This is a genomic window from Streptomyces sp. NPDC001513 (assembly GCF_042894695.1).
GTDB lineage: Bacteria > Actinomycetota > Actinomycetes > Streptomycetales > Streptomycetaceae > Streptomyces.
This window is the reverse complement of record NZ_JBIAVU010000001.1, coordinates 786,937-829,977: the sequence shown is the minus strand read 5'-3', so window position 1 is coordinate 829,977 and position 43,041 is coordinate 786,937. Positions and strand designations below refer to the sequence as shown.

The 43,041-nt window shown below is 72.5% G+C and carries 31 protein-coding genes (1 of these 31 only partly in view); 18 read left to right on the top strand and 13 right to left on the bottom strand.

Translation table 11 applies throughout. The features are described 5' to 3' along the window. The 7 genes from ACFYZ4_RS03680 to ACFYZ4_RS03650 all read left to right on the top strand — a co-directional run. Positions 1-1,005 (top strand): MFS transporter (locus ACFYZ4_RS03680; protein WP_390782889.1); only part of this gene is annotated, 1,005 nt, incomplete at its 5' end. A 72-nt stretch (positions 1,006-1,077) separates the two neighbouring features. Beyond that, the gene (locus ACFYZ4_RS03675) at positions 1,078-1,932 is read left to right on the top strand and encodes an alpha/beta hydrolase (protein ID WP_390782888.1); all 855 of its coding nucleotides are present in this window, start codon (positions 1,078-1,080) and stop codon (positions 1,930-1,932) included. Positions 1,933-2,012: 80 nt separating this feature from the next. Next, a complete protein-coding gene (locus tag ACFYZ4_RS03670; protein ID WP_319728006.1) occupies positions 2,013-2,531 on the top strand; it encodes a hypothetical protein in 519 nt (172 codons plus the stop codon). A gap of 13 nt (positions 2,532-2,544) precedes the next feature. Next, positions 2,545-3,525, top strand: a complete 981-nt coding sequence (locus ACFYZ4_RS03665; protein ID WP_384344624.1) for an MsnO8 family LLM class oxidoreductase — start codon at positions 2,545-2,547, stop codon at positions 3,523-3,525. Positions 3,526-3,902: 377 nt separating this feature from the next. Continuing rightward, a complete protein-coding gene (locus ACFYZ4_RS03660) occupies positions 3,903-7,886 on the top strand; it encodes an SGNH/GDSL hydrolase family protein (protein WP_390782887.1) in 3,984 nt (1,327 codons plus the stop codon). A 91-nt stretch (positions 7,887-7,977) separates the two neighbouring features. Beyond that, positions 7,978-8,430, top strand: coding sequence for a hypothetical protein (locus ACFYZ4_RS03655; protein ID WP_390782886.1), 453 nt, complete (start codon positions 7,978-7,980; stop codon positions 8,428-8,430). Between the two features lie 50 nt (positions 8,431-8,480). Next, a complete protein-coding gene (locus tag ACFYZ4_RS03650) occupies positions 8,481-9,698 on the top strand; it encodes a glycosyltransferase (protein ID WP_390782885.1) in 1,218 nt (405 codons plus the stop codon). Positions 9,699-9,721: 23 nt separating this feature from the next. Here ACFYZ4_RS03650 and ACFYZ4_RS03645 read toward each other — a convergent pair whose 3' ends face one another. Both ACFYZ4_RS03645 and ACFYZ4_RS03640 read right to left on the bottom strand, forming a co-directional pair. After that, positions 9,722-10,060, bottom strand: coding sequence for a hypothetical protein (locus ACFYZ4_RS03645; protein ID WP_390782884.1), 339 nt, complete (start codon positions 10,058-10,060; stop codon positions 9,722-9,724). 44 nt (positions 10,061-10,104) lie between these two features. Then, complete coding sequence (locus ACFYZ4_RS03640; RefSeq protein ID WP_390782883.1) at positions 10,105-10,449, bottom strand: hypothetical protein; 345 nt, start codon at positions 10,447-10,449, stop codon at positions 10,105-10,107. 151 nt (positions 10,450-10,600) lie between these two features. On the opposite strand from ACFYZ4_RS03640, the gene ACFYZ4_RS03635 reads away from it, so the two are divergent. The 3 genes from ACFYZ4_RS03635 to ACFYZ4_RS03625 are packed head-to-tail and all read left to right on the top strand — an operon-like array spanning position 10,601 to position 13,001. Next, complete coding sequence (locus ACFYZ4_RS03635) at positions 10,601-11,545, top strand: hypothetical protein (RefSeq protein WP_351294800.1); 945 nt, start codon at positions 10,601-10,603, stop codon at positions 11,543-11,545. Positions 11,546-11,563: 18 nt separating this feature from the next. Further along, positions 11,564-12,187, top strand: a complete 624-nt coding sequence (locus ACFYZ4_RS03630; RefSeq protein WP_351294797.1) for a hypothetical protein — start codon at positions 11,564-11,566, stop codon at positions 12,185-12,187. Further along, positions 12,168-13,001 carry an inositol monophosphatase family protein gene (locus ACFYZ4_RS03625; protein ID WP_390782882.1) on the top strand — a complete coding sequence of 278 codons (834 nt, stop codon included), beginning with the start codon at positions 12,168-12,170 and terminating at the stop codon, positions 12,999-13,001. Before ACFYZ4_RS03630 ends, ACFYZ4_RS03625 begins: the two co-directional genes overlap by 20 nt. 52 nt (positions 13,002-13,053) lie before the next feature. Here the strand turns inward: ACFYZ4_RS03625 and ACFYZ4_RS03620 are convergent, their stop codons facing one another. Then, positions 13,054-14,214, bottom strand: coding sequence for an SLC13 family permease (locus ACFYZ4_RS03620; protein WP_390782919.1), 1,161 nt, complete (start codon positions 14,212-14,214; stop codon positions 13,054-13,056). A gap of 124 nt (positions 14,215-14,338) precedes the next feature. Here ACFYZ4_RS03620 and ACFYZ4_RS03615 point away from each other — a divergent pair, with 124 nt between their 5' ends. Continuing rightward, positions 14,339-20,179: a TIR domain-containing protein gene (locus tag ACFYZ4_RS03615; RefSeq protein WP_390782881.1), complete on the top strand. Its 5,841-nt coding sequence runs from the start codon at positions 14,339-14,341 to the stop codon at positions 20,177-20,179. Between the two features lie 19 nt (positions 20,180-20,198). Here the strand turns inward: ACFYZ4_RS03615 and ACFYZ4_RS03610 are convergent, their stop codons facing one another. The 4 genes from ACFYZ4_RS03610 to ACFYZ4_RS03595 are packed head-to-tail and all read right to left on the bottom strand — an operon-like array spanning position 20,199 to position 26,563. Then, complete coding sequence (locus tag ACFYZ4_RS03610) at positions 20,199-23,108, bottom strand: tetratricopeptide repeat protein (protein WP_390782880.1); 2,910 nt, start codon at positions 23,106-23,108, stop codon at positions 20,199-20,201. 56 nt (positions 23,109-23,164) lie between these two features. Next, positions 23,165-23,641: a hypothetical protein gene (locus ACFYZ4_RS03605; protein ID WP_390782879.1), complete on the bottom strand. Its 477-nt coding sequence runs from the start codon at positions 23,639-23,641 to the stop codon at positions 23,165-23,167. A gap of 45 nt (positions 23,642-23,686) precedes the next feature. Then, entirely contained in the window at positions 23,687-24,013 is a 327-nt protein-coding gene (locus tag ACFYZ4_RS03600; protein ID WP_351294779.1) for a hypothetical protein, read from the bottom strand. A 21-nt stretch (positions 24,014-24,034) separates the two neighbouring features. Beyond that, the gene (locus tag ACFYZ4_RS03595; RefSeq protein WP_390782878.1) at positions 24,035-26,563 is read right to left on the bottom strand and encodes a CHAT domain-containing protein; all 2,529 of its coding nucleotides are present in this window, start codon (positions 26,561-26,563) and stop codon (positions 24,035-24,037) included. A 253-nt stretch (positions 26,564-26,816) separates the two neighbouring features. On the opposite strand from ACFYZ4_RS03595, the gene ACFYZ4_RS03590 reads away from it, so the two are divergent. Both ACFYZ4_RS03590 and ACFYZ4_RS03585 read left to right on the top strand, forming a co-directional pair. Beyond that, positions 26,817-27,758, top strand: coding sequence for an NAD-dependent epimerase/dehydratase family protein (locus tag ACFYZ4_RS03590; RefSeq protein ID WP_390782877.1), 942 nt, complete (start codon positions 26,817-26,819; stop codon positions 27,756-27,758). A gap of 71 nt (positions 27,759-27,829) precedes the next feature. After that, on the top strand, positions 27,830-31,105 hold the full coding sequence (locus ACFYZ4_RS03585; RefSeq protein ID WP_390782918.1) for an aminotransferase class I/II-fold pyridoxal phosphate-dependent enzyme: 3,276 nt from the start codon (positions 27,830-27,832) through the stop codon (positions 31,103-31,105). Positions 31,106-31,147: 42 nt separating this feature from the next. Here the strand turns inward: ACFYZ4_RS03585 and ACFYZ4_RS03580 are convergent, their stop codons facing one another. From ACFYZ4_RS03580 to ACFYZ4_RS03565, 4 genes are all read right to left on the bottom strand, one after another. Then, positions 31,148-31,726 (bottom strand): toxin, encoded by a 579-nt coding sequence (locus ACFYZ4_RS03580; RefSeq protein WP_351294767.1) that lies wholly within the window; start codon positions 31,724-31,726, stop codon positions 31,148-31,150. Next, a complete protein-coding gene (locus ACFYZ4_RS03575; protein ID WP_351294765.1) occupies positions 31,723-32,175 on the bottom strand; it encodes a helix-turn-helix domain-containing protein in 453 nt (150 codons plus the stop codon). The genes ACFYZ4_RS03580 and ACFYZ4_RS03575 overlap by 4 nt, the downstream gene beginning before the upstream one ends. Before the next feature lie 303 nt (positions 32,176-32,478). Further along, on the bottom strand, positions 32,479-33,639 hold the full coding sequence (locus ACFYZ4_RS03570) for an MAB_1171c family putative transporter (RefSeq protein ID WP_351294762.1): 1,161 nt from the start codon (positions 33,637-33,639) through the stop codon (positions 32,479-32,481). A 43-nt stretch (positions 33,640-33,682) separates the two neighbouring features. Next, positions 33,683-34,417: a TetR-like C-terminal domain-containing protein gene (locus ACFYZ4_RS03565; RefSeq protein ID WP_390782876.1), complete on the bottom strand. Its 735-nt coding sequence runs from the start codon at positions 34,415-34,417 to the stop codon at positions 33,683-33,685. Between the two features lie 190 nt (positions 34,418-34,607). On the opposite strand from ACFYZ4_RS03565, the gene dacB reads away from it, so the two are divergent. Continuing rightward, a complete protein-coding gene (dacB, locus tag ACFYZ4_RS03560) occupies positions 34,608-36,260 on the top strand; it encodes a D-alanyl-D-alanine carboxypeptidase/D-alanyl-D-alanine-endopeptidase (protein WP_390782875.1) in 1,653 nt (550 codons plus the stop codon). Between the two features lie 51 nt (positions 36,261-36,311). Here the strand turns inward: dacB and ACFYZ4_RS03555 are convergent, their stop codons facing one another. Continuing rightward, on the bottom strand, positions 36,312-37,286 hold the full coding sequence (locus ACFYZ4_RS03555; RefSeq protein ID WP_390782874.1) for a zinc-binding dehydrogenase: 975 nt from the start codon (positions 37,284-37,286) through the stop codon (positions 36,312-36,314). A 335-nt stretch (positions 37,287-37,621) separates the two neighbouring features. Between ACFYZ4_RS03555 and ACFYZ4_RS03550 the strand changes: the two genes are divergently transcribed. The 4 genes from ACFYZ4_RS03550 to ACFYZ4_RS03535 all read left to right on the top strand — a co-directional run bounded on the left by ACFYZ4_RS03550 (position 37,622) and on the right by ACFYZ4_RS03535 (position 40,837). Then, on the top strand, positions 37,622-38,227 hold the full coding sequence (locus ACFYZ4_RS03550) for a hypothetical protein (protein WP_351294750.1): 606 nt from the start codon (positions 37,622-37,624) through the stop codon (positions 38,225-38,227). Between the two features lie 92 nt (positions 38,228-38,319). Beyond that, positions 38,320-38,796, top strand: a complete 477-nt coding sequence (locus tag ACFYZ4_RS03545) for a hypothetical protein (RefSeq protein ID WP_351294747.1) — start codon at positions 38,320-38,322, stop codon at positions 38,794-38,796. A 142-nt stretch (positions 38,797-38,938) separates the two neighbouring features. Beyond that, entirely contained in the window at positions 38,939-39,547 is a 609-nt protein-coding gene (locus tag ACFYZ4_RS03540; RefSeq protein WP_351302160.1) for a hypothetical protein, read from the top strand. A 294-nt stretch (positions 39,548-39,841) separates the two neighbouring features. Continuing rightward, positions 39,842-40,837 carry a serine/threonine-protein kinase gene (locus tag ACFYZ4_RS03535; protein ID WP_351302157.1) on the top strand — a complete coding sequence of 332 codons (996 nt, stop codon included), beginning with the start codon at positions 39,842-39,844 and terminating at the stop codon, positions 40,835-40,837. 12 nt (positions 40,838-40,849) lie between these two features. Here ACFYZ4_RS03535 and ACFYZ4_RS03530 read toward each other — a convergent pair whose 3' ends face one another. Next, positions 40,850-43,041, bottom strand: the 3' portion of a protein-coding gene (locus ACFYZ4_RS03530; protein WP_390782873.1) for a SpoIIE family protein phosphatase. It continues 268 nt past the right edge of the window; only the last 2,192 of its 2,460 coding nucleotides appear in the window; its start codon lies beyond the right edge, outside the window; it ends in the stop codon at positions 40,850-40,852.

The window sequence follows — 43,041 nt, the reverse complement described above, 5'->3', positions numbered from 1 at the left end:
ACGACGTCGTTTCCTGAGGGGCCGTTGCGGCAGAAGGCGCTGGGTTTGAACGGTGCGCTGATGTCGGCCGGTTTCACGACGGGCGCCATCCTGGGTGGTGTTCTGACGGATCTGTTGTCGTGGCGGTGGGCGTTCTTCATCAACGTGCCGGTGGCGCTTGCGGTGTTGTTCATTGCTCCTGCGGTGATCAAGGAGTCGCGTCCGTCGGTGCGTCCGAAGCTGGATCTGCCGGGTGCGACGGCGGTGACGTTGGGTCTGCTGGCGTTGATCTACGGGTTGACGCAGGCGGGTGAGCATGGTTGGGGTTCGGGTTCGGCTCTGGGCTGGCTGGCTGCTGGTGTGGTGCTGCTGGTCGTGTTCTATGCGATCGAGTCGAAGAGTGCCGCTCCTCTGGTGCCGGTGTCGGTGTTGAAGAAGAAGACGGTGGCGTGGGGCAATATCGCGGGTCTGATCGCGTTCCTGACCGAGACCAGCCTCGTCTTCCTGATGACGCTCTACCTTCAGGAAGTCCTGGACTTTTCGCCGCTGACGGCGGGGCTGTCGTTCGGTGTCCTGGGTATCGGCACGGTGATCGGTGGTTCGATCGCTCCGCGGGTGATCGGTGCGACGAGCACCCGCACCACGCTGATCGTGGGTGGTCTGCTCCAGGCGGTCGCGACGCTCAGCCTGATCGCGTTGGGTGAGACGTCGTCGTCGATGTGGCTGCTGCTGATCGCGACGTTCGCGGGTGGTGTCGGCAACATGCTGGTGATCGTCGGGTTCATGGTGACCGCGACGACGGGTCTGCCGGATCACGAGCAGGGCATGGCCACCGGTCTGGCGACGATGACGCAGCAGGTCGGTATCACGATGGGTACGCCGATCATGTCGGCGATCGCCGCGGCGAACACGGACATCCATGCCGGCATCACGACGGCGGTGATCGTGAACACCGCGATCGTGGTCCTCGGGACCCTCACCACCGCCCTCTTCCTCCGCAACAAGCAGCCCCGCAACGGCAACTAAGGCAACTCCGCCTTGTGACAGCCCTGCCGCGGCGGCGAACGTTGGCCCCAGGCACGGAGGGAAGGAAACCCGATGGCAACACCCACCCACTCGGCCGCCGGAAACAGCCGTGTCGCGGTCCGCTGGGAGCAGGCCCGCATCCCCTCCCCGTCCGGTCCGGTCCCCGCCAGGGTGTACCGGCCGGGGACATCGGCGCCGCAGGGCTGGCTGGTGTGGGCCCACGGCGGCAGCTGGCGCGCCGGATCCGCCCAGGACTGGCACGGCCCGACCGCCGAACTCGCCCAATCCTCCGGATTCGCCGTCGTCAGCGTCGACTACCGGCTCGCCCCCGAGGTACGCCACCCGGCCATGGTCGAGGACGTGCTGTCCGCCCTCGCCTGGGTCCGGGAGCGGGCCGGGGCAACCGCTCCCGTCGCCGTCGGCGGCGACAGCGCGGGAGCCACCCTGGCCGCCTGCGCCGCACTCGCCTGCCGCGACCGCGCCCTTCCCCTCGCCGCCCAGGTCCTCGCGTACCCGCCGCTGGACCCCGGCTGCACCGCGGCCTCCTACCACCGCTTCCCCGACATGTTCCCCACGGCCTCCTACCTGATGGCGGCCTGGCAGGACTACCGCGAGCCGGGCCGGCCCGTGGCCGCGGACGGCACGCGCCTCTACAGCACCCCCTTCGAGGCGTCCGAGCTGCGCGGAGTCGCCAGGGCCGTCATGGCCACCGGCGACCTCGACCCCGTCGGTGACGACGTGCACCACTACGGGCGCCTGCTGCGGGCGGCCGGAGTGGAGGTGACCCTGCGGGAGTTCCGGGAGACGGGCCACGGGGCCTTCCTCCACCCCGGCCGCCGCATGGGCGGGCACCCGACGGCATCCCTGCGCGGCTGGCTGGGCCTGGCCCTGCATCTGCTCGCCTCACCGGACGCCGCCGGCGCCTGAGGCCACCCGGCCCGCTTCCCCCTCCACGTTCCCCCTCCACCTTCCCCCTCCTCCAGTCCTCCACCTCGCAAGGAGCCGACATGACCCCCGACGTTCCCAACCTCGACGCCCTGCTCCGGCACTTCGCCGACCTGCGCGACGGCATCCACGGCGGAGCCGTGACCCGCCCCGACAAGGAGGAGCACTTCCGCACCGCCGCGCGCCTCCTGGACCCGTACGCCCGCCAGGCACTCGGCGAGCTCAACGACGAACTGCTGCTCGGGCAGGGCGTGGTGGACGCCGGCGGGGTCCAACGCGCCGACGACGGAAGCCTCTTCCACGCCTGGACCCTCTGGTGGGACGAGCAGTCGGCCGCCGACATCCCGCCGGTGACCCTGTACGCGCACTACGGCGCCTCCTTCCACCACCCCCACCTGCGCGGGGCGACGGTCTCCGAGTGGCCGCTGAACGTCTTCGACGACGCCCAGGCCGCCGCCGAACTGCCCACGCTGCGCGCCATCGCCGCCGCCGACCTCCACAACCTGGTCTTCGAACGGGACTTCAGGATCGTGCCCGCGACCATGGCGGGTGCCACCGGTGTCCCCGCCCACCAGCACTGAAAGGCCATCCGTCATGACGAACCTGCGACTGTCCGTGCTCGACCAGACCCCGGTCGGCGAGGACCACACTCCGGACCAGGCGCTGCGCGCCTCCGTGGACCTCGCCCGCGTCGCGGAGGACCTCGGCTACACCCGGTACTGGGCCGCCGAACACCACGGCTCCCCGGGCTTCGCGAGCAGCGCGCCGGAGATCCTCGCGGGGGCACTGCTCGCCCGCACCTCGCGGATGCGGATCGGGACGGGCGGGGTGCTGCTGCCCCGCTACGAACCGGCGAAGGTGGCCGAGGTCTTCGGCGTCCTGGCCTCCCTGTACCCGGGGCGGGTCGACCTCGGGATCGGCCGGGCGGGCGGCCCCGCGCGGGACTTCCCGCAGCGGCTGGCGGAGCTCCGGGTGCTGCTGGGCGAGGGGGGAGTCGTACCGCACGCTCCGGTCCCGCCGCAGATGTGGCTGCTGGGCGCCGGACGCGAGTCGGCGCGGCTGGCCGGCCTGTTGGGGACCGAGTTCGCGTTCGGGCACTTCTTCTCCCCGACCGGGGGCCGGGAGGCGTTCGAGGACTACCGCGCCGAGTTCCGGGCGGCCACCGGCGGCCGGGCGGGCGGTGCGCTCGCGGTGCGCGTGGTGACCGCGGACAGCGCCGGCCGCGCCGAGGAACTGGCCCAGAGCCTGCTGCTGTGGCGCGCCCGCAAGGACCTCGGCCACGACGCCCCGCTGCCGTCGTACGAGACCACGCGCCGCCACCGGTGGACGGGCGCCGAGCTGGACCGGGCCAAGGTGCACCGCACCGCCCTCGTCTCCGGGGCGCCCGAGCAGGTGCACTCCGTACTGACGGCCCTCGCCGGCACCCACGGGGTGGACGAGCTCGTCATCAACACCCTGACGCCCGACCCGGCCGATCGCCAGCGCTCGTACGAACTGCTGGCCGAGGCCTTCACCCTCCCGACGGCCCTCCCGTCGGCCCTCCCGGAAGCCGCCGCGGGAGCGTCCCGCTTCTAGGGTCCGTCAGAGGTAGAGGTCGATCGTGAAGCGCCTCTGGCCCACACCGATCGTGTCGGCGGCGGAGCCGCCGGGGAGACGCCAGGCCGTTCCTTTTCTGCCGGTTTGAATCTCCTCCGATTTCGAGGATGAATTCCCTTTCCTGGTTCCATTTCGTCCGGATGAACGGAAGCGCCTTCCCCGCAAGTGCAAGCGTCTTCACAACCGGAATTCTCCGGACAAATATCTGCGTCGAATATTCCTTGACGTGACGACATACCACACACGTAAAGTCCGTGCGGTCGGCGCCGGTTGGCGCCGTCCGAGGTTTTGTCGCAATGGGTTCAGGAGATGCAGTGAAACGAAGTAGACGCATATCTGCCTTACTCATCGGTCTGGTGGCCACCTCGTTGGGAGCGGGGCTGCTGCAGCTGCCCGCGGCCGCGGCCGAGCCGGCGCCGGCGCCCGCCGCGGGCTCGCCCGCTGCCGAGACCGACAAGTCGTCCGTTCCCTCGGCCGACCGCGAGAAGGTGCTGGGCAAGGGCTGGCAGAACTCCGGCGACCTGGCGTGGACGACCACGTCGGACGCCCAGGGGTTCCACATCCTCACGGCCAATGAGAACGCCGGATACGCATGGAAGACCGTCGCCTCGCTCGCCGAGCCCGGTCTGGACGCCGACGCCTGGATCGGCAACGCCTGCGTCACCGGCTCCGGCAGGCGGGCCGTCGTCGTGTACGCCCCGCGTACGTTCACCAACAAGCCGCAGCTGATGGCGCGCGGCGCGTTCACGGCCGTGGTCGAGCTGGACACCGGCAAGGTGACCAAGCTGGACCTGCGCGCCTCGCTCTCGTACTACAACCCGGGCTGCGGCACCGGGGAGAGCGCCGTGTTCACCCAGTCCGGCGGTGACGACAAGAGCGGCACCCGGCTGGTGACCGTGGACGCGGTCACCGCCAAGCTCGCCGCACCCGTCGAGGTGACCGGTCAGGTCACCTCGGGCGTGCCCGCGGAGGGGGCGGACGGGGCGGTCGTCGCGGCGAACGGGGCGCAGATCGTCAGGATCGACGCCCAGGGCCGCAGCCGGACGCTGGCCCGCACCGCGTCCGTGCCCTACCGGCTGAGCCCCGACGCCGACGGCGGCATCACCTTCCTCGACCAGCAGCCGCGGAAGTCGGCCACCGACCGCGGCACCACCCAGGTGCGGCGCGTCGCCGGCGGCAAGACCAGCACCCTGGGGGAGGGGCCGCTGACCAACACCGGCCTCGTCCGGGCCGGTGGCGACGTCTACATCACCGGCGACGCCAAGGCTGCCAAGTCGCTTCCCGCCCGGGTGAAGTCCCTGCCGGGCTCCCCCAAGGACGCCCTGGTCTCGACGGGCGGCAAGTCCGTGGTCCAGCGCACCGAATGGGCCGACGTCAAGGATTCCACCCTCCAGCCCGAGTCGGCCCTCGACGCACGGCCCGTGAAGATCGAGCTGTCCGTCCTCGACACCAAGAAGAAGGTCGGCTTCACGGCCGACCCGCTCGCGGTGATCCCCGACAGCTGGAAGCAGGGACGGGACCCCGCTCCCGCCGCCGGCCGCAAAACGGCCAAGGGAGCCGAATCCGCGGCGCCGTCGGGAGCCAAGTCGACGGCCGAGGCCACCGCCTCGGCGGCGGCTGCGGCCGCGGCGAGCTCGCCCACCGAGATCGTGGAGTCGGACCGGACCTGTTCCGTTCCCCGCAACGACCCCCGCAACCAGGCCATGCAGCCCAAGCCGCGCCAGGTGGAGTGGGCCGCGGACCAGGCCGTCACCGGGTTCCTCAACACGCACATCGAACGCCCGGCGAACTGGAAGAACCTCGGCATGCCGGCGTACATGCCGCAGTCGCTCTTCCTCAACCCGCCGCTCGCGGGGGGCGGCAGGGTGCCGGCCCAGGTGCTCCTGGGCATCACCACCCAGGAGTCGAACATGTGGCAGGCGGCGCGCAGCACCGTCCCCGGTGTCACCGGCAACCCGCTGATCGGCAACTACTACGGCATCGACTACTACGACGGCACCTCCGACAACGACTGGGACGTCAACTTCGCGGAGGCCGACTGCGGTTACGGCATCACGCAGGTCACCGACCACATGCGGATGGCCGGCCGTGAGGACGGCCACGGCGGCGCCGCCTGGCCGTACCAGACGCAGCGCGCGGTGGCGCTCGACTACACCGCGAACATCTCCGCCGGTCTGCAGATCCTGATCGAGAAGTGGAACCAGACGTACAACGCCGGGATGAAGCTCAACAACGCCAACCCGGCGAAGCTGGAGAACTGGTACTTCGCCCTGTGGGCGTACAACTCCGGCTTCCACCCCCAGGGCGCGGCAGGTGAACCCTGGGGTCTGGGCTGGTTCAACAACCCGGCCAACCCCGAGTGGGACGCGGCCCGCCCGCCGTTCCTGGAGAACTGGAACGGTGACGAGGACGCCAGCGCCGCGGCCCGCCCGCAGCACTGGCCCTACCCGGAGAAGGTACTGGGCTTCGCCGCGCACCCGCCGTCCTTCCTGGAGTCCCCGGGCAAGATGGTGCCCGCCTTCATCGCCTCCTACTGGAACGGCACCGCCGCCCCGGTGGACGCCCCGGGAAGCGCGAAGTACAACCGCGCGCACGTGAAGCCGCCGGAGAACCTCTTCTGCACCGCGGCCAACAACTGCAACCCGGCGAAGATCGGAGACACGGCGACGAACGACACCCCCACCTCCGGCCCCTGTGGCCGGACGGACTTCAAGTGCTGGTGGTCCGGACCGGCCACCTGGAAGGAAGACTGCTCCGCCTCCTGCGGGTTCGAGTTCATCCGCTTCAACTCCACCTACCCGGAGGAGGCCGACGGGACGCCGTACGCCCCGAACTGCTCGACCTCCGGGCTGCCCTCGAACGCGCTGATCATCGATGACGTGCCGGACGGCACCCCGTCCGTACGCCCCAACTGCGGGAGGCCCTGGACCAACCAGGGCAGCTTCGGCATGACCTTCTCCAAGTCCTCCGGCGAGACCGTGTACCCCTCGAAGGTGGACCTGCACCAGCTGGGCGCCGGGTTCGGCGGACACTTCTACTTCGGCCACACCCGTGCGTCCGACGTGAAGGGCGAACGCCTCAAGATCACCGGCACCTGGACCCTGAACAAGAGCCTGAACCAATGGGCCCGCGTGATGGTCCACATTCCCGACCACGGAGCCCACACCCGGCAGGCCAGATACCAGGTGTACACCGGGAGCGGGGCCTCGTTCCGGGCCGTCCCGCAGCGCATCAGATCCAACAAGTGGGTCTCGATCGGTGTCTTCCAGTTCAACGGCGTTCCGCAGATCAAACTCGACTCCATCGCCAAGGACGGAACCGGGGACGAGGACATCGCCTGGGACGCCGTGGCCATCCAGCCGCTGGCGGCCAAGCCCGAGCACATGATCGTGGCGATGGGCGACTCGTACTCCTCCGGTGAAGGAGCCTCGGTCACCGGCGGCGGCGACTACTACCCGGAGACCGACTACGGCGGCGACCAGGGTTCGGCGCGCAACGCCTGCCACCGCTCGAAGAACGCCTGGATCCGTCAGGCCGGCACTCCCTACGACTCCGGCATCGGGCGGACCTTCGGGGCGCGGGCCGACAACTGGGGGGACTCGGGGAGCATCGACCTCCAGTTCATCGCCTGTTCCGGTGCGAGAACCCACCAGATCCTGTCCGCGAACGGTGAAGGCCCCATGAACGCCTGGGGGAAGAAGGGCGAGTCCTCGTACGGGGAGCTGCCCCAACTGGACAAGGGATACCTCGACAGCAACACCACGCTCGTCACGATGTCCATCGGCGGCAACGACGCGGGCTACTCCGCGGTGATCCAGAAGTGCATGATCTGGACCTTCCCGACCAGCAACTGCTTCGACGATCCGCTCGACGGGGAGAGCGAGGCGATGAGGACGTCCGTTCCGAAGACCCTCGCGACGAAGGTCCGCCCGTCCATCGTGACCACTCTGAAGGAGATCGCGCTGCGGGCGCCCAACGCGAAGATCGTTCTCATGGGTTATCCCATGTTGTTCTCCAATGGTGTGAACTGTGCCGGCGCCCCGTTCGTCAACGCTGCCGAGTACGCGGATTTCGGGACGGTGACCAACACCATGGCGACCGAGATGGGCAACGCCGCGGCCGATGCCCGCGCGGCCGGAGTCCGGGTGGTGTTCGCGGATCCCAGAATTGCCTTCAACGGAAAGGGAATCTGCGGGACCCCGGAAACCATCCACGGTATCGTCAACGACAAGACGCCGAGCGACAAGCCGGGCGATCCGGTTTCAGCGCAGGGATTCCATCCCAAGACCACAGGCGCCGGAATCTACGCCGGAGTCCTCAATGATGCTCTGAAGCCCTGACGTTCTGACGTTCTGACGGACGGTCCCACCGCTCCACCGGTGCCCGAGGCCGCACACGGTCTCGGGCACCTTCCCATCGAAAGGCGGACCCATGCGTGAACTCGCGGGCACAGCCGGTGCGGCGGCCACCGGGGCGCTGACCGGAATTGCCGTCTCCGGCATATGGAACTGGGGCATTCGCGAGGACGCGAAGGTGTGCAAGGACGCGCCGAGCGTCTGTGTCACGTACTACCCGCTGTACGCGCTCGGCCTGACCATCGCGATCGTCCTCGTGCTCGTCCCGGTGGGCCTGTGGATCTCCCGGATCCGCCCCCTGCAGGTCAGCGTCCCCGTCTGCCTCGTGCTGATGGCGTACGTCCTGCTGCGCTCGGGCGACTGGCTGTACGCCCCCGGGAGCCCCAGCCTCCAAGTCACGTGGCCCTTCGTGCTGATCTGTGCGATCGGCCCGGCCCTCGTCGCCACGGCCCGCATCCGGCGTCTGCAGGTGCCCGCCCTGTCCGCCCTGGGCATCCTGATCGTGGTTTCGCTCTTTGCCGGAGCCTGAGGGCAGAATCTCCCACCGTAGTCACCGTCCTGGGAATTGGGGAGTACGGAATGCGCGTGTTGCTGTCGGCCTACGATTCGCGCGGGGGCGTCGAACCGCTGGTGGGTCTCGCGGTGCGGTTGCAGGAACTCGGCGCGGAGGTGCGGGTGTGCGCGCCACCGGACGAGGAGTTCGCCCAACGGCTGTCCGGGATCGGCGTGGAGATGGTGCCCACGGGCCAGTCGGTGCGCGCACTGGTGACCGGGAAGACGCCGCCGTCGCCCGGGGGTGTACCGCGGCGGGCGGCCGAGCTGGTCGCGGCGTTCTACGACAACGTCAGCGTGGCGGCCGAGGGGTGCGACGTGCTGGTCGCGACCGGGCTGGTGCCGGCGGTGGCAGGTGTGAAGGCCGTCGCCGAGAAGCTGGACATCCCCTACGTGTACGTGAGTTACCAGCCGGTGAGCCTGCCGTCGCCGCACCACCCGCCGATGCCGCGGCCGGGCCGGCCGCTCCCGGAGGGCGTGACCGACAACCGGGAGCTGTGGGACCGCGACATCGAGGACGCCCAGGCGGTGTTCGGCGAGGCGGTCAACACCCACCGGGCGTCGATCGGCCTGCCGCCGGTGGACAACGTCCGCGACCACGTCTTCACCGACCGCCCGTGGCTGGCCGCGGACCCGGTCCTGGCCCCCTGGCAGCAGCCCGCGGACCTCGAAGTGGTGCAGACCGGCGCGTGGGTCCTGCCGGACGAACGCCCGCTCCCCGCCGACCTGATGGCGTTCCTCGACGCCGGCACACCCCCGGTGTACGTGGGCTTCGGCAGCATTCCCCTGCGCGACCCGGAGGGCGTCGCCCGGGCGACCGTCGAGGCGATCCGCGCGCAGGGCTGCCGCGCGGTCCTCTCCCGCGGCTGGGCCGACCTGGCCCTGATCGACGACCAGGACGACTGCTTCGTCGTCGGCGAGGTCAACCACCAGGCACTGTTCCGCCGTACGGCCGCCGTCGTGCACCACGGCGGTGCGGGAACCACGACGACGGCCACCTGGGCCGGCGCGCCCCAAGTGGTGGTCCCCCAGGGGGCGGACCAGCCGTATTTCGCCGGCCGGGTGGCCGAGCTGGGCATCGGCGCGGCGCACGACGGTCCGACCCCGGCCCTCGCGTCCCTCTCGGCGGCGCTCAGGACGGCCCTGACGCCCGAGACCCGAACGCGGGCGACCGCCGTGGCCGCCGCGTTCCACGCCGACGGGGCGATGGTCGCCGCGAAGCTGCTGCTCGACGCGGCCGGCTGAGCGACGGGCCGGCCGGCCGCGGGTCACCCGATGTCAAGGAAGAAGGTGACCCAGGCCAGCGCGACGGCCACCACCACGAGGGCCACCGCACCGAGCGGGACCCCGATGCGGGCCCCGGCCGGCGCCGGCACCCCGTCCCGCCGCGAACGCCACAGGTCGGGAAGGCCCCAGACGATCGCGCAGATGGCGAGGGGCAGAACGAGGTAGAGGGGCACGAAGCGGATCGGGGGCGGGACGGCGTCCGGCAGGAGCGGGCAGCCGAGCGCCCCGACCGCGGCGATCCCCAGGAACAGGGACCCCCTGCCGGTGGACCGCGGCCCTGCCTCGTGTGCCGGTGCGCCGGCCTGCTGCGTGGAGCTCATGGGAAGCAGGCTAGGCGGAGCGCGGCCGGCACACCTGGGGGCGGCTACTCATCCGTCCGTGAGTAGCCGGCCCCACTGCTTGCTGCTCGACGGCGACGATCTTGACCATGGCCAGGTTCCCCTCCCTTGCTCTTCCCGAAGGGGGTGCTGCTCTTGACGTCGCTGAGGCCCATCGCCAGCTCCTGGTCCTTCCAGCCGATCGGGCGCGGCGTGGGCGGGGCTCGTGGGTGCGCGTCGGCGTGTACGGAGTGCAGCGCCTGCGCGGTGCAGCCGATCAGCTGGAACACGGCGGGCACGATGTGGTAGCCCTGCACCCGGCGGGCCGACCGCACCTCGTGCTCGAACCGGGCCCGGAAGTCCGGTTCCTGGGCGAACTCGCGCCGGATCACCTTCAGCGCGACCGGCGTCCGTCCACGGCCCGGCCCGTCCGGTGGCCGTCCGGTGCCCGGTTCCGTGCTCCCTCCCTGCCGTGTGCGCTCTGGTGGGGCCGCCGGGGCATCTCCTACCATCGGGACAGGGGCGGGGGAGGGGGGTGCGCCGATGGCGACGCATGTCGGTCGGCTGGAGCGCTTCGTGGCCTGGGTGCTGCGCAATGCGGATGTCGTCGTCGCCCTGTTGGTCGCGATGGCAGTCGGCTTCCTGGACATCTTCGGCGACGTCGTCAGCGACGACGTGGCCTCCGGCGCCACCCTGGTCGTCCTCGGCCTGCTCGCCACCGGGTCGATCGTGGAACGGGTGCGCCGGCCCGCGAGCATCCAGGAGGCGATGAGCGGGACCCGCCGGGCCCTGGAAGACCTCGCCATGGTGCGCTCGCTCTCGGGCAACGAGGTCGGCGAGGCCCTGCGCAAGGCCCGCCAGCACACCAACCTCTGGTACTTCAAGGGCGGTACGGGCACCTACCTGCGGGCCGTCACCCTGCCGCTGTGCGTGCGCGCCGCGAAGGAACAGCGCTCACAGCTCAACGTGAAGATCGACATCGTGAACCCGGCCGACGAGCGGGCCTGCGCCGCCTACGCCCGCTTCCGCCAGATGTTCGGCGCGCAGCGCCCCGGAGACGACCTCTGGACCACCGACCGGGTCCGCCGGGAGTCGTACGCGACGGTCCTCGCCGCCTGCTGGTACCAGCGGCAGCTGACGACGCTCGAGATCAGCGTGCACCTGTCGTCCGCCGTGCCCACCCTGCGCTTCGACCTGTCCGAGACCTGCCTCGTCATCACCCAGGACGACCAGTCCCGGGTGAACCTGCTCGTGGAACGGGGCCAGCCGCTCTACGACTACTACGTCACCGAGCTGCACCAGAGCCGCGAGCAGGCGACCGTGCTCGATCTGCGCGTCGCGTCGCCGCTCGGCCAGGAGCCGACCGTCGACGAGGTGCGCACGCTCTTCGACGACCTGCGGCTCCCGCTGCCGCGCTTCTTCACCGACAGCGACATCGGCAAGATCATCGAGAAGGCGCTGCACGCGGAGGACCCCTACAGGAGGTGAGGCGCTGCGGCGCGTGCCATGGACCGCGAGCTGGAAAGGACCCTGGTCACCCTGGAGGAAATAGCCTCCGGTGACAGGGAGTTGCGTGCCGTTCGCCATCCGCTCGGATTCCTCTGCCTGCCGCTGCTGAGAGAGGGCCCGCGCGGGATCTGCGTCCACCTCTTCGACGCCGGCAACCGGGCCGAGCCGGACGCCTCGCCCATGCACGCCCACAGCTGGGAGCTGCGCAGCCGCGTGCTGTACGGGCGGGTGGCGAACCTGCCCGTACGGACGACCGCGGTGGGCGACGGCGAAGCGGGCGCGACCCACCGGGTGTTCGAGGTGTGGAGCGGGAGCGACGGCGTGGACGAGATCCGCCCCACCCCCCGGCTGGTGCGCAGCGAGCCCGGACCCGCCCAGGTCAGCTCCGGCGGGGAGACCTACACCCTGGCCGCCGGCCAGTTCCACGCCACCGCCCTGGAGGGACCCGAACCCGCCGCCACCCTCGTCCACGGGCTCTCGATCCCCGGACAGGCCGACCTTTCGCTCGGGCCGCTCGACGGCCGCCCGCGCCGCACGACCCGCCGACTGTGCGACACCGTGCAGACCGTACGCAGCGTCCACACCGTCCTCAGGAGGTTCGATGCCGAACAGCGGGCCTGATTTCGACCGCGAGAGGCGGGTCGCCGTCGCCGCGGCGGAGGAGGCGGGCGGGCTGCTGCGCCGGCGCTTCGGCACGGCGCACTGCGTACGGACGAAGGACGAGTCGGGGGACGTGCAGGTCGACCTCGACCTCGCCGCCGAGCGGCTCGTGCTCGGCCGGATCCAGCGCCACTTCCCGCACGACCGGATCCTGTCCGAGGAGGCGGGGCTGCTCGATGCGGCGGGCGAACGCACCTGGCTGGTGGACCCGCTGGACGGCAGCAACAACGTCGCGATCGGGCTGCCCGCGTACGTGGTGGGCATCGGGCTGTGCCTGGCCGGCGCCCCGGTGATGGGCGTGGTGCACGAGCCGGTCACCGGGCAGACCTGGCACGCGGTGCGGGGCCACGGGGCCCACGGCCCGTCCGGCGCGCTGCCCGGCCCCGCCCCCGAGCTGCCGCGCCCCGGGCCCGTCGTCGCCTGGACCCAGGGATACGCCGTGCGGCGCGGCGACGCGACCGCGGTGGCGCTGCGGGCCGTGCTCGATCTGCGCTGCCGGCGCGTGCTGCAGCTGTGGGCACCGCTGCTCGGCTGGAGCCTGCTGGCGCGCGGCACGATCGACGCCTTCGTCGGCTACCGGGCCGAGGGCGTGGACCTGCCGACCGGGGCGCTGCTCGCGGCCGAGACCGGGGTGGAGCTGCGCACCCTGTCCGGGGCGCCGTTCCGGCCCGGTTTCGCCGGGGACCACAGCGGGCGCAGCTATGTGGCGGCGCGCGGCGAGACCCTCGCGTACCTGCTGCGGGAGGTGGGCGAGGCGACCCGGCACGCGGGGTGACCCGGCACGCCTGGCGCCCCCGCACGCGAGGCGACCCGGCACGTGACGTGACCTACGTGGTGGCCGCGAGTGCCACCGTCGCCGCCAGCGTGCCCGTGACCGCCAGGACCAGCCCCGTACCGAAGAAGCGGCCCAGCTCGATCCGCGTGCCGTGCCAGCGGCACCGCTCGAACCACAGCAGCGTGGCCAGCGAGGCCCACGGGGTGATGACCGGTCCCACGTTCACGCCGATGAGCTGGGCGAGCAGCTGCTGCTGGTTGGCCTCGGGGATGGCCGCCTCGCCCGCCATGTAGGCCGGGAGGTTGTTCAGCGCGTTGGAGAAGCCCGCCCCGACCGCCGCGGACCTCAGCATCCCGACGAACCCGTTGTCGGACCCCATCGCCGTCGCCAGTACCTCGTGCAGTCCGTGTGCGTTGACCGTCTCCACCACCAGGAACATCCCCGGGACGAGGACGAGGAGCCGCCAGGGGATCAGGGAGAGGCGCAGCGTCTCCCGGCTGCGCACCGCGAAGGCCACCACCACGACCAGCGCGGCCGTCATCGAGGCCGACCACAGCGGCACGTCGGCGAGGATCGCCAGCAGGAAGCCGGTGCACGCCACCGCGCACACCCGGAACAGGACCCGGTCCGCCGGGCGCGGCGGTGACGGCGGCTCGTAGCGGAGCGCGCCACGGCGTCCCAGACGCCAGTAGAAGCCCCACAGGCAGGCCATCGTGACCGCGATGGCGGCCAGCTGCGGGGCCCACATGGTGGCCGCCATCTCCGACGGCGACAGGGCGACCCGGTCCGCGGCCAGCAGGTTCGTCAGGTTCGACACGGGCAGCAGCAGGCTCGCCGTATTGGCCAGCCAGACCGTGGTCATCGCCAGCGGTACGGCCGCGATGCCCACCCGGGTCGCCAGCGACAGCATCACCGGGGTGAGCAGCACCGCCGTGGTGTCCAGGTTGAGGGTGATGGTGGTGACGGACGCGAACAGCACGCACAGCCCGAACAGGAGAGGATAGTTCCCCCGGCCCGCCCGCGCCACCCGGGTGGCGACCACGTCGAAGACCTCCGCCTTGCCGGTCAGCTCGGCGAGGACGATGACCGTGGCGAGGAACACCAGCAGCGGGCCGATGCGCTCCATCACCTCGCCGGCGGGCCCGGTGGGCAGCAGACCCGTGGCGACGCAGAGCGCGCCGAGGGTGAGCAGGCCGCCGGCCAGCCAGTCCAGTGGATGCAGCCGCTTGAGGAGAGACACGTCGAACAGATTCGCACGTACGCGCGGTCGATCGTCAGGCGGCCCGGATGGATTCGGACAGGCCCGCTCGGGCGGGGGAGCTCCTACCATGGTTCCCATGATGACGGATGGGCAATTCGGCGCTCCCGCAAGAGAATTCGACTTCTTCATCAGCTACTCGCCGGCCGACGAGCCATGGGCCGCATGGATCGCCTGGACCCTGGAGGAAGCCGGGTACCGCACGGTCGTGCAGGCCTGGGACTTCGTACCGGGAACGAATTTCATAGATTTCATGGACCGCGGTGTCAGCGAGTCCCAGGCCGTGATCGCCGTACTGTCCCGCCATTACGAACGCTCCACCTACGGCCGCATGGAATGGCAGGCCGCGCTCCGCGCATCGCCCGAGTCCCCCGAAAGGCGACTGCTGACCGTACGCGTGGACGAGATGCCGATCGAGGGACTGCTCGCCACCATCACCTACGTCGACCTCGTGGGCGTCGCCGACATCGACGCGGCCCGCTCCCTGCTGCTGACCCGGGTCGAGCAGGCCGTCGACGGACACGCCCGCCCGGGCCGGCGGCCCGGCTATCCGGGCGGCGGACCGGTCCCCGTCCGCCACCCGGAGCAGCCGAACCCGGCCCGGCCGCAGCCGAGCGCGCTCGCCGGCCCCGGCTGGGCGGGACGCCGACGGCCCGCCCGGGCGCCGCTCTACCCGCAGGCCTCCCCGGCCGACGGCGGCCGGACCCAGGACGCCGTCACCGTCCTGCACCTGGCCGGGCCCGACTTCGGGCGCGGCCGCGAGCCCGACGCGCTCAGCCGGCAGATCCGCGGCGACCTGATCATGCTCAGGGACGCGGGCGCCCCCGCCCCCGACCTGATGGTGGTGACCGGGGACCTCACCGCCTCCGGCAGCCCGCGCGAGTGCGACCAGGCCCTCAGCTTCCTGACCGCCCTGCGGTCCCAGCTCGACCTGTCGCCCCAGCGCGTCATGGTGGTACCGGGCGCCCAGGACGTGAACCAGGCCGCGTCCCAGGCCTACTTCCACACCTGCGAGGCCGACGAGGTCGCGCCCCAGCCGCCGTACTGGCCCAAGTGGCGCCACTACACCCGGCTCTTCCGCGGCCTCTACCAGGGCCTGGACACCGTCTTCGACAGCGACCAGCCCTGGACCCTCTTCCCCGTACCGGAACTGAGCACGGTCGTCGCCGGCTTCAACTCCTCCATGGCCTACAGCCACCGCCCGGAGGAGCAGTACGGGTACATAGGCCGCGACCAGGCCGCCTGGTTCGCCGAGGCCATGCGCCGCTACGAGGAGGAGGGCTGGCTGCGCATCGGCGCGCTCCGCCATCCGCTCACCGACGGCCGCCGCCCCGGCGACGCGATCGGCGGCCCCGGCGGCCTGCGGGACGCCGACACCTTCGCCCGGCTCGCCGCCCCACGGCTCCACCTGCTCCTGCACGGCCCGACCGGCGGCCCCCGCACCCTCACCGGAGTCCCCAGCCGCACCCAGCTGCCCGGCGCCGCCGGCGAACTGCCGCTCTTCGGCTCCGCCGCCCCCGCCCGCTTCCAGCTCCTGCGGGTCACCGCGGACGGAGCCACCCGCTGGGACGACCGGATCACGGCCGCGAGCGAGCACTTCCCCGGCGACTGGAGGCAGACCCGCCGGGTCTTCCCCGTCCCCGAACTGCCCCCCGTCATCACCGTCGAGCCCACCCAGGGCAGGGCCCCGCTGGAGGATCCGGCCGCCGCGCTCATCGAGCAGGTCAAGGAGATCTGCCGGGTGCGCACGGAGGGCGTACGGCTGCGCGACGTCCCGCGCCGCGAACCGGCCGACATGGCGCAGATCATGGCCACCTGGCGGGAGCAGGAGGACGGCGTCGTCCGGCAGCAGCGCATCGCCGTCCACCCCGGCACCCCCACCGAGGACGAGATCGACCGCTTCATCGCCCAGGTCCACGCGACCGACACCGGTTCCGAGGCCGTCCTGGTGTACGCGGGCGACGCCCCCGCGAGCGGGCTGCGGCAGCGGGCGGCCGGCCACGGCGTACGCGTGCGGGTCCGCAGCTTCATCGAGTTCCAGGGCCTGCTCGACCTGCGCGGCTACGTCGCCGCCCAGACCGCCCGGCTCGCGGCCAGCGAACAGTACCCGCCGGGCCTCTACCTCCCCCAGCGCTACCGCGACGCCGACCGCAGCGACGGCCAGGAGCGCGACGGGCTCGTCGAGGAGCTGCTGGAGCTGCTGGAGTCCGACCACGGCCGCTTCGTCCTGCTCCTCGGCGACTTCGGACACGGCAAGACCTTCGCCCTGCGCGAGCTGGCCCGCCGCATCCCCGAACAGCTGCCCCACCTGACCCCGCTGCTCATCCCGCTCAACACCCTCGACCGGGCGCACAGCCTCGAAGGACTCGTCGCCGCCCACCTGGCCGGCCACGACGTCGACACCATCGACCTGCGGGCCCTGCGCTACATGCTCGCCCAGGGCCGCGTCGTCCTGCTCTTCGACGGCTTCGACGAACTCGTCCACCGCGTCAGCTACGACCGGGCCGCCGACCACCTCCAGGTCCTCCTCGACGCCGCCGTCGACAACGCCAAGATCGTGGTCAGCAGCCGCACCCAGCACTTCAAGTCGCACGCCCAGGTCCTCACCGCGCTCGGCGAGCGCGTCGGCCTGCTGCCGCAGCGCCGCATCCTCTCCGTCGAGGGCTTCACCCCCGCGCAGATCCGCTCCTACCTGGTCCGCGGCTACGGCGACGAGCGCGCGGCCGACCAGCGGTTCCAGCTCCTGCGCAACATCCCCGACCTGCTGATGCTCTGCCGCAACCCCCGGCTGCTCTCCTTCGTCGCCGACCTGAGCCAGGACCAGCTGCGGGCGGTCGCCGGCGCCGGCCGCGCGCTCAGCCCGGCCCGGCTGTACGAGGACGTGTTCGCCTCCTGGCTCACCTACGAGGAGCTCCGCGGCCAGGGAGGCCCCGGAGCCCCGCCCGGACTCACCGTCGACGAGCTGTGGGCCGCGGTGACCGCGCTGGCCTGGCGGCTCTGGGAGAGCGGCCGCAGCGCCCTGCGGCTCGACGAGCTCACCGAAACCGTGGCCACCACCCTCAGTGAGCTCACCGAGTCCCCGCTCACCCCGTCCGAACGGGCCCAGGCCGTCGGCGCCGGCAGCCTCCTGGTACGCAGCGACGACGGGGTCTTCCAGTTCATCCACGGCTCCGTCATCGAATGGCTGGTGGCGCGGGAAGCCGCACGCCAGCTCGCCCGGGGGCAGCACACCCTGCTGCACGCCCGCCCGTTCAGCCAGCTCGCGGTCGAGTTCTTCTGCGACCTCGCCGACCACGAACGGTGCGCCCGATGGGTGCGCGACGCCCTCGACTCACCCGGGCGCGGCATCAACGACGCCGCCCGCGCCAACGCCGTCCGGATCAGCGACCGGCTCCGGGTGCCCGCCAACGCCGACCTGCGGGGCGCCCGCCTGGCCGGGGAGGACCTCTCGCACCGCGACTTCTCCGGGGTCGACCTCAGCGACGCCGATCTCACGGACGCCCGGCTGGTCGGCGCCAACCTCTCGGGCGCCCGGCTGCGGGGCACCCGGCTGACCGGCGCCCGCCTCGACCGGGCGGACCTCAGCCGCGCCGACCTGACCGGCGCGAACCTGAGCCGGGCCCGGCTCACCCGGGCCGACCTGCGGGGCGCCTCGCTGACCGGCAGCCGCTGGCACCGGGCCGCGCTCATCGACGTGACGATGGACGACACGGTGCGGTCGGCCCCCGAGCTGAGGACCGCCTCGATCGCCCCCGGGATGCCCGTGGACGCCGGGTTCCGGCCCTCGGCGGTCGGGGTCCCGTACGGCTTCGGCATGCGCACCAGCCGCCTTCCCGAACCCATCGCGTACAGCGCCGACGGCGAACTCCTCGCCGTCGGCAGCGAGGACGGCTCCATCCTGGTCTGCGGCGCCGACGACGGCCGGGCCGTACGCACCCTCCAGGGGCACGAAGGACGGGTGTACGCCGTGAAGTTCCGGCCCGACGTGATCGCCACCGGCGGCTCCGACGGCGCGGTGCGGCTCTGGGACCCGGTGACCGGAGCGTGCCGGCACCGCCTGGAGGTCCACCCCGACGGGGTCTGGCCGGTCTCCTTCGACGCGGCCGGCACCCTGCTCGCCACCGGCGACCGCGAGGGCCTGGTCACCGTGTGGGACGTGGCCACCGGCGGGCCCGTGCACCGGCTTCCCGGCCACACCGCGCCCGTCTACACCGCCGTCTACGGCCCGGGCGGCATGCTGCTCACCGGCGACGCGAACGCGACGGTACGCCTCTGGGACCTGGCCACGGGGCGTTGCGTCCGGGAGATCGACGGCCATCAAGGCGCCGTGTACCGCGCCCGGTTCAGCCCGGACGGTACCCTCTTCGCGACCGCCGACCGGGGCGAGAGCGGGCGCGGCGGCACCGTGCGGATCTGGCGCACGGCCGACGCACGGCTGCTCCACGAGTTCACCGGACACACCGGCCGCGTGTACGTCCTCGACTTCCACCCCGAGGGGAACCTCCTCGCCAGCGGCTGCACCGACGGCCAGGTACGGCTCTGGGACCCCGTCGTCGGCACCCCCGCCGGAATCCTCGAACGGGGCACGGGCGCCGTCTACCAGGTGCTGTTCGGCGACGAGGGCAAGCTCCTCGCCGCCTGCGACAGCAACGGCGCGGTCCGGCTCTGGACGGTCACCACCGGGCGCCCCCACGGCTACACGATCGCCCTCCACCCCCAGCAGCCGGCCGAGCACCGGGGCACCGCCTGGGCGTGCGCCTTCCGGCCCGGCGACAGCCAGCTGCTCACCGTCGGCAACGACGGCGGCGCGCAGATCTGGGATTCCGCCACCGGCCAGGGCAAGCGCATCCTGCGCGGCCACGGCCGCCGCATCAGCGGCGTCGCCTTCAGCGCGGACGGCACGCAGCTGGCGACCGCCGGCAACGACGGGGTCGTACGGCTCTGGGAGACGCGCACGGGGCGGCGTACGGACGAGCTCTCCGGGCGCGGGGACCGGCTCGTCTCGGCGGCGTTCAGCCCCGTCGAACCCCTCCTGGCCACCGCCAGCAACGACGGCGACATGTACCTGTGGGACCCGGCGGGCGGCGAGTACCTGAGGGAGCTCGACGCCGAGACCGAGCACGTCTGGGCGGAGGCCTTCAACGCCGACGGCACCCTGCTCGCCACCGCCAACGACGACGACTCCGTGCACGTCTGGTTCCGCCCCACCGGTTCCCCCGTGTCGAACCTGACCGGGCACCGGGGCCGGGTCCGCTCGATCGCCTTCCGCTCGGACGCCGACGTCCTGGCCACCGGCTGCGACGACAGCGTCGTACGGGTGTGGGACGCCAGGAGCGGCCGGCTCATGGAGGAGCTCGGCGGGAGCACCGGGCACGCGGACCGGGTGTACGGCGTCGCGTACGGGCCCGGGAGCGCCTGGCTGGCCAGCGCGAGCTGGGACGGCACCGCCATCGTCTGGCGGGACGGGCAGGCGGGCCCGCGGCTGCGCGGACGCGGCGGACGGCTGTGGACCGTGGCCGCCCACCCGAGCCGCCCCCTGCTGGCCGTCGGGGGCGACGACCGGTCCGTATGCCTGTGGAACGCCGAGACGGGCGAGCACGTCACCGACCTCGTCGGCCACACCGGCCGGGTGCTCTCCCTCGCCTTCTCCCCGGACGGCACGACGCTGGCGAGCGGCGCCGAGGACGGCACCGTACGGCTGTGGAACCTGCCGGCGGACGGCGGCCCGCCGTCACCGCGCGCGACCCTGATGGGGATGGCGGGCGGCTGGGCGGCGCTGACACCGTCCGGCGGCTACAAGTACGAGGGCGATGTGGCCGGCGAGTTCTGGCACGTCGTGGGCATGTCCCGGTTCACCCCGGGGGAGCTAGACGAGTACCTGCCGGGCATCCACCGGCTGCCGCTGGGCGAGGAGTTGTGACGATCGCCCGGAACAGGGTCTATCCCTCCTGGGCGCCGCCGTTCAGGGCGTCCAGGATCTCGGCGCGCGTGGCGCTGAGGAGCTCCCGCCAGGCCTCGTCCTCTTCGCTGCCGACCGGCAGGTCCGCGAACAGGTCGACGGCCTCGGTGATCTGAACGAGGGCGTCCGACCACAGCTCCAGGTCCTTCGAGAGCCCGGCCCACACGACGAGACACATGAGGAGGACGGACCGCAGGGGTGAGTCCGGGGCGGCCCGCAGCTCGGCGCGCAGATGACCGGCCGCCTCCTCCGCGAGCGGCCACGCGGCGCGGGGATCGTCCACCTGGGACAGCCGTTGCGCCAGGGCGACGAGCTGGCCGGCGAAGTACGCGCGGTACATCCGGCCCTCGGCCTCGTACAGCCCGCGCAGGAGGCCGACGGCCTCCCCGGCGTACGGGGCGGCCTCCGCGGGGCGGCCGAGCGTCGCGAGGACGGTGTCGACGAACCCGGCCGTCTCCGCCAGGTGCAGGGCGTGCGGAGCCGAGCCGTCCTGCGCCAGTGCGGAGCGGATCCCGTGGGCCTGGAGGCCCGCGGACAGGGCCTCCTCGAACCGTTCCTGGTGGTGCAGGCGGATGGCCAGCCCGTGCAGGTTGAAGGCGTGGAGGCGCCGGTACGCCGACGGGTTGCGCCGCGCGAGTTCCTCCGCGATGGCACACGCCCGCCGGGCCGCGTCCAGGGCGCCCGGGGCGTCACCGGTCGCGTCGAGCACCATGCCCAGGTTCTTGAAGGCGATGGACACGTCCTCGTCGAACCTGCCCGGGTGGGCCACGTGCAGTTTCCGGTAGCGCTCGGCCGCGTCACGGACGTACGGCAGCGCCGCGCGGGGCCGGCCGCTCTGGCAGAGGAGGAGGCCGTAGTTGTCCAGGGACGCCGCGAGTTCGGCCTCGGCCTCCGGGCGGCCCGAGCGGGCCGTGCGCCGGCGCAGCCGCAGACCCTCCGCGGTGTAGGGCTCGGCCTCCGGCCCCCGTCCCATCTCCATGAGCGCCATGCCCAGATTGCTGAGGGCCATGGCGAACTCCTGCACGGGCAGGGTGACACCGGAGTGCCGCAGCTCACGGAAGAGCCGGATGCCCTCGGTCATGAGCTCCGCGGCCGGCTGTTGCCGGCCCGTCCGGTACAGGGCCATGCCGAGATCGCCCAGCGAACCGGCGAGGCGCAGCCTGTTCGTCGGCGGCCCCCCGTCCGGCAGGCTCCTGCGGATGCTCACCGCGGAACGGAACGAGGCCACCGCCTCCTTCCAGAGCCCGGCCTGGGCCAGCCTGGTGCCCAGCGCCTCGTGGAGTTTCGCGCGCTCGGCCGGGCTGTCGCTGAGCCGCAGCCGGTGTTCCGTCAGCACGCGGCCCAGCGCCGCCGCGCCGGGTGCGAGGTCGATGTCCTGGTGTCGCGGCAGACACTTCTCCACCGCCTCCAGCGCGGGAAGGTCGACGCTCGCGATCTCGGTCAGGGCGGCCACCACGGCGCCGCCGCCCTCGACGGCCAGCTGCGGCCTCGCCCGCAGGAGCGGCCACAGCTCGTGCTCGGCGACGTGCGGCCAGCGGCGGGCGGTGTCCGTCAGGACCGACAGCGCGGACCGGGTGTACGGCACGGTCTCCGGTGGTGGCGGCTGCGCCTTGCGGCGGAACCAGTTCAGGCCTCCGGTGGCCGGTGATGAGGGGGCCTGCTCGGGCCGCAGCAGCCGGCCGGCCGCTCCGGCCGCCCACGGGTCCGGTACGTAGCCGGCGCACGCGTGCCCGGGCGTGGACAGGGCGAGGAAGTCCTCCGCGAGCCGGTCCGGGTACAGCGGTTCGAGTACGACGCCGGCCGCCGGATCGCGCGGCGGATAGCACACGGCGTGGTCGTCGACGACGACCGACGGAGGACCGTCGGACAGGCCGATGCGGTCCAGGGCCGTGACGGCCTCGGCGTGCGGCAGGGTCCCGGTCAGCGCGGCCGTGTGGACGGCCCGGCGCATGATCCGCGGATCGGTGGACACGCGGCCGTTGTCGTGGAGGCTCAGCCAGAAGTCGTGTTCGCGGTCCAGAAGGTAGCGGGACAGGCCCACGGGATCGCGCGGTGCCGTGAGCCCCAGCCGGAAGCTGTCGATCGAGACGAGCGCGGCCATGTGGAGGGTGAGGGCCACGTCGTACGCCTTGCCGTCGAGGTCGGCGGGCACCGCGGGCAGGGGCGGGTTGCGGAGCCCGAGTGCCTTCGAGAACGCCCGGTGGGCGACACGGTAGGAGATCTGCCGGTCCGTGTGGCTCGTGGCCAGCGAAGGCAGTTCGAGGGTGGGGCCGGTGTCGAGGCCGGCCTTGTCCAGGCGGTTCTGCAGGGCGGGCCACCACAGGTTCGCCGATCGGGCGACGAGCAGGACGCGGCACTGCCGGGGGCGGTGCAGCAGGGGGTTCGACAACAGCATCAGCAGGTCGTCGGTGGGCCAGCGGTCGGCGTAGTCCACGATCAGCAACAGCGTGCGCCCCGGGTCTCCGGGGGCGACGACCTGTTCGGCGAGGGGATCGCTCCGGTGGTGGGCGGCCCACACCGTCCAGCCCCGCTCCGCGCAGTCGGCGGCGAACCGCGCCGCCAGCCGGGTCTTGCCCTGGCCGCCGCCGGCGTGCACGAGCGCCACCGAGCGCGCGCCGTCCGCCTCCCGCCACCAGCCCAGGGCGTCGAGTTCGGCTCCCCGGCCGTGGAAGGGCACCACGCGGTTCTCGGCGGCCAGCAGCCTGCTGGGCTGGTCAAGAGCGGCCTCGACGGGCACGGACCGGCGCGTGAAGTCGAACGGCGCCACCTGGTAGACGGGCCTGCCACCCCGCACGTGGATGTCCCCGTGGAGGACGGCGTACACGAAACTGCCCGGCTCGGCATGGATGTACTGGGACGCCTCCTGGGGAGGCTCGTCGGCGGCCGACACGTCTTCGGGGCCTCAATCCGTGCGCCGGGACGGGGACGGGATGTCCTGCGGCCCGGTCATGAGGCGTCGTCCCTGTCGTTCCTGCCGGTGTCGCGGTTGTCGACGTTCATCGTTCCGAACATCACGGCGTAAGTGGTGCTCTCCTCACGGCCGTTGACATGCATGACGTTCCTCGTCGGCCGCGCGGTCAGGGCCTCCAGTTCCGCGGCGCCCCGCGGATGCTCCGCGAGCCAGTCCTCCAGCCGGGTCCGCAAGGCGTCCGCCCGCTCGTCGCGGGCCGCCTGCCGGTCGTCCTCGGCGACGGCCTGCACGGCGGCCGCGTCCTCGTCGAGCCGCTCCAGCAGGCCCGGCTCGGCGTTGTCGCCGCGGCTCTCGCCGTGCCGCCTGAGGAGTCCGGCGACCCCGGAGCGCATGGTCTGCCAGGCGTCGGTGGCCGCCGCCGCCAAAATGGCCGTACTGCTGATGCTGGCCAGTTCCAAGAGTGCCGGATCCACGGCGAAGCCCCCGCCCCGTTCGATACCGCTTGCAGTCATATGGTTGCAGAAGGTTTCCGGCCGCGACAACGTTGCGCGGCGCTGCTATTCGTCGTCGCCGATCAGGGCCTCCTGGACCTGGCGGGCGACGGTCACGACATCCGCGTCGCCCGGAATCCGGAGGGTCACGGTGTCGCCGTTCGCCTTGATCTCGACCGTGACCCCGGGGGCGGACCGCCCGAAGTTGGTGCGCACGAGCTCCGTGAGCCGCAGGAAGGTGTCGGGCCCCTGGAGGAGGCTGATGGTGGCGGACAGGGCCGAGATGCCCACGACGGTGAGCTCGGCCGCACTGCCCCGGCCCCCCGGCCGGATGGCAAGCCCCTCCGCGACCAGCAGATCGGCGATGTCCGACGGCATCGACACGGCAATCATGAAGCAGGTCCTCTCGATTGGTCAGTACGCCTGGAACGAGGCCCAGATGATGGGGTGGGGATCGCGGATCTCCTCGCCGTCGAGGTCTTCCCCGCGCACCGAGAACACCTTCCACTCGGTGAGCATCCTCAGCTGCAACCGCCTCAGCAGGTCCGCGTGATCGCCGGTCCGCTGCCCGTCGAGCATCCCCCGGACGAGGAGGTCCTCGAAGGCCTCGGTGAAGGAGGCGTCGCGGATGTCGAGCGAGGTGGCGATCACCTGGTCGGCGCCGGAGTGGATGACGCCCGCCGCGAGTCCCATGCCCTCGCCGCCGAGGGCCGACGCGCTGGAGCTGGAACAGCAGGACAGGATCACCCGCGTGGGCATCGGCAGGAAGGGCGTGCCGTCGTCGAAGGCCCCGAAGAGCTCGCCCGACTCTACGTACGTCTCCTCGGCCAGGGGCAGGGCCGACCAGGCCGGGTCGCTGTCGTGCACCCCGTGACCGCGGTAGAAGAAGACCCCGTGGGTGGAGGGGCCGATCTCGTGCAGGGCGGCCAGCAGGGCGTTTTTGGTCCCGGGGCCGCCGGGCCCGGAGGCGGTCAGGAGCACGTCCGCCTCGTTCACCACGGAGTCCGCGGTCCGCTCGCGCAGCGACCCGTCCGGGTTGTCGCAGGCCAGCAGGAACGGCACGGGTGCGCCGGGCGGCAGCCGGAGGTCGCGGGACGCGCGCTTGAGCTGGGTCGGCGTCGAGGTCCACATCCGCAGGACCGCCTTCTCGATCAGCCGCTCCTCCGTGCCGGGGACCATCGTGATCGCCCAGGGCACACAGGTGAGTTCGCGGGCCGCGGAGATCGTGAGCCGGAGCGGTTCGTCCGCGCCGGACCGCCCCAGCACGTCGACGAGCGGTGGCGGCAGGAGCTGCCCGATGGTGCGGGTGATGATCTGCTCCTCCGCCGACCGCCAGCTCCTCAGGTGGGTGAACGGCTCGTAGAAGTCCCCGGGGCCGCGCTTGTGGGGGAACAGGCTCCACGTCTTGCGTTCGGAGGACTGGGAGTGCCCGGCCAGGCCCAGCAGGACCGGCTTGATCCGGTCGAACTCCCGGAGGTCCTGGACACCGAACCCGGCGGGCTTTCCGTCCCGTGCGAGGAACCAGAAGAGGAGACCGTCCTCGATGTGGGTCGCCCAGAAGACACCCTCGGGCAGCGCGTCGTCCAGTGGCCGGGCCGTGAGGCGCCGCGCCTCCTTCGGCGGCAGCGCGGCGCGGTAGTGGGGCAGCAGGCGGGCCTCGCCCTGGTAGGAGACGGGCTCCGGGAAGTGCAGGAGCGTCGCGTTCAGGGCGTCCTGGTACGCGGTGAAGACGGCCGAGGACACGACCAGGTTCTTGCCGCCGGCCGCGCCGGGCCCGTCCTCCGCGGCCGGGGCGGGTGTCACGGCCCTCCCGGCGCCCTCACCGTCCGGGTCCTCCGTCCCGGCGTCCGCCGTCCCCGTCTTGGCGTCGATCCCGCTCTCGGCGAGCTTCTCGTCGTCATCGACCTCGACCTCGGCGTTGAGCAGGGACTGGAGCCTGCACGACTCGATCAGCTCGGCGACCGTCCGTTCGTCTCCCAGGGCGACCGCCGAGACCAGGGCGGCCCGTCGGGCGGGCCCGAAGTTCTTCCAGAGGGAGAGCCGTTGGGTGTGCGAACACGTCCGGTAGCGCTGTGCGTCCAGCTTCGCCCAGGCGGCCAGGGCCACGGCGAGGCCCTCCTCGTACCGTTCCAGCCCGGTCCAGATGCTCGCGGCCGCCTGCTCCAGCTCCCCGACCAGCCAGTCGTCGGCCCGGTCCGCGGCGAGCCGGGCGAGGGCGCCGGTCAGGAGGCCGAGGGCGCGTTCCGGCTGTGCATCGGCGGCGAGGCGCTCCGCGAGGCAGGAGACGGTGTAGGTGTAGGGGATGATCCCCAGCTCGCGCACCCGCTCGATGCCCTCGGTCGCGTGCGCGCCGAGCAGGGGCTCCGGGTCCAGGATCCGGGCCGCGATCCGGTGGAAGGCGGCGGACGGGCCGTGCGTCGCGCCCTGGAGGAGCTCCAGACCGTCCAGGGCGGCGGCGTGGTCCCCCCGCTTCATCATGAGGACGACCATCTGGGCGTAGGTGCGCCGCTTGTGGCGGGCGGTGCCCCAGTGGAAGGCGGCGCCGATGAAGCACTCGGACGCGGTCGACCAGTCCGCGCAGCGCACGTACTCGCGCCCCAACAGCTCGTAGAGCCGGGCGAGATGGCGGTCCCGGGGCGGCGGCTCGCCCTGCTCCCAGGGCCGGTCGGTCGTCCTGATCAGCATGGCCCGTACCCACGAGGGCCCGGCGCTCCCCGGGGCCTTCGAGTCCGCGATGCTCAGTCCGCCCAGGAATCCGTCGAGTTCGAGCATCTCGCGCTGGAGCCGGGCCGGTAGACCCTCGGAACGCTCCAGACGGGCGTCGAGGCGCGCGGCCGTCCACCGGGTGCCGCGCGTGGAGAGGCCTCCGCGCAGCGGGAGTCTCCGGTCCCGGGCCAGGCGCCCCGCCAGGACGAGAGCATGGTCGTACGCCGTGAACCTCATGTGCTCCCCCGCGTGCCCGCCCATTGAGAGCAGCCATGGTGCCGCGCCCGAACGGCTGAATTCCAGGGAAACGGAATAGTCATACGAATGACCTTGCGGAGGGTCGGCGCCGAGGGGCCCGGGTCCTGCCTCCGGGCGGCGGAACGTCGTGATCCGGCAGTCCGTAGGCGACTATCGGCCCGCTCGGAGCGGAAGGCAGGGGGGATGCCGCCGTACGCCGTCTGACGCGGGCGGCTCGCGCTAGTGTGCGTACGTGAGCTCTCATGTCGTCATCGGTTTTGGACCTGCCGGCGCGGCCACCGCTCGGCTTCTGGCCGAACAGGGCCATTCCGTACGGGTGGTCACCACGTCGGGCAGAAAACCGGAACCCGGAATCCAGCACTTCGCGTTCGACGCGACCGACAGCGCGCGGCTGACCGAGACCGCGCGGGGCGCCGTCGCGATCCACAACTGCGCCGCGCCTCCCTACCACCACTGGGCGCGCGCCTGGCCGCCCCTGGCCTCGTCGGTCCTGGCCGCGGCCGAGGCGACCGGGGCCGTCCTGGTGATGCTGGGCAACCTCTACGGCTACGGCCCGGTGGACGGTCCCCTGACCGAGGAGCTGCCGCTCGCGGCCACCGGCACCAAGGGACGGGTGCGCGCCGCCGTGTGGGAACAGGCACGCGCGCTGCACGAGCAGGGCCGGGTCAGGGCGGTCGAGGTACGGGCCTCGGACTTCTTCGGCCCCGGTGTGACCGACGGCGGCCACCTGGCCGGGCGGGTCCTGCCGCCGCTGCTGCGGGGCAAGCCGGTCTCCACCGTCGGGGACCCGGACGCGCCGCACAGCTGGACCTATCTCCCCGACGTGGCCAGGACCCTGGTCGAGGTCGCGGGGGAGGAGCGGGCCTGGGGGCGGCCGTGGCACGTGCCGACCGAGCCCGCGCTGTCGGTCCGGGAGATGGTCGAGAGGCTGGCCGCCCAGGCGGGTACGGGACCGGTCGCGGTGCGCCGGATCCCGCCGGCCGCGCTGGGCCTGGCTTCGCTCTTCTCCCCGCTGATCCGCGAACTGAAAGAGATCCGCCACCAGTTCGACCGCCCGTTCACCGTCGACGCGCACGCGTACGAGGCGGCGTTCGGGGGACGGGCCACGCCCCTCGACGAACAGGTCAAGGAGACCGTCGACTGGTGGCGCGAGCGCCTGGCGGCCGGCGGGTGACCACGGCGAAGGGGACGGATCCGGCAGTGGACGCAGGGCGCGTGGGGCGCGACGACATAGCCGTCGTGGGGATGGCGTGCAGGTTCCCCGGAGCGCGGGATGTGAACCAGTACTGGCGACTTCTGACGGCGCCGCGGGCACAGTTCTCCACCATCCCGGACTCGCGCTGGCGCACCGCCGCCTTCCTGGGCGACAACGCCCGCGACCCCTCGTCGGCCTACACGGACACCATGGCGCTGCTCCCGGACGTGGGCCACTTCGACGCCGCGCACTACGGCATCCCGCCGCGGCGGGCCAGGGCGATGGACCCGCAGCACCGGCTGCTGATCGACCTCGCCCGCGAGGCGATCCAGGACGCGGGGTGGGAGGCCGACGGCTTCGACCGCGAGGAAACCTCGGTGATCACCGCGCTCACCGAGAGCGGCTACCGCGAGCTCTCCACCCTGCAGATCCGGATGCGCCAGCTGGCCGGCGGCGAGTTCGGCGCGCGGGCGGCCGATCTCCGGTGGCCGGACACGGTCCGCGCGGTCGACGGACTGCACGGCACCTCCGTGGCCGGGCTGCTCCTCAACATGGGGCCGAACACGATCAGTTCGGTCTTCGACCTGCACGGCGAGAGCTACGCCCTGGACTCGGCCTGCTCCGGTGGCCTCATGGCCGTGGCCAACGCCGTACACGCCCTGCGGGCGGGCCGGTCCCGCATCGCACTCGCCGGCGGCGCCCAGCTGATACTCGCCCCCGATCTGCTGATCGGGCTGTGCCGGATCGGCGCCCTCTCCCGCAGCGGCAGGTGCCTGCCCTTCGGCGCGCGGGCCGACGGCTTCGTCCTGGGAGAGGGAGCCGGGGTCCTGGTGCTGCGGCCCCTGTCCGACGCGCTGGCGGCCGGCGACCGCGTCTACGCGGTGATCCGCGGTGTGGGAACGGCCAACGACGGGACCGTGCAGGGCGGCATGTACCCCCGTGCGGCCGGCCAGCTCCGGGCCCTGCGGCGCGCGTACCGGGACGCGGACCTGCCCCCCGACGCGGTGGGCTACCTGGAGGCCCACGGTACCGGGACGACGGTCGGCGACCCCGTCGAGCTCGGCGTCCTGGGCGAACTGCGCGGTGAGGGGGCCGCACCCGCCTACCTCGGGGCGGTGAAGGCGGTGATCGGCCACTCGCTCAACTCCGCCGGGATGGCCGGGCTCATCAAGTCCGTCCTGGCCGTGCAGCGGGGAGTGATACCGCCCCAGCCGGAGTTCGACCCGGCCGACCGCTCCGCGCTGGACGCGGCACGGCTGACCGTACCCACGGAGGCGACCCCGTGGCCGGACGACGGCCGGCCGCGCCGGGCGGGGGTGAGCGCCTTCGGCTTCGGCGGCACGGGCGTGCACATGGTGGTCGAGGAGTGCGCCCCACCGGCCCGGCCCGCGCCGGCCGAGGGACCGCACCGGCTGGTCCTCAGCGCCCGCGACCGGGCCGGGCTGGCCCGCTACGCCCGGGAACTGGCCCGCACTCTCACCGAGGACCGGCCGCCGCTCGCCGCCGTGGCCGACACCCTCGCCCGTAGGACCCCCCTCACGGAACACCTCGCCCTCGTGGCGCAGGACACCGCCGACGCCGCGGCCCGGCTGACCGCGGCGGCCGAGGCCGTCGAGGCGGGTGGCTCCGCAGACCCCGGCCCGGGACGGGAGGCCGTACCGGAGGCCCGTACGGGGACGGAGCGCATGCCCCCGTGCACCCTCCCGCCGAGCCCGCTCGCCCCGCGCCGGCACTGGGTCGTGGACGAGTCGGCGCGCGACCTGCCGGACCCCGCCGCGCCGGTGGAGCGGCCGGGGGAGGCGGAGCCCGCGCGCTCGCCGTGGCCCGAGGGCCCGTCCGCCGCGGCCGTCGTGCTCGAAGAGGTGGCGCGGACCGGTGTCTTCCCGCTCTCCGACGTGAGCGAGCGGATGACGCTGGTGACCGACCTCGGCTTCGACTCCCTGATGCTCCAGGAACTGGAGGTCGGCATCGGCAAGCGCGTACCGGGCTTTCGCGCCGAAGAGCTCTTCACGCCCGGACTCACCGTCGGCCGGCTGATCGCCCTGCTCGATCCGGACCGCGCCGAGCCGGCGCCCCCCGCGCGGCCGTCGCCCCGGGAGACGCAGCCGCAGTGGAGTGCCGCGACGGCGAGCGTCGACGACTTCCCCGAGGTGGGGCGGTTCGAGCAGCGCTTGGGCGCGATCGCCGACAGCGGGGCGCAGTACCCGTACTTCCGCGTCCACGAGGGCACCATCCGCGACACCACGGTGATCGGAGGGCGCGCGTACCTGTCCTTCGGAAGCTACAACTACCTGGGGATCTCCGGACACCCCGCGGTCAACGAGGCAGCGCACCGGGCAGTCGACCAGTACGGGACCTCGGTCTCCGCGAGCCGCGTGCTGTCGGGCGAACGGGAGCTGACGGTCCGGCTGGAGCGGGCACTGGCCGAGTTCCTCGGCGTCGGGGACTGCCTGACGCTGGTGAGCGGCCACGCCACCAACGTCACCGCGATAGGGCACCTCGTCGGCGCGCAGGACCTGGTGGTGCACGACGCGCTCGCCCACGACAGCATCCTCCAGGGCTGCGCCCTGTCCGGGGCGGCGCGACGCCCGTTCGCCCACAACGACATCGGGCAGCTGGAACACATGCTGCGGCTCAACCGGTCCCGCTTCCGGCGGGTGCTGATCGCCGTCGAGGGCGCCTACAGCATGGACGGCGACCTCGTCGACCTGCCCGCCGTGATCGAATTGAAGAAGCGTTACGGCGCCCTGCTGATGGTGGACGAGGCGCACAGCATCGGCACGGTCGGCGAACACGGCCGGGGCGTGGGGGAGTTCTTCGGCGTCGACCGGTCCGACGTTGACCTGTGGATGGGCACCCTCTCCAAGGCCTTCGCCAGCTGCGGCGGTTACCTCGGCGGCTCGGCCCGGATGGTGCGCTGGCTGCGCCACACGCTGCCGGGCTTCGTCTACAGCGTGGGCCTGACTCCGGCCAACGCGGCCGCGGCACTGGCCGCGACCGAGCTGATAGCGGCGGAGCCGCAGCGGGTCCGCGCGCTGCGCGACAACGCCCGGCTCTTCCTCGGCCTGGCCGCCACGGCCGGTCTGGCCACGGGTTCCAGTGCCGACACCCCGATCGTGCCGTGCGTCCTGGGCGACTCGGCGCGGACCCTGCGCGTCGCGGGCGGGCTGTTCGACCGCGGGATCATCGCGGACCCGATCGTGCACCCCGCCGTGGAGGACGGGCTGTCGAGGCTGCGGTTCTTCCTCACCAGCGAACACCGCGAGGACGACATCAGGCGGGCCGTCGCGGTCCTCGCCGAAGAGGTGGCCTCCACGGAGCACTGAACGCCGCCTCCCCCCGGATCCCTCGGATCCCTAGGTTCGCCCTCAGAACAGGGTGCGCTCGATCCGGCTGAGCACGGCGCTCGCGCCGGGGTCGCCGCCCTCGTCCGCGTCCGCCGCCGGGGGAGCGCCGTGCCGGTGCTCGGCGCCGCCCATCCGCTGGGAGAGCAGATAGGCGATGATCTCCGCCTCCTGCTCCTGGACGTCGTCGTACGTCGCGCGCAGGAGCATGTCCCGTACGAGTTGGGGGTCGAGGTTGGGGAAGAGGAGGCGGGCGGCCGCCTCGTCCAGCCCGCCCGCCCCTCGGTGGCAGCAGATGATGTGGCCCAGCTCGTGCAAGATGATGTGCTCCTGATGCGCGCTGGTGGTGTTGGCGTCGTAGAAGATGAGGTCCTCGTCGCGTGCGGCGACCCACATGCCGCACGGATGCGTGGAGGGCATCTGCATCGGGACGAGCGTGATCGGACGGTCGCGCACCTCGCCGAGGTGGCGGCACAGTTCGGCCACGTCGGTCGCCTCGGGGAGATCGAGCTCGGCGATCCGCCGGGCGCCGGCCTTGCGGAGCTTCTTGAGCCCGCTGCGCCGGTCCTGGTCGGCCGACCGCTCCTTCCGGGAGGCCCTCATTCGGGCTGGGAGGAGTCGGTGACGGGCGGCAGGCCCTGCATCTGCCGGTACTGGTCCATGATGGCCGTGATGGCCTGGAGGTTCTCCTTCTTCATCCCGGCCGCGCGCATCGCCACCGCGCGGACCCCGGACTGGCGCAGTGCCTCGATGGCGGCGATCTGGCTGAGCACCGACTCGGCGACCTTGTCGTCGAAGAAGTAGGCGACCGAAACGCCGAAGAAGCGGGCCAGGGCCGCCAGGAGGTCGGGCGAGGGGTTGGAGCGCTTGCCCGTCCGCAACTGCGACAAGTACACGCCCCCGACCTTGAGTTCGGGACTGGCGCGCTTCAGCTCCTCCGCCACCTCGGCATTGGTCCAGTGCTTGCCCTTGGGGCGAACCGTCTTGAACAGGTCGTCGAGGCGCACTGCGAGCAGGGGCCGGTCATCGGACCCGCTTTCCGTCCCGGTCATGGTGAATCTTCCTCCCGTCACCTCCTCGGCATAGCCCTTGGCTATCTGTCAGTTTCACAGATTAGCAGTCAGTTGACAATTGGCCTGGAATCCGCCACCGTTGGGGTCTCGCCGATAGCTGTCAGCTAAGTCGACTCACGGGGGCTTCACAGAGTCGACTGCCGGCGACATCGGACTGGCCCGGCCCTCGGGGGATGGGCCGGGCCAGTCCGTGCGGGAGTCCACCCGTTCGGCCCGATGTGAATCGGGCGGAACGGGCATGCCCGCCCGGTTTGACGGGGGATGCAAACCGGGCGGGAGCTCTCAACTCGCGGTGCCGAGTTTACTGTAGGCGGCTGCGACTTGGGTGAGCCATGCCACTTCCGCACTGAAGTTGTTCGTGTCGCGGTCGTCGAAGTCGCCCGCGTCCTTGTTGTCGTGCGGGACGGTACCGGTCCGCTTGGCGAGCAGAGCCTGCTTGATCTGCGCCGCCTCCGTGAACGCCTGCCGCAGCTCCTCGCTCGCCTCCCCGCCCGGCCCGCCGGGCCGGTCCGCCCCGCCGGCCGTGCGGTCGATGTACGGGCGCAAGTCCCGCCATCCGTCGCGTATTTCGACCACCCGCCGGTGGAGGCGGTAGTCGAGGTCCGAGACCGACGCGCCCGGCGGCTCCAGGGCGATGTCCGGGGAGGCCTCGTACAGGTCCCGCCACAGCGGGTACAGCGCCCGGTAGGTCCGGTAGGTCCGGGACCACTCCAGGAGCCGGGTGGCCGAGGGCCCCCAGGAGGAGTTGGTCAGGCTGAGCGAGAGCAGGACGATGCCCGCGGCGCTGAAGACCGAAGCGGCGACCTTCCAGGCGCCGATGTCGACACCGCCCGCGGCCGTGAGGATGTTGACCGTCCTGGCCATGCAGTAGAGGAAGAGGACCACCGCGGCCACCGAGAGCAGCCGAAGGGCCTGGCGCAGCGTGGCGTTGTCGGTCATCCGCGCGTAGGGGCCGCACTGCCGGTAGATGGCGACGCACGGAACCGCCTGGGAGACGATGAAGACCAGGAGGTACGTGAGCATCAGCGGCTCGCTGGTGCCGTCGAAGTCCGAGGTCGGCCGGCCCGGGCCGTCGGCGATGAAGAACAGGGCCGTCAGCACCACGTCGAGGACGATGCCGGAGACCAGCCAGTAGCGCGTCCTGCGCACCGTCGCTTCGTCCGCGGCCGCCCACCGGAGCAGGATGATCTGCGCGCTGACGCAGAAGGCGACCGCGGCCAGGTGCATGACGAGGATGGCGAGGTTCCCGACGCCCAGGAGGCTCTTGCCGCCCATGGCGAAGGCACCCATGGTGAAGGTGAGGCACTGGAGCAGCAGAGTGGCGATCAGCGTGCGGTAGGCGCTGTCCCGCCAGCTGCGGCGTGCCTGGCGCAGCCGGTAGATGAGCGCCGCGTACGAGGACAGCGCCGCTATGACGAAGCAGAGGGTTCTGGTGGTGTTCACATCCCGCTTTTCTGCACGTGCCGCGCTTGCGGCGGACAGGGGTTCAGTCGGTGGTCTCGCCCGAGGGGACCACGAGCCCGATGCTCTCGGCCGCCACGGCGATGGAGTAGTCGAAGAACGCGGCCTCGTCGCGGACGCTGTCGTGGGTACGGCTGAAGACCTGGAACACCAGGAGCCCGATGAGGTTGCTCCACAGGACGATGCCGCGCTCGATGATGTCCGAGAACGGAGCCTCGGGCACACCGCCGAACGCCTCCACGGCGGCCGGCAGGAGCAGCGGCGGACCGGGCACCGCCCGCCGGGGCGGGGTGAGTTCACCGCCCATGAGAGCCGACCGCACGATGCCGGCGAGCACCCCGGGGGTGCGCGAGGCCGGCGGCACCGTGTCCTGCGGGGCGTGGTAGCCGGGCACGGGGGAGCCGTAGACCAGGGTGAACTCGGCCGGGTTGGCGAAGGACCACCGGCGCAGCGCGCGCGTCACCGCGAGGAGCCGGGCGCCCGCCGTGGCGCCGGCCTTCACGGCGGCCTCATCGGCCTCCTCCATCGCGGCGCCCGACGCGTCGTAGGCGTCGATGACCAGTGCGGTCAACAGGTCGTCCCGGTGCGGGAACACGGCCTCGACATCGGTGACGGCGAGATGGCCCGCGCGGGCCACCGCCTCCGGAGACAGCCCCGCCGCCCCCAGCTCCGCCAACTGCCCGCGTGCGGTGTCCTTGATCACCGTCGTGAGCTTCGCGCGCGCTGCGTCGTCGCCGTTCGAACTTGCTGCGGAATTCATGCCGGAACCGTACCCGCCGCCGGCAACACCCGTCAGTGCCGCCTCCGGAGCACCCCGGCCCGGCGCCGAAATCCGGCCACGGCGCGGCATCCGCGGCCCTCGGAGGGCGTGACATGCAGGTCGAATCCGGCCGTGCCACTCTGTTCACACGGCCTCGGGGACCAGGCAGCCGCGACGAACGGAGCGCGCTGTGAGCAGTCCGATCCACTCCGTCCACTCCGCACGGACGCGGCGGGGCCTGGCCGCCGCCTGCGCCGCGCTGCTCTTCGTGGCGCTGGCCCCGGGTACGGCGGCCGCGGCGGATCCCTCGCCCTCGCCCTCTCCGTTGCCTTCGGGTGACGCGGAGCAGGGCCGGCTCGACCCGCGCATCACCGAGATCATGCGGAAGCCGCAGTACAGCCATGCCCAGTGGGGCCTGCTGCAGACCGAACCGGACGACGGGCGCGTGGTGCACAGCATGTTCCCCGGCCAGTTCTTCATCCCCGGCTCCACCGCCAAGCTGATCAGCGTCTCGGGCCCGTGGCAGACCCTCGGCGCGGACCACCGCTTCGTGACCCCCCTCTACGCGGTCGGCGAGCGCACCGGCGCCACGCTCACCGGCGACCTCGACCTCGTCGCCCAGGGCGACCTCACCATGGGCGGCAGGACACGGCCCGACGGCACGGTCGCGTACACCGACCTCGACCACACCTACGCCAACGACTTCCCCGGCGCGACCCTCACCCCGGAGAACCCCCTCGCCGGGATCGACCAGCTCGCCCGGCAGGTCCGTGCGTCCGGCATCACCCGCGTCGACGGCGACGTGATCGTCGACAGCCGGCTCTTCCTCCCGGACCCCGTCCTCGACCCCACCCCCACGCCGCTGATCATCAACGACAACCTGATCGACCTGATGACGACCCCCGGGGACCGGGCCGGCGCGGACGCCCGGCTGGACTGGCGGCCGAAGGTCGCCCCGTACCAGGTCACCTCCACCGTGAAGACCGTCGCGGCCGGCGAGCCGACCGCCGTCACGGTGACGGCCACCGACGGCGGCACCCGGATCCGGCTGTCCGGAACCATCGCGGCGGACGCCGAGCCCCTGCTGCGCACCTCACCGATCACCGATCCGGCCGCCTTCGGCCGTACCGCGCTGATCGAGGCGCTCGGCCGGGCCGGGGTACGGGTCACCGCGGACCCGGCCGGCCCCAACCCGGCCGCCCGGCTGCCGCGGGACTACGCGGGGCGGCCGCGGGTGGCCGCGTACACCTCCCCGCCCTACGCCCAGTACGCCAAGCTGATCCTCAAGGTCAGCCACAACCTCGGCGCCAACCTCGGCATCTGCCTGATGGCCGTCACGACCGGCAGCCGCCAGTGCGAGGACGGCTTCCCGGTGCTCGCCGACTTCCTGGACCGGGCGGGCGTCGACCGCAAACAGGCCCAGCTCATGGACGGCCGGGGCGGCAACCCCGCCGACCGCGTGACCCCGCGGGCGCTGGTGCAGATGCTGGCGTACTGGCAGCGCACCCCCGACGCGCGGCTCTTCCGGGAGGCTCTGCCGATCCTGGGCGTCGACGGGCTGCTGGCCGAGAACTGCCGCAGCTGCCCGGCGCGCGGGAAGGTGTTCGCCAAGACCGGCGCGGCCGTCGGAGGCGACGCCCTCAACGACCGGCTGGCCGTCGGCGCCATCACGATCGCCGGCTACCTCGACAAGGGCGGCGGCCGCTACGACACCTTCTACGCGGGGGTCAACGGCGCCTCCACCCCGACCGCCGACCCCGCGGGGGTGCTGACCATCGCCAACGACCTCGCCCTGATCGCCGCCTACCTCCAGGAGGCTCCCGCCCCCTCGCCCTCACCCTGATCGCGCGTCCCCGCAGGGGTGACGGGTGTCCCCGTCACCCCTGCGGGGCCCTCACACGGTGATCACCGTCTTGCCCACGAGCTCCCGGGACTCGATCGCCGCGTGCGCCGCCGCCGCGCGTTCCAGGGGGAAGGTGGCGCCGATCACCGGGCGCAGGGTGCCCTCGGCCGTCGCCCGCAAGGCCTGCGCCGCGAGTGCGGCGTGCTCCGGGGTCGTCAGTTGCACGTCCGCGATGCCGAGCAGGCGGACGCCATTGGCCGCCGCGTCCGCCGGGGGCACCGGGGCGAAGCCGCCCGTGGGAGCGCCGTGGGCCGAGAACCGGCCGCCCGCCCGGACCAGGGAGAACGCGGCCAGGCCGACCTCGCCGCCCACCCCGTCCAGGACGACGTCCGCGCCCGTGCCGCCCAGCGCCTCGCGGGCCCGTTCCACCCAGCCGGGGCGGGCCGCGTCGACCACGGCGTCCGCTCCCAACTCCCTTACCAGGGCGGTCTTGCGGTCGCCGCGGGCCACGCCGACGACCCGGGCGCCCGCCGCCTTCGCCAGCTGGACCAGTACGGTGCCCATGCCGCCCGAGGCGCCCAGGATCAGCACCTGCTCGCCGGGCCGCAGCGCCGTGGTGTCCAGCAGCCGGGCGGCCGTCACACCGTCGTGCACCAGGGCCGCGGCATCGGTGAAGGAGACCGAGTCCGGTACGGCGGCCAGTCCCTCGGCCGGGGCCACGGCCAGCTCCGCGTAGCCCCCGCCGGCGATGCCGAGGGAGGCGACGACCCGGCGGCCCCGCCAGGCCGGGTCCACTCCCTCGCCGGTGGCGCGGACGGTACCGGCTATGCCCCCGCCCGGCAGGTAGGGCGCGGTGACCTGGAAGTGCTCGCGGCCCCAGCCGCCGCGCACCTGGGTCTCCACGAAGATCGTGTCCACGGCGGCGACGGCGACCAGCACCTGTCCGGGGCCGGCCACCGGCTCGGGCACCTCCGTGGGAACCAGTACCTCCGGACCGCCGAACCCGATCGCCTGTGTCGCACGCATGGCACTCACCCCTCCGGCAGGGCCTCCGGTCTCTCCGGTGCCCGTGCCGCGAGCCTCGGACATCAAGCGCGGTTGAGGTCAAGCGAGGGCCGTCCGCCCCTCGGGGCGTCGGCCGCGCGGACTTTTACCCCGCGTTTAGGCAGGTGTCAAGTCCCGAGATTCCGGAACATGACCCGGGGGTGCCGTCCGGGGCTTACTTGAGGAGCGGAAAGGAAACGAAGCGAAAGGTACAGAAGGAACTCCTCGCAAAGGGACTCCTCCTCTCGCCAGTATCACCGCACCGTCCCGGAAATCCGGGCAGGTCAATATCCCTCTTGAATCGGTAGGAGAAAACCATGAACCGCAAGATGCACACCAACAGCACCGTCCGCCCCACCCGCAAGGGCTTCCGCTTCGCGACGCTGGCTGCTTCGGCCGCTGTGGTGCTCGGAGGGATCCTCGTGCCGGCCTCTGCTGCGACGGCGGCTCCGATGCCCGACCACGTGCACTCCATCCTCCTCCCGACCGACGGAGGCGCCGGAGGCAAGGGTGGCAAGGGCGGGAGCGGCGGCCTGGTAGGAGGCGGTGGCGGTTCCGGCGGTGCCGGTGGCGGCAGCGTCAACGGTACCGGTGGTAAGGGCGGCCTCGGCGGCGACGGTGGGGACGGGTTCCTCGTCGGCGGTGGCGGCGGTGGCGGTGGCGGTGGCGGCGAGGGCCGCATCGGTGGCGCCGGCGGCGACGGCGGCAAGGGCGGCTTCGGCATCCTCGAAGGCGGCGGCGGTGGCGCCGGCGGTGGCGGCGGTGACGGCCGGCTGCTCGGCGGCAAGGGCGGCAACGGCGGCAAGGGCGGCTTCAGCTTCTTCCAGGGTGGTGCCGGAGGTGACGCCGGTGACGGTGGCTTCGGCGGCCTGATCGGTGGCCTCGGCGGCGACGCCGGAGCGGGTGGTGGCTCCATCTTCTAAAAGGCGCACCCGATCCGACGGGGTGGAGGCCCTCCCGGCCTCCACCCCCCAACCCCCTCCACACCTCTTGTCCTACGAAAACGGAGAACCCCATGTTCACGTGCACCTGGCAGCGTCCGCTCATCCTGGCGGCGGCCTCCCTGGCCCTCGTCACCGGTACGGCCTGCGCCGCGCAGGCGTCGGAGTTCAAGGCCCCGGCGGGCACCAGCTCCTCGGTCGCGGCGGAGCAGCCCACGCACTGCGCCCTGGGTGGCCATGGCGGCGAGGGCGGCAAGGGTGGCAAGGGCGGCAGGGGCGGTCAGCCCGGCGAGCCGGGTGAGCCCGGCAAGCCCGGCGGAGTGGGCTGCTTCCGGTTCGACGACCTGCCCGACAAGTCGAAGTCCGACCTCTCGATGGTCGACAAGGTCCACATCGTGATGATCCTGCTGGTCGACGACTCGGACGACATGAAGGAGAAGATCGCCAAGAAGTACGACATCTCCGAAGACCAGCTCGACAACCTGAAGGACGACTACCTGGAGGGCAACTGGATCGCCCTGATGGGAGACGGCTTCTCCTCCTCGACCTGAGGAACGAATCCCCCTCGGGGCGCTCCGGCCCGATGCGGCCGGAGCGCCCCGAGTGTTTTGCGCCGGCGGAATGGTCCACGGCGAGGAATTCGACCAATCGAACCGCGTAGCGGACATCAGTTTCCAGACAAGGGAGAATCTCATGCGCGTGCGATCTTGGAAGTTCCGTCTCGGTCTTCTCGTCTCGACGACTCTGCTCGGTGCCGGTGCGATGACGACGGCCGCCACGGCGGCGCCGGCGCTGCCGAGCCAGCCGGTCGAGACGGCCGTCACCCAGCAGCACGGTCCCGCCCCCGGCGGCGGTGACACCCAGACCGGCGGGAACCGCTTCGGCCGCAACGGAGCGATCGGCAAGTTCGGTGACCAGATCACCGGCAAGGTCAAGGTCGACAAGGACAGCGTCCGCGTCGGTGACAAGGTCTGCGCGGGCAAGTGCAACGGCTCGGTCAACGGCACCGAGGGCGGCAAGGGCGGCATCTGCGCCGGCCTCTGCAACGGCAGCGCCAACGGCGGCACCGGCGTGACGGGCCGGCCCGGCGGCGGCACCGGCGGGACGGGCGGCAACGGCGGAGTCTGCGCCGGCGTCTGCCACGGCAGTGTCAACGGCGGCGACGGAGGCACCGGCGGGGCGGCGTCGCCCGGCGGCGACGGCGGCGAAGGCGGCCTCGGCGGCGATGGCGGCCTCTGCGTCGGCATCGGCTGCGAGACCAGCGGATTCGGCGGTCGCGGCGGCAGCGGCGGCATGGGCTGACCCCCACCGGCAGCGCCACGCAACGGGTCCCCGGCACCACGTGCCGGGGACCCGTTCCGTTTCGAAGGGGCACTCGTATGGATCACTCGATAGACTTCAGACATGGAAGAGCGGCCTGGCGCGTCACTTTCGCACCAGAGCCGACACCGTCGCGTCGAGCGCGACCCGTTCAGCCATGTCGTCCCTCGGACGACGCTCCATCGAGGACGGGGTCGGCATGATCGGCACCTTCGCCCACGGACATCGCGTCGGCGCCGCGCCGTCGTCCGGCCGGCCGGCTGAGGCGGGCACCTGATGGCCGCCTCGGCATCCGACCTGAGCGTGTACACGGGCCGGCCCTCCGGCCTGATCGGCAAGCAGATCGCGGGCTACCGGGTGGAGCGCCTGATCGGCCGCGGCGGCATGGCCGTCGTCTACTCCGCCAAGGACCTGCGCCTCGACCGTACGGTCGCACTCAAGCTCATCGCCCCCGAGCGCGCCCGCGACGACACCTTCCGCCGCCGCTTCACCCACGAATCACGGGTCGCCGCGAAGATCGACCACCCGCACATCGTGCCGATCTTCGAAGCCGGTGAGACCGACGGCGTCCTCTACATCGCCATGCGGTACGTCTCCGGGCTCGACCTGCGGGCCCTGCTGGACCGGGAGGGACCGCTCCCCGTCGCGAAGGCCCTGCGCATCGCCTCCCAGGTGGCGTCCGCCCTCGACGCGGCCCATGAGCACGACCTGGTGCACCGGGACGTCAAGCCCGGCAACATCCTGGTCGCCGCGGGCACCGACAGCGACCACCCGGAACACATCTACCTCACGGACTTCGGCCTGACGAAGAAGTCCCTGTCGCTCAGCGGGTTCACCACGGCGGGCGAGTTCGTCGGCACCCTCGACTACATGGCGCCGGAACAGATCACCGGCCGCCCGGTCGACGGCAGGTGCGACCTCTACAGCCTCGCCTGCGTCGTCTACGAAACCCTCGCCGGCGGGCCCCCCTTCGTGCGCGACGAGGACGTGGCGCTGCTGTGGGCGCACCAGTACGACCAGCCGCCGCCCCTGACGGAGAGGCGGCCCGAGATCCCGCCCGCCGCCGACGAAGTCCTGGCCAAGGCCCTGGCGAAGGTTCCGGAGGACCGCTACGACTCCTGCCTGGAGTTCGTGGGGGCCCTGCGCGCCGCCGCCGGAGGCGGCACCAGGCGGGAGGACGGCACGTCGCACCGGGTGGAACCCCTGGAACCGCCGCCGGACCCGCCGATCTGGGCCCGGCCGGTCTTCCTCGCCCCGACCGGCGGACCGTAGGGACCGCAGCCCTCAGAACCCGACGAGCGACTGCTCGGCCCAGATGGTCTTGCCGAGGGCGGAGTGCCGGGTCCCCCAGCGCTGGGCGAGCTGGGCGACCAGCAGCAGCCCCCGCCCTCCCTCGTCGAACGTCCGGGCACGACGCATGTGCGGGGCGGTACTGCTCGCGTCGGAGACCTCGCAGAGCAGGGTGCTGTCGTCGTGGATCAGCCGCAGCTCGATGGGGGGCGCCCCGTAGCGGATGGCATTGGTCACCAGTTCGCTGACCACGAGCTCGGTGACGAAGGCGGCCTCGTCCAGCCCCCAGGCCGTCAGCTGCTCGGTGGTGTACCGGCGGGCCTGGGCGACGACGGACGGGTCGGACGGCAGCTCCCAGACGACGACCTTGTCGGCGTGCAGGGCCCGGGTCCGGGCGACGAGCAGGGCGACGTCGTCGTCGGGACGGTGGGTCAGCAGAGCGGCCAGAACGCGGTCGCAGACCGTGTCCAGGCTGGCGGCGGGGCGTACGAGGGCCGCGAACATGCTGTCCAGGGACTCGTCGATGTCACGCTCGCGGGGTTGCAGCAGGCCGTCGGTGTACAGGGCGAGGAGGCTGCCCTCGGGAATCTCGGCCTCGATGGTCTCGAACGGCAGGCCCCCCAGGCCCAGCGGCGGTCCGGCCGGGACGTCGAGGAGGTAGGCGGAGCCCTCCGGGGAGACCACGGCGGGCGGGGGGTGGCCGGCCCGGGCGACCGTGCAGCGGCGGGTGACCGGGTCGTAGACCACGTACAGGCAGGTGGTCCCGATGCCGCCGGCGGCCTCCGCGGCGGCCCCTTGCTCGCCCTCGTCGGCGGACAGGTGGATGATCAGGTCGTCGAGGTGGGTGAGCAGCTCGTCGGGCGGCAGGTCGACGTCGGCCAGCGTGCGCACCGCGGTGCGCAGTCGGCCCATGGTGGCGGAGGCGCGGATGCCGTGGCCGACGACGTCCCCCACGACGAGGGCCACCCGTGCGCCGGACAGCGGGATCACGTCGAACCAGTCACCGCCCACGCCGGCGTCGGTACCGGCGGGCAGGTAGCGGGAGGCGATCTCCAGGGCCGGATGGTCGGGCAGCGAGTGCGGCAGCAGGCTGCGCTGCAGCGTCATCGTGGTGGTGTGCTCGCGGGTGTGCCGGCGCGCGTTGTGGATGCTGACGGCCGCCTTGGACGTGAGCTCCTCGGCCAGCCACAGGTCCTCCGGGTGGAAGGGGTCCTGCCGCTGGTGCCGGCTGAAAACGGCCAGACCGAGCGTGGTCCCTCCGGCGCGCAGCGGCACCATCATCATCGAGTGGGTCCCGGAGTGGCCGATCCAGGCGGCCCCGGGGTCCTGGGCGACCCAGCGGGCGACCGCCGGGTCCGTGGTCGTGTACACGGCGCCGCGGCCCGCGGCCAGACACTCGACGGGAGGTGACAGCGCCGGATAGACGGCCGTTCCGCCGACCGGGACCTGGGACTCCAGGCTTCCCTCCAGGAGCGAGCGCACGGCGATGTGGGTCACGGTGACCGGCCCCGCCGCCGGCCTGGAGGAGTGCTCGTCCGCGCGCGGCGGAGGCTCCAGCAGGTCGACGACCGCGAAGTCGGCGATCCGGGGGACGGCCGCGTCGGCGAGCTCCTCCGCGGTGCGCGCGCTGTCGATGGTGGTGCCGATGCCGGCGGTGTCGACGTCCGACAGGAGCAGCTGCGGCCGCTCACCGGCGGCTCCGCTCTTCTCGTGCGCGGCCAGACAAACGGCGCGCACCCGTCCGTCGGCGTCGCGCAAGGGGGCCAGCGAGGCCGCCAGGCCCTGCTCCGTCCGCGCGCCCGTGGGACGGACGAAGGCATCGACGTGCTGCGGCTCCCCCGTCTCCACCACCAGGCGCATCCTGCGCTCGGTCTCGTCGCTCACCGGATCCGGGGCGATCTCGGGCAGCCGCAGCCCGCGCATCTCGGTCTCCGTGAGGGACAGCGCGCGCTCCATGCCGGCGTTCGCCCGCACCAGCCGCAGGTCCGCGTCGAAGACCGCGAGGAAACAGGGGGACTGGGTGAACGTCCACTCCTTCAGCGCTTCACCCCAGGGCGTACGCGGCTCACCCGGCACGGCGGACACCACGAACCACTTGGTGTTCCCGCCCGTGGACGTCCAGCGGTGCGCGAGCAGTCTCAGCTCCAGCCGCCGGCCGTCCCGGTGCCGCAGCGCCACGGTGCCGC

Excerpts from the sequence above, each read along its gene's own strand:
- ACFYZ4_RS03675 (WP_390782888.1), top strand. The coding sequence starts at position 1,078 with ATGGCAACACCCACCCACTCGGCCGCCGGAAACAGCCGTGTCGCGGTC.
- ACFYZ4_RS03670 (WP_319728006.1), top strand. The coding sequence starts at position 2,013 with ATGACCCCCGACGTTCCCAACCTCGACGCCCTGCTCCGGCACTTCGCC.
- ACFYZ4_RS03665 (WP_384344624.1), top strand. The coding sequence starts at position 2,545 with ATGACGAACCTGCGACTGTCCGTGCTCGACCAGACCCCGGTCGGCGAG.
- ACFYZ4_RS03655 (WP_390782886.1), top strand. The coding sequence starts at position 7,978 with ATGCGTGAACTCGCGGGCACAGCCGGTGCGGCGGCCACCGGGGCGCTG.
- ACFYZ4_RS03650 (WP_390782885.1), top strand. The coding sequence starts at position 8,481 with ATGCGCGTGTTGCTGTCGGCCTACGATTCGCGCGGGGGCGTCGAACCG.
- ACFYZ4_RS03645 (WP_390782884.1), bottom strand. The coding sequence starts at position 10,060 with ATGAGCTCCACGCAGCAGGCCGGCGCACCGGCACACGAGGCAGGGCCG.
- ACFYZ4_RS03635 (WP_351294800.1), top strand. The coding sequence starts at position 10,601 with ATGGCGACGCATGTCGGTCGGCTGGAGCGCTTCGTGGCCTGGGTGCTG.
- ACFYZ4_RS03630 (WP_351294797.1), top strand. The coding sequence starts at position 11,564 with ATGGACCGCGAGCTGGAAAGGACCCTGGTCACCCTGGAGGAAATAGCC.
- ACFYZ4_RS03625 (WP_390782882.1), top strand. The coding sequence starts at position 12,168 with ATGCCGAACAGCGGGCCTGATTTCGACCGCGAGAGGCGGGTCGCCGTC.
- ACFYZ4_RS03615 (WP_390782881.1), top strand. The coding sequence starts at position 14,339 with ATGATGACGGATGGGCAATTCGGCGCTCCCGCAAGAGAATTCGACTTC.
- ACFYZ4_RS03605 (WP_390782879.1), bottom strand. The coding sequence starts at position 23,641 with ATGACTGCAAGCGGTATCGAACGGGGCGGGGGCTTCGCCGTGGATCCG.
- ACFYZ4_RS03600 (WP_351294779.1), bottom strand. The coding sequence starts at position 24,013 with ATGATTGCCGTGTCGATGCCGTCGGACATCGCCGATCTGCTGGTCGCG.
- ACFYZ4_RS03595 (WP_390782878.1), bottom strand. The coding sequence starts at position 26,563 with ATGAGGTTCACGGCGTACGACCATGCTCTCGTCCTGGCGGGGCGCCTG.
- ACFYZ4_RS03585 (WP_390782918.1), top strand. The coding sequence starts at position 27,830 with ATGGCGTGCAGGTTCCCCGGAGCGCGGGATGTGAACCAGTACTGGCGA.
- ACFYZ4_RS03580 (WP_351294767.1), bottom strand. The coding sequence starts at position 31,726 with ATGAGGGCCTCCCGGAAGGAGCGGTCGGCCGACCAGGACCGGCGCAGC.
- ACFYZ4_RS03575 (WP_351294765.1), bottom strand. The coding sequence starts at position 32,175 with ATGACCGGGACGGAAAGCGGGTCCGATGACCGGCCCCTGCTCGCAGTG.
- ACFYZ4_RS03565 (WP_390782876.1), bottom strand. The coding sequence starts at position 34,417 with ATGAATTCCGCAGCAAGTTCGAACGGCGACGACGCAGCGCGCGCGAAG.
- ACFYZ4_RS03555 (WP_390782874.1), bottom strand. The coding sequence starts at position 37,286 with ATGCGTGCGACACAGGCGATCGGGTTCGGCGGTCCGGAGGTACTGGTT.
- ACFYZ4_RS03550 (WP_351294750.1), top strand. The coding sequence starts at position 37,622 with ATGAACCGCAAGATGCACACCAACAGCACCGTCCGCCCCACCCGCAAG.
- ACFYZ4_RS03545 (WP_351294747.1), top strand. The coding sequence starts at position 38,320 with ATGTTCACGTGCACCTGGCAGCGTCCGCTCATCCTGGCGGCGGCCTCC.
- ACFYZ4_RS03540 (WP_351302160.1), top strand. The coding sequence starts at position 38,939 with ATGCGCGTGCGATCTTGGAAGTTCCGTCTCGGTCTTCTCGTCTCGACG.
- ACFYZ4_RS03535 (WP_351302157.1), top strand. The coding sequence starts at position 39,842 with ATGGCCGCCTCGGCATCCGACCTGAGCGTGTACACGGGCCGGCCCTCC.